Here is a 57,347-nt window from a genome sequence, read left to right as displayed (position 1 = left end):
AAAGCATGATAATTTCTCCCTGCAGCTGGGCACCGTGGTGCGTCGCTTCAAGCGCAACGCCGACAAGAGCTGGACGGTGACCCTCGCGGATGCCGACAACCGTCGTCAGAAGCGGGTTATTAAAGCCAAATTTATCTTTATTGGCGCCGGCGGTGCAGCGCTGACCCTGCTGCAGGAAACCGGCATTCCGCAGGCCAAAGAGTATGCCGGCTTCCCGGTCGGCGGCCAATTCCTGGTCTGCGAAAATCCGGAGGTAGTAAACCACCATCTGGCGAAGGTTTACGGCCAGGCCGAAGTGGGCGCGCCGCCGATGTCGGTGCCGCACATCGATACCCGTATTATCGACGGTAAACGCGTGGTGCTGTTCGGGCCGTTCGCAACCTTCTCGACCCGCTTCCTGAAGAACGGTTCGCTGTGGGATCTGCTGGCCTCGACCAATACCTCGAATATCCTGCCGATGCTCAACGTCGGCCTGGACAACTTCGATCTGGTGAAATACCTGATTAGCCAGGTGATGCAGAAAGATAAAGATCGTCTGGCCGCGCTGTGCGAATACTATCCGGAAGCGCGGAAAGAGGACTGGCGGTTGTGGCAGGCCGGCCAGCGCGTGCAGATCATCAAGCGCGATGCGAAGAAGGGCGGGGTACTGCGCCTGGGCACCGAAGTGGTCAGCGATGACGAAGGCACCGTCGCGGCGCTGCTCGGCGCATCGCCAGGCGCCTCCACCGCGGCGCCTATCATGCTGCAGCTGATGGAAAAAGTGTTTAAAGACAAAGTGAATTCGCCGGAATGGCAGGCCAGGCTGAAGGCGATCATCCCGACCTACGGTATTCGCCTTGATGGCAACCCGGCGGAGATTGAGAAAGCGCTGGCGTGGACCAGTGAAGTCCTGGAGCTGAAATATGAGCCGGCCACGGCTGCGGATGAAGCTCCGCAGGCGGAGCTGAAGCCGTTGAGCGGCGGCAAGCCGATGGCGGACATCGCGCTCTGACAAAAACGGCAGCCTGCGGGCTGCCGTTGTTTTATTGCTGATTTAATTGCGCGCCTTAGCGGATCTCGGCGTTGCCGATAGTCTCGTCGGCGCGCCAGATGCGATATTTTACATCGACATTAGTCGGCGTGTAGATAACGATCGGCAGCTTGCTGTTGTAGCGCAGCATAGCGTCATCGCCGAGGCCGGCAGTAACAAATTTCTTCGTTTTCTTGCCGTCCGGGCAGGCCATCATGGTGGATACCGGGCCGCTCAGCTTATCAAAGACATAGTAGTCATAACCCCAGCCTTCCAGGGTTTTGCTTTCCAGCTGCCCGCCAAAACGATGGTGGTTACAGTCGACTTCCAGCGTCTGGCCGATCATCAGCTCAACCTTCAACGCCGACTCATCCTGCTGCTGCGGCAGCTGAATAACCTGACGCTTCATGCCTTTTTCCGCTTTCGGGAACGGCGCGACTTTTTCCAGCGGCTGGTCTGCGGCCAGGGCGCCGGCAGACATGCAGGCGGCGGTGAGCAGAGAAACGGCTAGCGTAGTGATTTTTTTCACGGTTGATCATCCTTTATTTTCGTTCCTGACAGGGATAGCCTATCATCACTTAGCTGAATGTTAAGATTTATTTACCATTTTTTGCAAAGTGAACAGTGTTATCTACTGGCAAAAGGGCAGCGTTCAGAGCGCAACAGAGGCGCTGGCGGGCCGCCAGACGCCTGCCGGAGAAGCTATTCAGTACGGCTATTTTTCGCTTCCTCAATAAACTCTTCATCGATTTCATCGGTGTTGCCAGCATGTTCCCGTCCCGACAGCAAATTCCAGCAGGCGATAAACAAGGCGGCGATCAGTGGCCCGATCACGAATCCATTGATACCGTAGATCTCCATGCCGCCTAAAGTGGCGATCAGGATCAGGTAGTCCGGCATCTTGGTATCCTTGCCCACCAGCAGCGGACGCAGAATATTGTCCACCAGACCAATCACAACGACAAAGAAGCCCACGATAAAGGCGCCCTGCCACAACTGGCCGGTAGCAAAAAGGTAAATAGCCGCCGGCACCCAGATAATAGCCGAGCCCACCGCCGGGATAAGCGACAGGAACGCCATCAGCGCCCCCCAGAGAATGCTGCCGTCCAGACCGGCGATCCAGAAGGCTAAGCCGCCCAGCGCCCCCTGCGCCAGCGCCACGGCGACGGTGCCTTTTACCGTGGCGCGGGCCACTGCGGCGAACTTAGCGAACAGGTGCTGCTTCACATAGCTGGATAACGGCAGAGATTCGAGGATCAACAGCACCAGGTAAGGTCCATCCTTCAGCAGGAAAAACAGTAGGTACAGCATGATGCCGAAGCTGACGGTAAAGCCAAAGGTCCCTTTGCCAATCAGAAACGCACTGCCGGCCAGATACTGGCCACCTTTCAGGGCGACATCGGAGAGCTGCTGCTGGATCTGCTGCGCGCTATCAAGGTTATGTTCTGCCAGGAAGCTTCTGGCCCAGCCGGGGAGGTGGGCAATCAGGCTGGCGACCACCGTCGGGAACTGGGTATCGTTATGCTGCAGTTTGCTGTACACCACGTTCAGCTCGTAGGCCAGTGACGACAGGATAATCGCCAGCGGCGTAAACACGATAAGGCAGATAATGACGATGGTCATCAGCGCCGCGAGGCCATTACGCTCGCCGAGGCGGGTGCGAATTTTGTTTTTGACCGGATTAAAAATCACCGCGAGGATCGCGGCCCAGAGAATGGCGGAATAGTAGGGTGAGAGAACATCAAAAAAGGCCAGGGTTACAATGAAGACGATAAGGATGAAAAATCCTTTGGTAAGTCCATTAACTCTCATGTCATCCGCTCCTGCTTATGAGTCATACGGTCGAATAATAGATGCTACGACGTAATTTACCATCAGGATAGTCGTACTCTATACGCTGTGGCGCGGAAAGGGCACAAATTCAACGAGGTGGGGGACGGGCGTAAAAGAGAGACATAAAAAAACCAGCCTTAAGAGGCTGGTTTCTCTGGGATTTTTGGTCGGCACGAGAGGATTTGAACCTCCGACCCCCGACACCCCATGACGGTGCGCTACCAGGCTGCGCTACGTGCCGACGCGTGGGGAACAATATTACCCGTTCCCCAGGCGAATGCAAGCGGGTCGCGCGCGATTGATTCATAATTAATCAATCAGTTAGCGATAAAGCGTTTTTCGTCGGTCAGGACCTGCAGCAACAGGCTGAGCTGCGGTTTCTGATCTTTGATTTTCTCGCCGTCGCGGCTCCAGGTGGTGTAGGTGCCGTTATGGTTGAGGACCACGGTGATGGTCGGGGTGGTAATGGCCAGCGTATCGCCGTTGGCCGCGGTGACCCAGTTCCGACGCCGCGCGGCGCTGAACAGATCTTCACCCTGCGAATACTCATTGGCCGGCGTCGAAACGTGAAGCAGGCGCTGCATCAGCGTGGTCATCACATCTTTGTTATCGGTCAGGGTGGCAATTTCCTGGGCTGGCGTGCCCGGCCAGTGAATAACCAGCGGCACCTGCAGCTGCTCGCGCGACCAGTCGAATGAGTCGTGTTTGACGTTAAGCGGCTTGCCGTGGCCGCCGGTGATAATCACCACCGTATTATCGAGCTTGCCGGCTTCGCGCAGCGCGGTCAGCACCCGATCGATCTGGGCATCAACGTCGCCTGCCGCCTTGCTATAACGGCGGACAAAGTTCTGCTGCTGCGTGTCGTCGAGAGTGGTGCCATTCAGCGAGATCCACGAGAACCAGCGATTCTCATCCTGCGCGTAACGGTCCAGCCAACTGATCCACTGATTGGCGGTCTGCTCGTCGCTCTGGGTCTTCGCGCTCGGCAGCGAGAAGTCGGAGAGCAGCGCCTGGCGATACAGCGGGCTGCTAAACCCATCGGAAGAGAACAGCCCCAGCTGGTAGCCCTGCTGGTTGAGGGCGGTGATCAGCGCTGCGGGAATACGCGCCGAGAGGACACCGTCCATATAGGCTGGCGAAATGCCGTAGAACAGGCCAAACAGGCCGCTGTCGGCGGTATTGCCCGAGCTCATATGCTGGGTAAAGTTGACGTTTTCTTTGGCAAACGCCGCCAGCGCCGGCATCGTCTTTTCAAACCGCGAGTAGTTCAGGTTGTCGACGGTGATCAGCAACACGTTATAGCCCGCGCCGAGGTCGCGGTAGCGCAGGTTACTGAGCGGATACTGGACCGATACCGCCTCCGGCGCCCCTTGTTCCACCAGGCGACGCTGATAATCCTGGGCGTCGAGCAGGCCATGTTTCTCAAGGAAACGACGGGCGGTCATCGGATAGGAAAGCGGTAGATTCGCTCGCTGCATGGTGATCGGGCGATAGAAGTTGGCATCCGCCCAGATATAGACCAGGTGGCTGCTGACGAACGACAAAAAGAAGAACCAGGCCACCGGGCGGGCGTAATGGCGGCGGCGCGTCAGGCTGCGCAGCTTTTGCCAGCTCCAGGTGGCGAAGAGCATTTCAATCAAAAAGATGACCGGGACGCTGATAAACATCAGCTGCCAGTCGCGCGCCATCTCATTCTGGTCAGGGTTGATGACCAGCTCCCAGACCACCGGATTTAAATGAAGATGGAAGCGGGTAAAGACCTCGCTGTCTATCAGCAACAGCGTCATCCCGGCGGTGGCAAGGATCACCGACAGGAAGCGCATCAGGCGCTGCGAGACCACGATAAAGGTCAACGGAAAGAGGATCAGCACATAGCTGGTAAACACCAGGAAGCTGAAGTGCCCGACGAGACTGACGTACGAAAAGAGTCGTCCGGCAAGCGTCGTCGGCCAGTCGGCGACAAAAAGGTAGCGGCTGCCGAGCACCATGGCCAACAACATGTTGAACAGGGCGAACCAGTGCCCCCAGCTAACCATCTGGGAGACTTTTTCTCGGTAGGGCTGACGTAGAGTCACCATATACTGTTGCTGTTATCCTTAATGCGCTGGATCGTCGTTAATCGAAGATTGCAAAGCCTGCGCGAAAGAACGGGCGATGGCCTGACGCTGCGCCGGCGCGACGCTACTGTTGATCAGGTTGGTCACCATATTGCCTAACACCATCAGTGAAAGGTCAACCGGGGCTTTGTGTGATTCCAGGACGTTCGTCAGCTCGCTGAGCAACTGTTCGACCTGTTGATCGCTATAGCGGGAAATTTGCGGCATAAACTCAAAATCTGTTTGTTCGTGAAAGGGCAACATATTACCGTAGCAGCAGCTTTTTTTCCGCATTTTTTCGCCGCGGCGCAAAAGCGCACCGATCGTCAGTCATGACGTCGAAATGTGTGGCGCCAGTTGCGTCGGCTACCCGGCGGTGGTTGAATACCGCCCGGTCTAAAAGGAGAGTTTAACATGAGTCTGGATATCGACCAGATTGCCCTGCATCAGTTAATCAAACGTGATGAACAAAATCTGGAGCTGGTGCTGCGCGAGTCACTGCTGGAGCCGAACGCGACGGTCGTCGAGATGATGGCTGAACTGCACCGGGTTTATAGCGCCAAAAGCAAAGCCTATGGGCTGTTCAATGAAGAGAGCGAACTGGCGCAGGCGCTGCGCCTGCAGCGTCAGGGCGAAGAGGAGTTTCTGGCGTTCAGCCGCGCGGCGACCGGCCGCCTACGCGATGAGCTGGCGAAATACCCGTTCGCCGAAGGGGGCATTGTCCTCTTCTGCCAGTATCGTTATCTGGCGGTCGAGTATCTGCTGGTGGCGGTGCTCAATAACCTGAGCAGTATGCGCGTCAACGAAGAGCTGGATATCCGCTCGACCCATTATCTGGATATTAACCATGCCGATATCGTCGCGCGCATCGATCTGACCGAGTGGGAAACCAACCCGGAGTCGACCCGCTACTTAACCTTCCTGAAAGGGCGGGTGGGGCGCAAAGTGGCCGATTTCTTTATGGATTTCCTCGGGGCCAGCGAAGGCCTCAACGCCAAAGCGCAGAACCGCGGCCTGCTGCAGGCGGTAGACGACTTCGCCGCCGACGCGCAGCTTGATAAATCCGAGCGACAGAATGTGCGTCAGCAGGTCTATGCGTACTGCAACGAACAGCTGCAGGCCGGGGAAGAGATTGAGCTGGAATCGCTGTCCAAAGAGCTGGCCGGCGTCAGCGAAAAGAGCTTCCAGGAATTCACCGCCGAGCAGGGTTACGAACTGGAAGAGAGCTTCCCGGCGGATCGCAGCACCTTACGTCAGCTGACCAAGTTTGCCGGCAGCGGCGGCGGTTTAACCATTAACTTCGACGCGATGCTGCTGGGCGAACGCGTATTCTGGGATCCCGCAACCGATACTCTGACCATTAAGGGCACCCCGCCGAACCTGCGCGACCAGCTGCAGCGCCGGACCTCCGGCGGCAACTAAGCGCCGCGCCCCGTCAGCGCGACCGCTGAACGGGGACGATCTCCACGCCGCGCTGCACCAGCTGCTGGCGCAGCGCGGCGTCGGGATCCCCATCGACGATAAGCGTACTGGCGAGGTTCAGCTCGCCGATGGCAAAGGCCGACGCGGCGTTGAGCTTTTCCCGGGAGGCCATCACCATGGTTTCCGCGGCCCTGGCCGCCAGCGCGCGCTTGATGCCTGCCTCTTCATAATCACCGGTGGTAAAACCCGCACGCGGGTGGACGCCGGTCACCCCCATAAAGAACACATCGGCGTTGATCCGCGCCATTCCTTCCAGCGTTTCGGGGCCGACGGCGACAACTGAATGCTTAAACACTTTGCCGCCAAGCAGGATCACCTCGATTCGCGGGTGATCGACCAGCGCCACGGCGATGCCGGGGCTGTGGGTGACCACCGTGCAGCTGAGGTCGGCGGGTAAGAAACCGATCATCGCCGCGGTGGTGGTGCCGCCATCGACAATCACCACCTGTCCAGGCTGGATCAGGGCGGCGGCGGCGCGCGCTACCGCCTGCTTGGAGGCGATTTGCACGCTTTTGCGTGTTTCAATAGGGGCGATGGCAGCGGAGACCGGCAGCGCCCCGCCGTGGACCCGCTGCAGTTTTCCTTCCGCCGCCAGCTCGCGCAGGTCGCGGCGAATGGAGTCCTCTGAGACGTTAAACCGTTGGCTCAGCTCCCCGGACATCACCTGTTTTTCCTCCGCAAGAATCTGCAGGATTTGCTGTTTTCGTTGACTGGCGAGCATGAGTTTTCCTTCACGAGTGATCTTGTTTGTGCACGATTATGCATGTTATGGTGCCTGCTGTCATCTTAAAGGGGATATAACATGCAAACTCATGCACCGCACGTCCGCCACATTCGCGAGACGCTGCTCTCTGATAACTGGTACACGCTGAAAAAATATACCTTTGAACTGCAGCGCCGGGACGGACGCTGGCAGGAGCAGAGCCGCGAGGCCTACGATCGCGGCAACGGCGCGGTCATTTTACTCTACAACCGGGAAAAGCGAACGGTGGTCCTGACTCGTCAGTTCCGTTTTCCGGTGTTTACTCACGGTCACGACGGATATCTCATTGAAGCGGCGGCCGGGCTGTTGGATAACGCCTCGCCGGAGGCGAGGATCGTTGCCGAAGCGGAAGAGGAGACCGGCTTTCGGGTGACGCGCATCGAGCCCGTCTTCACCGTCTTTATGAGCCCCGGATCTGTCACCGAAAAACTCTACTTTTTTATCGCCGAATATCAGGCCGATGACCGGCAGGGAGAGGGCGGCGGGCTGGCGGCGGAAGGTGAGGACATTGAAGTGCTGGAGTGGCCGCTGGCGCGGGCGCTGCAGGCCATTCGCGATGGCGAGATCATGGATGCCAAAACCATTATCCTGCTGCAGCACCTTGCGCTGAATGCCGACTCGCTCCTCGCCGGCTGAGCGGCAAGGAGCGGGGGGGTTAACGCAGCTCGCGGGCAATGGCGCTGTACATCAGCGCCGCTTCCAACGGCTGGGCGTTAAAGGAGGGTTCCGCCTGCGGCCAGGTCGACCACTGGACGATCACCAGGTGTTCCGCGCGGTTCACCATGATCACCTGGCCGTAGATCCCCAGCGCCCACAGCGAGTCCTTCAGCCCTTCCTGCGGCGTCGGCTGGACGTTTTGCGCATTCGCCGGAATGGCGTTATTCCACCACTGATAGCCGTAGATACCTTGCGGATGCGCCGCCGAGACCGAGTTCAGCGCTGTGGTCCAGCTTGCGGCCTGATCGAACCAGCCCGCCGGCACCAGCTGTTTGCCGTTGCTTAACCGACCATCGCGGGCGACGAATTCGCCGAAGCGGCCCCAGTCTTCGAGGGTGGCGTTAAAGCCGTGGGCGCCAACATCATGCTTCCCTTGCTGATAAGCATGCCATACGCCGTCGTGGGCCATCCCGACGGGTTGCCACAGCGACTGCTCAAGCCAGGCGGCCAGCGGCATACCGGTGGCGCGCTCCAGGATATCGCCCAACAGCCAGGCGCCGCCGGAAGAGTAGGACCACTGCTCGCCCGCAGGATGTTTGCGTGACAGGCCGGTGACGATCTTGCGCACGCAGGCATAGGCGCCGGGCTGCGCCTCGCACTGGGTCAGGCGGGCGAAGTGCGACTGCGGGTCGGTGTAGTCTTCATTCCATTCCACACCGCTGGTGTGCTGAATTAACTGCTTCAGCGTCACGCCGTCCCAGGCGGTGCCTTTCAGTTCGGGCTCATAAACGGTAATCAGATCATCGAGGGAGTGGATCTTACCCTGCTGAATGGCGATACCCACCAGCGTCGAGACCACCGATTTTCCCACCGAGCGTGAGGTCCACAGGGTGGTATCGGTGTTGCCGTCGCCAAGATATTTCCAGGCGACTTTGCCGTCTTTTAGCACCAGCATACCGCTGACGTTCTCGCGCTTCAGGTAATCCTGCAGGGTCCAGGTATGGCCGTTAAGGGTATAGCGGGCATCGGTCAATTGTTTTTCAGCGCGTTCCAGCGGCACTGAGGCGCCGTGGCGGAAGACATCCCCGGCATAGTTGCGATAGTCATTGCGAAAGCCAATCACGCGTGAAGTCTGATCCCAGCTGAGCATGTCTTTGGCCGCGGGTAGCGTTTGATCGTAAGGCGTTGGGCAGACATCCAGCGTCAGGCCGCCGCAGTTTTGCGCCATTGCCGCCACCGGCAGCGCCGCCAGGATTAACGCCAGGGCCAGTGGTTTTCTTATCATCTTCCTTTCCTCGTTTGCCATAGATTCGCTGCGCAGTATATAAATCGGCGCGCGCCGGCTAAAATCAGCCCAGGGGGGATTTTCCCCCGTAAGGGAGAGAAGGATGAAAACCCTGCAATATTCTTTCGCGCAAATTGAAGCATTCGCCACCATCGCCGAGACCGGCAGCCTGTCGCGGGCGGCCATTCGGTTAGGTAAAGACCGAACCACGCTGCGCGATCTGCTGGACTATCTGGAAGACGCGCTGGGTTACCATCTGTTCCGCCGCGAAGGGCGTACCCTGATCTTAACCGCCGAAGGCGAGCAGCTTTTTCGTCAGGCGCATCTGCTGTTGCGCCAGGCGCAGGCTTTCGAGTCTTTTGCGCAAACGCTGCCGCAAACCACCGGACAGGCGCTGCGTCTGGTGTACGATCCCTTTATCCCACGTGATTTTCTCTGCGCGCTGGCCGATACGCTGGCCCGGCGGCAGATCCGCCTGAGCTGCTGGAGCGCCTCGCGGCGCGAAGCCGAGCAGGCGCTGAGCGATGGCGTGGCGGATATGGCGCTGTGCCAGGCTAACAACCGCACGCTGGGGAGCGAAATGGAGTGGCGGGCGCTCGGCACCGTGGATCTGCGTTTCTACGCGGCGGACAGCCTGTTCCACGACGCTCCGCGGCCGCTGACGCTATTGAATCTTTCGTTGACGCCGCAGTTAGTGATGCACCGGCGCAGTGACGATCAGATTGCCCGCCGGCTGCAGATCTCCGGCCATACGCTGTATATGAACGAAATTACTCTGCTGCGCCATGCGCTGGAGCAGGGGAGGGGCTGGGGGTTTTTACCGGACCATTTGCGGCCAGGCGAGTGGCAGGGAGTCAGTGAAATCGCGACGGAGGTCGGCAGTCAGGGGCTGAACGTCACCATGGTGATGCTCTGGCTGCCCGGAATGAATAAGCACCGGATGCTTAGCGACATCGTGGACGAGGCGCCGGAGCTTTGGCGGCGCGGATAACAAAACGCCCCGGAGCCGAAGACCCCGGGGCGCTTGCCATACAACTTGCTATCGGCGATTACGCGCGAACGAAGTCGATGTGAGTCAGTTTCGGCTTGAACGCGTGGCGCTGAACAGCCTGAACTTTGACTTTTTCTTCTTTGCCATCAACCACGACGGTCAGAACTTCGCCGTAAAACTCAGCTTTGTCCTGCATGTTCCATACTTTGTCGTGGTCCAGTTCGATAGCAACCGGAGCAGCTTCGCCACCGTAGATGATTGCCGGGAACTTGTTAGCTGCGCGCAGGCGGCGGCTCGCACCCTTACCCTGCTCTTTACGTACTTCTGCGTTGATAGTAAACATTGATGTCTCTCTATATATAAAGCCTGCTACAGGCGACCCAGCAACAGGCGGATTATCTGCTTTGCGAATGCAAAAGCGGGCGGCATTATAGCCGCCAAACGACACCCGGGCAATCAAAACCTCAGCTTTCGGGTGATTAACGCAGCTCGTTGGCGCGGCGAAAACGCCCCTGATAATCGAACACTTTTTCCCGCACCTGCCAGTACTGGCCTTTCATGCGGGCGACGACAAAGTCCGGATGGCGCAGCAGCGCCTGCTGGGCCACGATATCCGCCGGCGTTATCCAGCGCAGCGGCACCCCGGGGGTGCGGGTATGCGGGCGAATAAATAGTTGTTCGAAGGCGGTGCGCTGGGCGGGCGTCTGCAGACGGAAGCGCTCACTGACGTCAGCGCCGTCTTCATCGTAGTAGGTGATTTTCAGCCACGGGCCTTTCTCGTCGCCGCCGTGCTGCAGGGCCATGCCGCTGCAGCGTAGCACCAGCGCGTCCTTCAGCTTCAGCGCCGCCTTCAGCATATCGTCCGGGTCAACCAGAATGGTGTCGCACTCCCGGCAGCGGCGGGCGGCGATATCGTTTTCCGCGTTGCACTGCGGACAGTTTTTGAAGCGAAAGCGGAAGTCGCACTGTTCGCGGTGGCCGTCGTCATCTTCGAACCACCCCTGGCAGCGGCGGCCAAAGTGTTCAATCAAGGTGCCGTCGGCGGTGGTTTTGCCCCAGAAGGTATTGGCGAAGCCGCAGGCCGGGCAGAAGACCTGGACCGGCACGTTGTCGCTTTTACCCTTCGGCGTTCCCACTTCCGGGGCGTACAGGTCGTGCGGGTTGCCGGCGTAGTCGAGGATCAGGCAGTCGGTTTTTCCCGGCGCCAGGCGCAGGCCGCGGCCAACGATCTGTTGGTAAAGACTCACCGACTCGGTGGGGCGGAGGATGGCGATCAGGTCGACGTGCGGGGCGTCGAAGCCGGTGGTCAGCACCGCGACGTTCACCAGATAGCGATACTTCTGCGCTTTAAACGCCTCGATGATGCGATCCCGTTCCGGACCCGGGGTTTCCCCGGTGATCAGCGCCGCCTGGCCTGCCGGCAGCAGGCCGGTCACTTCCCGGGCGTGCTCCACGGTGGCGGCGAAGATCATCACCCCTTTGCGGCTTTCGGCGAACTCCACGATCTGGCTGACGATATGTGGGGTGATACGCTGCTGTTTTTTCAGCTCATGGTTAAGATCGGCTTCGCTGAACAGGCCGTTGCTTTGCGCCTGCAGGCGACTGAAGTCGTACTGCACCACCGGCATATCGAGGCGCTCCGGCGGCGTCAGGTAGCCGTGCTTAATCATATAGCGCAGCGGTAGCTCATAGATGCAGTCGCGGAACAGGGCCTTTTCATCGCCGCGCACCATCCCGTGGTAGTGGAACTGATAGATCCAGCCCTTGCCAAGGCGGAACGGAGTGGCCGTCAGGCCGAGCAGCCGGATCTGCGGATTGACCTGCCGCAGGTGACCGATGATCTGCTGATACTGGCTGTCGTCATCATCGCTGATGCGGTGGCATTCATCGACGATGAGTAGCGAAAATTCGCTGCGAAACTGGTCGAGATTGCGCGCCACCGACTGTACGCTGCCGAACACCACTTTGCCGTGGCTCTCTTTTCGCTGCAGACCGGCGGCAAAGATATCCGCCTCAAGGCCAAGGGCGCAGTATTTGGCATGATTCTGCGCCACCAGCTCTTTGACGTGGGCCAGCACCAGCACGCGGCCGCGGGCCAGGCGGGCAAGCTCGGCGATCACCAGGCTTTTGCCCGCGCCGGTGGGCAGGACAATCGCCGCCGGCTCGGTATGGCGACGGAACCAGGCGAGGGTGGCATCGACGGCTTCTTGTTGGTAAGGACGTAATGTAAAAGTCATGAATTCACGGGGCTAATTAACTCGCGAATAGTATGCCATGAATCTTTTCCCTTGAGTGGTGTTAAGAGCCCGTTATACTAGCCAGTGAAATTCTTCTTTTTCGGGCGATTTGCCCGCTCCAGCACTTTGACAGGCTAAAAAAATCTCATGCGACTTGATAAGTTTATCGCTCAGCAGCTTGGCGTCAGCCGGGCTATTGCCGGGCGTGAAATCCGCGGCAGCCGCGTTACCGTGGACGGCGACATTGTAAAAGATGCTTCCTTTAAGCTTCAGCCGGAGCACGAGGTGGAGTATGACGGGAACACGCTGACCCAGCAGAACGGCCCGCGCTATTTTATGCTCAACAAGCCGCAAGGGTACGTCTGTTCCACCGACGATCCCGATCATCCGACTATCCTTTATTTCCTCGACGAGCCGGTGGCGCATAAGCTGCACGCCGCCGGACGGCTGGATATCGACACCACCGGACTGGTGCTGATGACCGATGACGGCCAGTGGTCGCACCGCATTACCTCGCCACGCCACCATTGTGAAAAAACCTATCTGGTGGCGCTGGAAAGCCCGCTGGCGGAAGGGACCGCGGAGCTGTTCGCCAAAGGGGTCCAGCTGCATAACGAAAAAGATCTCACCAAACCGGCGGTGCTGGAAGTGATCACTCCGACCGAAGTGCGCCTCACCATCAGCGAAGGCCGCTACCATCAGGTGAAACGCATGTTCGCCGCCGTGGGTAACCACGTGGTTGGCCTGCATCGGGAACGCATCGGCGACATCCAGCTGGATGAATCGCTGGCGCCGGGTGAATATCGTCCGCTGACGGAAGCGGAAATCGCCAGCGTGGGCGCCCCGCAGCCACGGAGTAAAACGTGACGCTGAAGCAGAATTCTTCACTGGGGATTGTGTTTATCCTTGGCCTGCTGGCCATGCTGATGCCGCTGTCGATCGATATGTACCTCCCGGCCCTGCCGGTGATCGCTGCCCAGTACCACGTGCCGGACGGCAGCGCGCAGATGACCCTCAGCACCTATATCCTCGGCTTTGCGTTGGGTCAGCTGCTGTACGGTCCGATGGCTGACAGCCTCGGCCGCAAGCCGGTGATCCTCGGCGGAACGCTGGTCTTCGCGGCGGCGGCGGTGGCCTGCGCCCTGTCGCAGACCATCGAGATGCTGATCGCCATGCGCTTCTTCCACGGTCTGGCGGCCGCGGCGGCCAGCGTGGTGATTAACGCCCTGATGCGCGACATCTATCCGAAAGATGAGTTTTCGCGGATGATGTCGTTTGTCATGCTGGTGACGACCATTGCGCCGCTGGTGGCGCCGATGGTCGGCGGGGCGGTGCTGGTCTGGTTCAGCTGGCATGCTATTTTCTGGATCCTCGCCCTGGTGGCCCTGCTGGCCTCGCTGATGATCGGCCTGTTTATCCGCGAAACGCTACCGGCTGAAAGGCGTCAGCCGTTCCACCTGCGCACCACGCTGGGTAACTTTGCCACCCTGTTCCGCCATAAGCGGGTCCTGAGCTATATGCTGGCGAGCGGCTTTAGCTTCGCGGGCATGTTCTCTTTCCTTAGCGCCGGGCCTTTCGTCTATATCAATATTAACCACGTTGCGCCTCAGCACTTTGGCTACTATTTTGCGCTGAACATTGTCTTTTTGTTCCTGATGACCATGTTCAACAGCCGGTTTGTGCGGCGAGTCGGGGCGTTGCGCATGTTCCGCGCCGGGCTGTGGATCCAGTTTGCCATGGCGGTATGGATGGTGGTTTGCGCGCTGCTCGACGTCGGTTTCTGGTCGCTGGTGATCGGCGTGGCGGCCTTCGTTGGCTGCGTATCGATGGTGTCGTCTAACGCTATGGCGGTGATCCTCGATGAGTTTCCGCATATGGCGGGCACCGCTTCGTCGCTGGCGGGGACTTTCCGCTTTGGTATCGGGGCGATTATCGGCGCGCTGCTGTCGATGGCGACCTTTACCACCGCCTGGCCGATGCTGATCTCTATCGCCTTCTGCGCCACCAGCTCTATTTTCTTCTCGCTTTACGCTTCCCGCCGGCGAAAAATCGCACGCTAGGTCACATTTTCAGGGGCGAAATCGCCCCTTTCTTGATGCATGTCAACCGCAATGGGCTTCAGGGTTCTGTGATTTGTTTCCTTTATGTAAAATCAATTAGTGTAAAAAGTCGCATTGTTGCGATAAAAAAGTTGTTTTGGATCACAGAAACGGGTACATATAGCGCCAATCGGCTTGCCGGGTTAAAAAATAACACGCTGGAATATAAGCGCTTAACCCTGGTCCGACGCGGCTGTAAACGTTTTCTGCGTCTGAGCAGGACTATTTGTCAACAGTGTGTTAATATTGATGTAAATTTATTGTGAAGCCTTTTGCTTCCGGGGAAACCACGTGAATACACAACAACTCTCTATCGTACACCGTCTGCCGCAGAGCTATCGCTGGCTGGCCGGTTTTGCGGGTTCCAGAGTTGAACCGATTCCGCAAAACGGCGCGCAGAACGAAAACAGTCTCGTCGCCCTGAAACTGCTGAGTCCGGACGGTGAAAAAGCCTGGCCGGTGATGCATAAGCTCAGCCAGGCGTTAAGCGACATCGAAGTCGACTGTTCCGTTCTTGAGTGCGAAGGCGAACCCTGCCTGTTCGTTAATCTGCAGGATGAGTTTGCCGCCACCTGTCGTCTGAAAAATTTTGGCGTGGCGATCGCCGAGCCCTTCTCCGGCAATAACCCTTTCTGACCGTCAGCTTAGCGCCAGCAGCTGGCGGGTATACTCATGCCGGGGCGCGCTGAAGACGGACTGGCACTCGCCCTGTTCAACCACCACTCCCTGCCGCAGCACCATCACCTGGTGACACAGCGCGCGCACCACGCCTAAATCATGGCTGATAAAAATATAGGCCAGCTGATGCTTCAGCTGTAATGCTTTCAACAGATTCAGGATCTGCGCCTGAACGGTTTTATCCAGCGAGGAAGTCGGCTCGTCGAGGACGATCAGCTGCGGCTTGACGATTAACGCTCTGGCGATGGCGATACGCTGGCGCTGGCCGCCGGAGAATGCCGCCGGGTAGCGCTGGCGGCTGGCCGGATCGAGCCCGACCTCCTGCATGGCAAAAATTACCGCCTGTTCGCGTTCGACTGCCGTCAGCGTCTGCTGGTGGACGCGCAATCCTTCTTCAATAATCTGCTGCGCCGTCAGGCGCGGATTGAGCGACGAGTTCGGATCCTGAAAAACCACCTGCATCTGCCGGCGCAGCGGCAGCAGCTGTCGACGGTTACGCCCCTGAATCGGCTGACCGGTAAAGGTTATCCTGCCCTCGGATGAGATCAGGCGCAGCAGCGCCAGACCGGTGGTGCTTTTCCCCGATCCCGATTCGCCCACCAGCCCCAGCGTCTCGCCGGCGCGTAGCTGAAAACTGAGGCTGTTGACCACCCGATGGTGATCGACAACCCGGCGCAGGATCCCTTTGCGAACAGGAAATGCCACGTTTAAATCGTCCACCTGCAGCAGCACCGGGGCATCGACGGCCAACGGCACCGGCTCACCGTCCGGTTCGCTATCCAGCAGGCGTTGGGTGTAGGGATGAGCCGGCGCGCTGAACAGCGCCCGACAGTGATTGTGCTCCACGCAGCGGCCGTTCTGCATTACCGCCACCCGGTCAGCCAGCTGGCGGACGATGCTCAGGTTATGGGTAATAAACAGCATCCCCATGTTCAGCTCCCGCTTCAGCTCGCGCAGCAGCTGCAGAATTTGCGCCTGCACTGACACATCGAGGGCGGTGGTCGGCTCGTCGGCGATCAGCAGCTCAGGGCGCGTCAGCAGCGCCATGGCGATCATCACCCGCTGGCGCTCGCCGCCGGAGAGCTGGTGCGGATAGTCCGCCAGCCGCCGCGGCGCCTGTCGGATCCCGACGCGCTCCAGACAGTCTAGGATCTCCCCGCGCGCCGCCTCTTTGCGCATTCCCCGGTGTAACGACAGCACCTCGTAGAGCTGTTTTTCCAGGGTATGAAGGGGATTGAGCGACACCATCGGCTCCTGAAAGATCATCGCGATCCGGTTGCCGCGCACGCCGCGCAGGGTCGTCTCATCCGCATGCAGCAGCGACTGGCCATGAAAACGGATATCGCCGCTGGGGTAGCTGGCCGGCGGGGTAGGGAGCAGCCGCAGCACCGACAGGGCGGAGATGCTCTTACCGGAGCCGGATTCACCCACCAGGGCCAGCGTTTCGCCGACCGCCACCTCGAGCGACAGATTATGCACGACGGTCTGCGTCTCGCCCTGCTGGCGAAAGGCGATAGAGAGATTGTCGATAGCTAACAGCGGGTGGGTCATATTACACCGCCTTACTGGGGTCAAAGGCGTCGCGAACCGCTTCACCGATGAAAATCAGCAGCGTCAGCAGCACGGCGACGGAAAGAAACGCGGCAATACCCAGCCAGGGCGCCTGCAGGTTGTTTTTGCCCTGCAGGAGCAGCTCGCCGAGTGAGGGCGAGCCAAGCGGCAGGCCGAAGCCGAGAAAATCCAGCGACGTCAGGGTGGTAATAGAGCTGCAGAGAATAAAAGGCAGGAAGGTAAGGGTCGCCACCATCGCGTTGGGCAGCATATGCCGCAGGATGATCTGCCGGTCGCTGACCCCTAACGCCTGCGCCGCCCGGATGTAGTCGTAGTTGCGGGTGCGGAGAAATTCAGCGCGCACCACGCCCACCAGCGTCATCCAGCCAAACAGGACGGTGATCGCCAACAGCCACCAGAAGCCCGGCTGCACCACGCTGGAGAGCAGAATGATCAGAAACAGCGTCGGCATGCCGGACCAGACTTCGATAAAACGCTGCCCCCAGAGGTCGATTTTACCGCCGTAATAACCCTGGATCGCCCCGGCCAGCACCCCCAGCACGCTGGAGAACAGCGTCAGCAGCAGGCCAAAGAGTACCGAGATGCGCGTCCCATAGAGGATCCGCGCCAGCACATCGCCGCCGTTGGCGTCGGTGCCGAGCCAGTTGCTGGCTGAGGGCGGCGAGGGAAAAGGAACCGTGCTGGCAAAATTGATCGTCGTCGCGCCGAAGCGCACCGGCGGCCAAAGCGCCCAGCCGTGGCTGGCCAGCTGGTGCTGCAGCCACGGATCCTTATAGTCAGCGGCGGTGGCGAATGCGCCGCCGAAGGTCTGCTCGGTGTAGTTTTTTAATACCGGGACGTACAGCTGGCCCCGGTACTGCACCAGCAGCGGCCGATCGTTGGCCAGCAGCTCAGCCCCCAGGCTGCAGAGGAAGAGAATTAAAAACAGCCACAGCGACCAGTAACCGCGACGGTTGTGGCGAAAGCGCGCCCAGCGGGCCTGATTAACGGGACTGAAGAACGACATTAGCGGCCCTCAAAATCAATACGCGGGTCGACCAGCGTATAGCTGATATCGCTGACGATATTAAGCAGCAGGCCGATCAGGGTGAAAATATAGAGCGTCCCGAACATCACCGGATAGTCGCGGGAGACCGTCGCTTCATAGCCCAGCAGCCCCAGACCATTCAACGAGAACATCACTTCGATCAGCAGCGAGCCGGTAAAGAACATACTGATAAAGGTGGCTGGGAAACCAGCGATCACCAGCAGCATGGCGTTGCGGAACACGTGTCCCCAGAGGATCTGTTTCTCCCCGACCCCTTTGGCGCGGGCGGTAACCACATACTGTTTGCGGATCTCGTCGAGGAAGCTGTTTTTGGTCAGCATGGTCAGGGCGGCGAAGCCGCCGATCACCGTCGCCAGCACCGGCAGGGTGATGTGCCACAGATAGTCGAGGATCTTTTCATACCACGGCAGGGTGTCGAAGTTTGGCGAGACCAGACCGCGCAGCGGGAAGAGGTCGAAATAGCTGCCGCCGGCAAAAATCACGATCAGCAGGATGGCGAACAGAAAGGCGGGGATCGCATAGCCAATGATAATCAGCGTACTGCTCCAGATGTCAAAGCGGCTGCCGTTGCTGACGGCTTTGCGGATGCCCAGCGGAATGGAGACCAGATAGATGATCAGCGTGCTCCACAGCCCGAGGCTCACCGAGACCGGCAGGCTGTCTTTAATCAGCTGCAGCACGGAGGCGCTGCGAAACAGGCTGTCGCCAAAATCAAAGCGCAGATAATCGCCCAGCATCTTCAGGTAGCGCTCGTGCAGCGGTTTGTCGAAGCCGTAGCGGTGGGTGATCTCGGCGATGACTTCCGGATCGAGGCCGCGCCCGCCGCGATAGTGCCCCTCGCTGATATTGCCGGCGCCGGTGCGGGCATGGCTGGCGCCCATCCCGCCGTCGCCGGCGCCTGGCATTCCGCCGTGCTGACCAAATTCGATGGCGGCGATGGCCTGGTCGACCGGGCCGCCGGGGGCGATCTGCACAATAAAAAAGTTAATGGTGATGATGGCCCACAGGGTGGGGATCACTAACAGCAAACGGCGGATCAGGTAACTGCCCATGGTATGTCCTTAGCGTCTGTCCGCGGGGAGGGTGGCCGCTTTGTTCACGTCATACCACCAGGTATCAAGGCCGGACGAATAAATGGGGCGGGTTTTCGGGAACGAGAATTTATTCCACCACGCGGTGCGGTCCTGCGCCATATACCACATCGGCAACATATAGTGGTTCCAGGTGAGGACGCGGTCCAGCGCCCGGCCGAGCGGGATCAGCTTCTGCTTATTACCCTGCCACTGCAGGATCTGCGCAATCAGTTTATCTACCACCGGACTCTGCACCCCCGGCGCGTTGTAGCTGGAGTGAATATAGTCTGACGCCCAGGATATTTGCAGGTCGGTCCCCGGCCAGGGCATGGCACGCCACAGGCTTGGCATCATGTCGTAATCGCGGCTGCGGCGGCGGTTGCTGTACTGCGAGTTATCCACCTGACGAATATCCATGACGATCCCCAGGCGCTGCAGGTTGTGCTGGAACGGCAGCACCCAGCGGTCATTGCTTCCGGCCGGCATCAGCAGCTCAAAGCGCAGCGGCTTACCGGTGGCGGCGTTAACCCGGCGCTGGTTCTTCACCGTCCAGCCTGCCGCGTTGAGCAGGGCGTCGGCTTTGAGTAAGTTGGCGCGGTCAAAGCCATCGCCGCGGGAGACCGGCGGCTGGTAAACCTGGCTGAAGAGCTCGGGGGGCAGTTCGTTTTTCATCGGCGTCAGCAGGGCCAGTTCGGCCGCGTCGGGCAGGCTGCGGGCGGCATATTCGGTGTTCTGGAAATAGCTATTGGCGCGCTGATAGGCGCTGTAGAACAGCGCTTTGTTCATCCATTCAAAATCAAACGCCAGGGTAATGGCCTCCCGCACCCGGCGATCGGCGAATACCGGGCGCTGGATATTGAACGCCAGCCACTGGGTATCCTGCGCCGAGGTGTTGGCATACTCCTCTTTGATGATATAGCCGCGGCTGAAGTTGCGGCCAACGTAGCGGGTAGCCCAGTTTTTGGCGACCGTCTCTTCCCGGCGGTCAACGGCCCCGGCTTTAAAGGCTTCAAAAGCGACGTTGTCGTCAAGATAATAGTCATAGCGCAGCGTATCGAAGTTCCAGCGACCGCGGTTGACCGGCAGGTCGGCCGCCCAGTAGTCGGCGACCCGGGAATAGGTAATATACTGTCCCATCCGCCAGGCGCTGATGCGATAGGGTCCGCTGGCCAGCGGTGGCTTTGACAGCGGGTCGCTAAGTTTGTGATGGCGCCAGAACGCCTCGGGCATCACCGGTAGGCTCAGCAGGCTCAGCATATTCTCTTTACCGGGCTGGCCGAGGTCGATACGCACAGTCAACGGCGCGATGGCCTTCACGGTGGTGCCTTTATAAAAGAGGCGGAACTGCGGCACCCCTTCGGTCATAAACTTCTTGAAGGTAAAAGCGACATCCTGGGCGGTGATTGGCGTGCCGTCGTGAAAACGGGCGCGGGGGTTGAGAGCGATCTCCATCCATGAATAGTCCCCGGCGTAGCGCGCCCGCTCGGCAATCAGCGGATAATAGCTCCCGGGCTCATCATCCGAAGTGGTGAACAGGGGATCGTAGAGCGCCTCAGTTCGTACCGCGGGATTGCCGCGCAGCGCATAGCGGTTGAAGTTGTCGAAGGTGCCGATTGCCGCCAGGGTGAGGGTACCGCCTTTCGGCGCCTGTGGATTGACATAATCAAAATGGCTGAAACCGGCGGCGTACTTGGGCTCGCCGATAATCGCGAAGGCGACGCTTTCCTGAATGGATTGCGCGTTAGCGCTCAGGCTAAACAGAGCAAGCAGAAGCAGAAAAAGTCGCGCATACATAGGCGGCAGAATACCCCGTCATAGCCGGCCCCCATGGCCGACTTCTGTTCCCGCATCATAAGTGAGACTTAACGCGTTGTGAAATAGTTCGCGGGTTCATCGTGCGCGGCCACCAGCGCCGCCAGCGACAGCGGCCGGCTGATCCAGTACCCCTGCAGGAAATGAACCCCCTGAGCGCGGAGCCACTCCGCCTGCTCCTGGGTCTCCACCCCTTCGGCGATGGTCATTAATTTCAGCCGGCGGCTGAGGGTCAGCACCGCATCCAGCACCGGCGAGGTAACAGTTTCTGTGCCAATCGCCTGCACAAAGCCGCGATCGATCTTCAGATAGTCGAAGTTATAGCGCTCAAGATAGATCAGCGCGCTATGCCCGGTGCCAAAATCATCAATCGCGATTTCAAAACCGTGCTGGTGGAGCCAGGCGAAGTTAGCCATCGATTTTTCTTTATCAATCATCGCCCGCTCGGTCACCTCCAGCACCACGTGAAAATGGCCGGCGGGCAGCGCGGCGGCGAAGCGCAGCATATCGTCGCGGAAGCTGTCGGCCTGCAGATGGGCAGGGGATATATTCAGCCCCAGCTTGACGCCGCGCGGCAGAATACGCTTCAACACCGCAGCATCGCGGGCGATCAGCGCCAGCAGGTGATCGGTCAGCGGCACGATCATCTGCTGGGTTTCCGCGAGGTTAATAAAGATGTCAGGCGGGATTTCGCCCACCACCGGATGGCGCCAGCGCATCAGGACCTCCACGCCCGTGATCCGCAAGGTCTGAGCATTCACCACCGGCTGATAGACGATGTAGAACTGGTTGTTTTTGATCCCCAGGAGAATGGATTTTCGCGGATCGGATTTGATCGTCAGCACGTAATAGCAGAGTAGCCCCGCCAGCAGGCCGCACACCACCCCGAGCAGCAGAGCAAACTGCGTATTTTCCGCCAGCCAGCTGTTGGCATACAGGTAGACCTTCAGCGGTAAACCCTCGATCTGTGTCTGGCGGATCGGCGCGTCATGCAGCGTTTGCGGATCCACCAGCCGGTTACTGAAGGTGGAGATGGCGGTGTGATCGATGGCCAGCGCAATGCCGCTGAAATCATTCTGCCGTGCAGAATAGAGGATATACGGTGTGAGATTGGCGTTAATCGACACGAAAATGCCGCTGTTTTTATCACCAGGTTTTCCTACCCACAACGCCAGCGCCGCGCTCTTCGGCATCATCGGCGTGCCCGGCAAAATGGCCATATCAAGGGGTTTGCGGATATCAATGGCCGGGATCAGCTGGGTGAGGGGGGTATCCATGGCGCCGGTTGCCGAGGAGCAAAAGGCCACGCCGTTTTTGACCAGCAGAAAGGCGCGGACGTTAGGGCTGAAAGCGGCATGGGAGGTGAGCCCGGAGTCAATATTCTCGCAGGGCTGGTCCACCAGCGGCTGCAGGCCGTTGATGGTCTGCCGCAGGTCGTGAAAGTAGCTCTTCAGATAGGTATTAACGTTGTTGATAATGGCGTCGAAACGCTCCGCCCGGTTATGGTAAATCACCATAAACTGAATGCTGCCGGCCAGTAGCGCGACGATAACTCCCACGCACAAGCTGGTTATCCAGGTTTTACGCTGGGGCGAAAAGTAGCGAGTCAGCATAGCTATAGTCTTTCCGTGTTATTGATGCGCAGCAACGGGTTGTCAGTCGTCGTTTTTCTCATTCCCACTTAAAAGACATAGCTTATTTTGCGTCGTTCAGAATCAGGTGGCAAAAAAAAACACTGCCGGGGCAGTGTTTTTTATCCCGCTTCCAGCCAAGGGATAACCGGCGGCGGTAGAGGACAGTTTACGAGCGGCTCAGGACTCGACGCGCTTCGTTGTAGCGCTTTTTCCAGTATGGCTCATCCATGCTGGAGATAGTCACCCCGCTGCTGGTAGAGGCGTGAACAAACTGGTTGTTGCCGAGGTAGATCCCTACATGGCGGCCGGTAGAACCGGCACGGAACAGAACCAGATCGCCAGTACGCAACTGGGTACGGGAAATCGATTTTCCGGTTTCCTGCTGTTCAGAAGTTGAACGCGGCAGTTCCAGACCAAATTGTTCGCGGAAGGTGCGCTGCACGAACGCCGAGCAGTCGATACCTTTGCGGGTGCTGCCGCCGAGGCGGTAACGCACGCCTTTCCAGCTGGCATACTGATCCATTAAACGGGACTTCACGTCCAGGTTACGGACCATCGTTTCAAATTCATCCTGAGAGGCTTGCAGTGATGATAAATCGCCACTACCCACAGCATGCGTCTCAGAATGCATATTCCTGGCGGTACTTGTTGAACTACACGCGGAAAGCAGAACCGCTACTGCAATCGCGGGGGCTACCCGCAAGATGTATCTCAAAATCGGCTGAGATTTGACCATGCTGTTTATTTTCCCTTGTTGTCCTTAACGACAATGTCGTTATAAAAATGCCAAACGTGTTAGAGCCTAAATACCCATCCGCAATGAGACAATTCCTTAAGCTTAAATTTGTGCAGTCACGCACAATTTTATTCACGCCTTGAATTAATGTTGCGGAAAAGGCAAAACGAGAACGAGATTACCCTATCAAACGCCGCATGGCGAGCGGTTTTGCGCGATTTCTTATAAGTATTTTGGTGACAAAAAGTGAATCATCGGGAAAGGCCAAAATAGCGACAATATCGGGCAAAAAACAGACAATTCCTTCATTTGTCACGGGATTAATGTGACAAGAAGATGAACGTGATGTAGAAAAAAAGGACAATTGAAAAAAAGGGACCCAAAAGGTCCCCTTATAGATAATGAGTCTGGCGACTGCCGGAGACATTATTTGGCTGATATTCCACCGGGTAAGTAGCGATCGAAAAAGGCGATCAGTTTATCGCTCAGGGGAGTCATCAATACCCAGGGCGCGCCAATCAGCACGGCGGTCAGCGAGCCGACGGCAATATCGCTGAACCAGTGGGCGCCAATCATCACCCGCGGGAAAGCAAAGACCACAAATATCACCAGCGCCACGGCCAGCGCGCGGCGACCAAAATAGCGCCACATAAAGCTCGCGAAGATCAGCAGCATCATCCCATGATCGCCGGGGAAGCTGTCCTTGGAAGCATCCTTAGTGGGGAAGTTAACGACGTCGCTGACGCGGGTTACATCGCTGAAAAACAGCGACGGGCTGGCGCGCTGAACCGGCATCAGGTGCTGCGCCAGCTGGTTGATGATCACCGCCGCCAGCAGCATCACCAGGCCCATAATGGCGATCTGACGACGGCCTGCCGCCGGCGCCTTGAGCCAGTAGCTAAGCATCAGGCACCCCATAGCCAGCAGCGAGCAGGCGTCGAAGGCGCGATTGTTGATGATCGCCAGCAGCCAGGCGTAAGCGCGGCTGACGCTGACGCCATGGTTAAAGAAATGGAAGATCGCGGAGTCAACAGGCGCCCACGCGCCGTGGTTGGCTGGCAGATACCAGGAGCAAAATAGCGCCACACCCGCGATGTTTAGCAGCAAGATTAAAGGAATTCGGTTTTTCATCATAGCCATTGCGATTTTGTGACAGTCGGCGGCAACCTTAGCCGCCTTAACTTAAACGAAGCCTCAACAATGAGGTCTGGAGCGCATTCCAGTCGGCTTCATTAGCGGAGATAAGCTCGATGCGGCTATCGGGCGGTGCAACGCTGAGGGTCTCGATATGCAGATCCTCACCCTGGCGGTTGATCCGCACCGCCCCTTCGGCAATGCGCAGCACACCTTTGACGCGCGCCACCGGCGCCAGCCGGGCCCACTCCAGCAGGGCGATGGTGTCAAAGACCGTTTCCGCGTCGAAGATCCAACCGCAGGCCTGATAGCCCTGGCCGCTGTTAAGGTGGCGGCGCCAGCGCTGGTGTTCCGCCAGGCTAAGGGCGGCGAGACCGGCTGTTGGGGGATGGCGATGGGCGTGCTCCCCGCTCGCCGGCAGTGGGGCGGTGTTCCGTCGTGGCTCATCAAGCAGGGCGAGGTCGATATTCCCCTGGGTCGCCGACACCTGGCGACGCTCGCCGCCCCAGCGTTGCCACCAGTCGGCAAACGCCTGAGCGCTTTCGGGCGTTTCCCGATCGCTTTTATTGGCCACGATGATATCCGCCGCCGCCAGCTGGTCGCGAAAGTTGTCGTTGTTGACCGCTTTCTCGTCCAGTAGCTGACGCGGATCGAGGATGCACAGGGTCGCGCGCAGATCGATCCAGGGTTCATACACCGCCGCGGTGAGAATATCGAGGATCTGCTTTGGATGGCCAAGTCCGGTAGGTTCGATCAACAGACGATCGGGTTTCCCCTGGCGCAGCAGGGTGTTCAGTCCGACCTGCATCGGCAGGCCATTGACACAGCACATGCAGCCGCCGGGGATCTCTTTGAGCAGGGCGCCGCTGTCGGCCATCAGCGCGCCGTCTATCCCGACTTCGCCAAACTCGTTAACCAGTACGGCCCATTTTTCATCCGCAGGCTTCTGCGCCAGCAGATGAAGAATCGAGGTCGTCTTACCGCTGCCGAGAAAGCCGGTGATCAAATTGGTTCTGGTCACTCTTTTCTCCAGGATAAATGTAATGTTGTAACAGTTATGCCTATCCTGACGAAAAAAGAGGGAAAAGAGAAGTCCTGAGGCGGACAGAAGGGAATTCTGTCCGCATAAGCGCAAATATTGTTAAGAATCGAGCGCGCGGGCAACTGCCTCGCGGGCGCCGTGCATCGCCAGCTGCTGCCAGGCGGCGCGGATCCCGGTCACAAACAGGGCGTTGTGCGGCAGGTCGCGGCCAAATATTTCCTCCAGATCCAGCAGGGCGTCAACACGCTGCTGCTCATCGCTCTGCGCCACCCGCTGCTGGATCTTGTCCACCAGCGGATCGCGCACGTCGATGGCCTGACCGGCATCGTCCGTGCCGCTGACGTAGCGCATCCAGCCGGCCACGCCGAGGGCCAGCAGCGGCCAGCGGCTGCCGCGCTCAAGATGCACGCGAATACCGTCGAGCATGCGCTGGGGTAGCTTCTGGCTGCCGTCCATGGCGATTTGCCAGGTACGGTGTTTGAGCGCCGGGTTGCTGAAGCGCGCGATTAAGCTGTCGGCATAGGCCGCCAGGTCGACGCCGGTAATGGTCAGCGTCGGGGCCTGTTCGTCGAGCATCAGCTGGCGGGCGGCGCGGCGGAAGACCTCATCCTGCATGCAGTCGCTAACGTGCGCATGACCTGCCAGATAGCCAAGCCAGGCGAGGAAAGAGTGGCTGCCGTTGAGCATCCGCAGCTTCATCTGCTCCCAGGGCAGCACGTCGTCGGTCATCTGCACGCCTGCCGTCTCCCAGGCGGGGCGCCCGGCGACAAAGTGGTCTTCGACTACCCACTGAATGAAGGGTTCGCAGCTGATGGCGCAGGGATCTTCCACTCCCAGCACGGCGGCGATTTCTGCCAGCGACTCGGCGGTGGCGGCGGGAACAATGCGATCCACCATGGTGCCCGGGAAGCTAACGTTGTCGGCGATCCAGCTCGCCAGCGCCGGACTGCGTTTTTCCGCCATGCCGAGGACGGCATTTTTCACCACGTGGCCGTTATCGGGAATGTTATCGCAGGAGAGCACGGTAAAGGGCGGCAGGCCGCGTTCCCGGCGGCGGGCCAGCGCTTCAACTAAAATACCGGGAGCCGACTGCGGGAGCGTCGGATTTTCCAGATCGTGAACGATGCGCGGATGCGTCGGATCCAGCTTGCCGGTCGCCGGATCGATGCAATAGCCTTTTTCCGTGATGGTCAGCGAGACAATCGCCACCTGCGGCTCGCAAAATTTCTCGATAATCGCCGCCAGCGAATCGAGCCTGGCGTTCAGGCATTCGTGCACTGCGCCGATAATAATGGGCTGATTACCGTCGGCGCCTTTTTCCAGTACGGTAAACAGGTGGTCCTGTTCGCGCAGCTGGCTCATCAGCGTATCGCCGCTGAACAGACTGATTTCGCAGATCCCCCAGTCGCCGCCGATGTTATTCAGCACGCGATCGGTCAGCAGCGCCTGGTGCGCGCGATGAAACGCGCCAAAGCCGAAATGGACAATACGCGAGCGGAGCTGGCTGCGATCGTACTGAGGACGTTGCACGTTTTCCGGTAGCGTAGCGGTTGCAATTGTTGTCATTCTTCACACACCTGTTTAACTGCTTATTAACATTGCCAGTCTAAAGTTATATGACAGGAAATTAAATTGGTAAGCCGAAATTATCCGCTGACTGTGAGCTGGATCAATCAATGCACCGGCACTGTTTGCAGCCTGCTGAGAAACATGTATGGTAGTCGTCATTAGTGTCGCCATTATTGGTATAACAACTTTTGTGAGGGCATAGCGATGGAGCAAACCTGGCGGTGGTATGGGCCGAACGATCCGGTATCGCTTGATGATGTACGGCAGGCAGGGGCGACCGGGGTCGTCACTGCGCTGCACCATATTGCAAACGGTCAGGTCTGGCCGGTCGACGAGATTAAAGAGCGTCAGGCGCTGTTAGCGGCGAAAGGGCTGACCTGGTCGGTGGTCGAAAGCATTCCGGTGCACGAGGATATTAAAACCCACAGCGGGCAGTATACGACCTGGATTGCCAACTATCAGCAGAGCATCCGCAACCTCGCGGCCTGCGGCATCGATACCGTATGCTACAACTTTATGCCGATCCTCGACTGGACGCGCACCGATCTGGAATATGAGCTGCCGGACGGCTCCCGGGCGCTGCGTTTCGATCAGATCGCCTTCGCCGCCTTTGAACTGCATATCCTCAAACGCCCGGGGGCGGAAGCGGATTACAGCGAAGAAGAGCAGCGCCAGGCCGAGGCGTATTACAAGGCGATGAGCGAAGCGGACATTGAGAAACTGACCCGCAATATCATCGCCGGCCTGCCGGGGGCGGAAGAGGGTTACACCCTCGACCAGTTCCGCGCGCGTCTGGCGGAATATGACCACATCGATAAAGCGCAGCTGCGCGAAAATATGGCCTATTTCCTGCGGGCCATCGTGCCGGTGTGCGAAGAGGTGGGGATCCGTCTGGCTGTGCATCCGGACGATCCGCCGCGGCCGATCCTTGGCCTGCCGCGTATCGTCTCGACCATTGAAGATATGCAGTGGCTGAAAGAGACAGTGGACAGCATTAATAATGGCTTTACCATGTGCACCGGATCCTATGGCGTCCGCGCCGATAACGATCTGGTGAAGATGGTGGAGACCTTTGGCGATCGTATCCACTTTACCCATCTGCGCTCCACCTGCCGTGAAGCGAACCCGAAAACCTTCCACGAGGCGGCGCACCTTAGCGGCGACGTTAATATGGTGGCGGTGGTGGATGCGATTCTGCGTGAAGAGCAGCGGCGTAAGCAGGCCGGCGATCTGCGCCCGATCCCCTTCCGTCCGGATCATGGTCATCAGATGCTCGACGATCTGCGCAAGAAAACCAACCCAGGCTATTCGGCGATTGGCCGTCTCAAGGGGATGGCGGAAGTACGCGGCGTGGAGCTGGCGCTGAAGATGACCAAATACCCTGAACTGCTGTAATCGCGGCAATGGGGATAATAAAAAGGACAGCCAGCGGCTGTCCTTTTTTATGTCAACTCGTCACGGAAGATTAATCCGCGCGGCCCATATAGCGGCACTCTTCGATATGAATGCGGATTTTCTCACCGGTGGTCAGGTATTCCGGCACCTGAATCACCAGGCCAGTGCTCATGGTGGCGGGCTTGGTGCGGGAGCTGGCGGATGCCCCTTTAATCCCCGGCGCGGTTTCGATAATTTCCAGGTCCACGGTCTGCGGCAGCTCAAGCGCCAGCAGCTGCCCATCCCAGGTCAGCACCTGCATATCCGGCATGCCGCCTTCCGGAATAAACTGCAGCTCTTCTTCGATCTGCTCTTTTGTGAAGGTGTAAGGGGTGTAGTCTTCTTTATCCATGAACACGTATTCGTTGCCATCGACATAAGAGAAGTCAACGAAACGGCGGGTCAGGGTCACGGTATCGACGATATCGTCGCCTTTGAAGCGCTCTTCTACTTTCAGGCCGGTACGCACATCGGAGAAGCGCATTTTATACAGTGTCGCAGCACCGCGGGCGCTGGGTGACTGAATATCGATATTTTTCACAATCAGCAGCTTGCCGTTGTAATTCAGCACCATACCTTTTTTAATTTCATTCGCTCTTGGCATTGCAGTAATCCTGTCACTTAACGAGTCAAAAATATCGCGTAAAACTACTCGCGCCCGGGCGTTCAGGCAAGTGGAATTCGCGAGTTTTGCTATCTTCTGGCAAAACGTTTAGGCTGTGGCGCAAAATGAGCGTTCGGGAGCTGGGTTGTGGAATGTCGTACTGATTGTGGCGCATGTTGCATCGCCCCCTCTATATCATCGCCGATCCCCGGTATGCCGCAGGGCAAGCCGGCCAACACTCGCTGTATTCAGCTCTCCGAGCACAATCTGTGCCTCATTTTCGGTTCCCCACTGCGCCCGAAGGTGTGCGCCAGCCTGCAGCCCTCGCCGGAGATGTGCTTGACTCATCGTGATGAAGCCATTACCTGGCTGCTGGCGCTTGAGCTGGCCACCGCGCCCTGAGCTTAAAGCAGCAAATGAGACAGGTTTTTGATATGGACGCTGAGGCCGTCCAGCAGCGCCTGGACGCGCAGCGGAAGAATGTCCCGTCGCTGGTAGATAAGCCAGGCCTGCAGATCGATACAGCGCTCCTTTTTCAGACAGGGAACCAACTGTCCTGCCGCCAGCTCGGTGGCGAGTGAATAGTAGGGCGCATAAACGATCCCCATCCCCAGCTTCGCCAGCTCCACCGCCGGCAGCGTGTTATCGCACACGAATCCCCCCTTTACCGTGAGATTAAGCGGTTTGCCGTTTTTGCTTTTGAAGGTCCAGATATTGTCGCTGCCGCCCAGCATACGCAGGGTGATGCACTCATGATCCACCAGCGCCTCCGGTTCGGCGATAGGGTGTTGCGCGAGGTAATCCGGGGAGGCGAAGACGCCGGTACGAAAGCGGGTAAACGGGCGGGCGATGAGGTTTTCATTCTGTGGCTTAAAGGGGCTTATCAGCAGATCGCAGTCGCTATTGAAAATGGCGCCGTATTTCTGTTCCCGCTCGCTGGCGTTGCGGGTGACCAGATTGATCTGCAGCTCCGGCAGCGTTTTTCTTAGCGCTGGCAGAATATAGCGCCCGAGAAACTGGTGGATGCCGATGGGCGCTCCAAGGGTGACAACGCCCTGCAGTGTGTTCTTATAACGGTCGGCGAGGTTGATAAGCTGCTCATGCTGCGCAAGAACGGCGCTGCTGGCGTGAATAAACTGCTCGCCGAACTCGGTACGCACCAGTTCCCTGGCGGTGCGCAGAAAAATAGCCAGACCGACTTTCCGCTCCACGCTGGTCAGCGTCCGTGAGACGTTAGACTGGGGCATATTCAGGCGCTGGGCTGCCCGGCTTACGCTGGCGGTTTCGGCGATGGCGCAGAGGATCCTCAGCTCGTCCATTTTAAAGTCTTTCAACATCTTATCGCTGCCTGATATTAATGATATATCAAAAATGATATACCAGTTTGGCTGAATTGCCATGTGATTTATTGATCCGCTGAACGTATGATGGCCTTTGCGTTGAACAGTCGTTTATTTAAGGAAATCTGTGCGTTTTATTGCTTCTTTTGTGGTTCTCGACGTGATTAAAAATAACGATCTTCCCGCTGGCTTACTGAGTGTATATGCACCATGCTGCTTAATTATTTTGCTTTGTTTGTATTAATACTGGTATTTCTCATATTGTTTTATGGAGTTATTATTATCCACGATATTCCCTATCACATCGCGCAAAAACGCCAGCATCCCCATCAGGACGCGATTCATGTAGCAGGCTGGATAAGCCTGTTTACCCTGCATGCTATCTGGCCTTTTCTGTGGATCTGGGCCACGTTGTACCGGCCTGATCGTGGCTGGGGGATGGCCTCACAGACCGAAGGACATCAGCAGCGAGCGGAGCTGGAGAAACGCATTGCGTTACTTGAAGCGGCATTAAAAAACAGCCAGCAGGCGTCGGTGGAGAATAGCGAGAAATAATATGGATCTGTTAATTATCCTTTGCTATGTCGCCATTGCCTGGGGCGTGTTTAAAATATTTCGCATTCCAGTAAATAAATGGACGATCCCCACCGCTATATTAGGCGGAATAGTGATCGTCGGTGCACTAATATTAACGATGAACTATAACCACCCCTATACGATGCGAGCGCAAAAAATTGTCGTCTCCATTCCGATGGTGCCGCAGGTATCAGGCGAGGTGGTGGAGGTGACCAGTAAAACCAATGTGTTAATGAAGAAGGGCGAACTGCTGTTTCGCATCGACGATACCCGCTACCGCGCACGGCTGAACAAGCTGAAAGCCGATCTGGCGGCCGAGGAGGCCACGCTGCGGGCGAAGCAGGCAACCATTGACGATGCCAGCGCCAGAGTACAGCAGGCGCAGGCGGAGTACGACCGGGTCACCCGCGACTACCAGCGCTATGCCCAGGGAGCGGCCATGCCGGTGAATCCTTTTTCGGAACAGGATGTGACCCATGCCAGGCAGCAGGTGCAGATCCAGTCGGCGGTACTGCAGGCGGCGAAAGCGCAATTACAAAACGCCCGAGAGCAGGTATCCGGACGCTACCACGGGCTGGATGCCAATATTGCCAGCCTGAAATCGCAGATCCTTGAAGCGGAGTATAATCTGGCGCAAACCGTGATTCGCGCGCCGAGCGACGGCTACGTCACCCAGCTTCTGGCGCGGCCGGGGATGACCGCGGTGCGTCTGCCCTTCAAGCCGGTGCTGGTGTTTATTCCCCAGCAAAAGCGCCAGGTGGTGGCGGTATTCCGCCAGAATTCGGTCCTGCGTCTGACGGCCGGGGATAGCGCGGAGGTGGTGTTTAACGGTCTGCCGGGCAGCGTCTACAGCGGTAAGGTATCGCGGGTGTTGCCGACCGTCCCGGACGGCAGCTACCAGGCCAGCGGCGCGCTGCAAGGACTGAACGCCGGGGCAGGGAAAGAGGGCATTTACGTGCTGATCGACCTCGATCCCCATCCGGAAGTGGAACATTTACCGGACGGGGTCAGCGCCCAGGCGGCGGTGTATACCGATTATTTTGCCCATGTGTCGATTATGCGCAAAGTGCTGCTGCGCATGACCAGCTGGCTGCATTATCTCTATCTGGATCATTAATCCCCATTGCCCGGCTCCGGCCGGGCAACCTTATCTAGACGTCCCTGATCCGCCACAGGCAGGCCTGCGTGGCGATCCCCATGACCAGCGCAATCCAGAACACCGCATGATAGCTCCAGATCTCTGCCACCACGCCCGCCAGTGAGCCGGCGATGATCCAACCGACGCGGGTGGTATTGGTGTAGAGGGTGGTGGCAGCGCCTGCCTGCCCGGGCATCAAATCCTGGAAATAAAGCATGCCAATCCCGGCGAGGATCCCAATATAGATGGCGTTCAGCACCTGCATCGCCAGCAGCAGCCCCGGCGTATGCACCGTCAGCATACCCACATAAAACAGCACCCCAGCCACCGCGGAGAGGCGCATCAGAAAGCGTTTACCGAAGCGCCGGGCATAGTAACCGGCAATCAGCATGGTGGGGATTTCCAGCCCGGCGGCGGTACCCATCATCAGGCCGGCCAGCTTCTCCGGCAGATGCAGCTCGTTAATGATAAACAGCGGCATATTAATGATGTACAGGCTGTTCGTGCCCCACATCAGCGTGCAGATGCTGAACAGCAACAGCGCATCGCGGCGGTGCGTGCGCGGGGCTTCCAGCCGGCCGGTCGCCACCGCCTTCGCTTTGCGCATGCTGGGCAAGAACAGCCAGACCATAATCCCGCAGACGATAAACGCCGCCGCGGCGCTGAGGTACATCGCGGTAAAGCCAAACCCCATGGCCAGCGCATAGGCCAGCGGGGGACCAATCACCCATGCCAGGGAAACCTGGGCGCGCAAAATGGAGCTGAACATTACCGCTTCGCGGCCGGTTTTGTCGGCATGCTCGCGCGCGAGGGCGAACATCTGTGGGTTGGCGGTCGAACCAAAGCTGCTGAGGAAGACGCCGACGAACAGCAAAATGAAGTAGTTCCGGTTCCAGGCAAACAGCACGCAGGCCAGCACTCCCAGCAGGCAGCAGACGACAATCAGCTGCTTGCGGTCGCCCTGACGGTCAGAACGTCCGGCGAGGAACTGGCTGACCAGAATGCCTATGACGGCGCTGCCGGTAAAAAAGAAACCCACCATCGCCGGGCGGACGTGTACTTCATTGGTCAGAAACAGGCTCAGGGTCGGCGTCTGCAACGCCCCGGCAATGCCCGTCAGAAAGGCGACGATAAGGAAGGCGGAAGAGGTGACATCGAACCCGCGTCGGGGAAGGGCGGCGCTTCGGTTTTCCATGTGTTTGGTTTTCTGTAGTTTCAGGAGACGGCGCGGAGTTTACGCCTGCTGGCTGAAAATAAACAGTAGTATGGCACGAATAATTAAAAAGGCGTTTCAAAATACAAGGTTCAGCAAAAAGCTGACGCTTACCCCAGCCAGGCGCCAGGGCTTCAGCAAAAGTGTGCAGTACCTCTAAGTTCTGCAATCAAGTCGCTGACGTACCTTGCGCATTGAGCAAGAAAGGTACAAAATTCTTGAAACGTTTCAGCGTCATTCGACATATCGTTCACCGTCAGATGGCGCCTTTTTTCTCAAGTTAGCTGAAACGATTCAATTCAGCAGGAGAGGAGAACCATGTTCCAGTTATCTGTGCAGGATATTCATCCCGGCCAGCAGGCCGGTAATAAAGAAGAGGCCATCCGGCAGGTCGCCGCCGCGCTGGTCAGCGCCGGCAACGTGGCCGATGGCTACGTGAACGGCATGCTGGCACGCGAGCAGCAGACCTCGACCTTCCTCGGCAACGGGATCGCGATCCCGCACGGCACGACGGATACGCGTGATCAGGTGCTGAAGACCGGCGTTCAGGTGTTTCAGTTCCCGCAGGGCGTCACCTGGGGCGAAGGGCAGACCGCCTATGTGGCGATCGGGATTGCCGCCAGCTCAGATGAACACCTCGGCCTGCTGCGTCAACTGACCCACGTGTTGAGCGATGACGCCGTCGCCGCCCAGCTGCAGTCCGCCACCACCGCGGAAGAGCTGCGTGCGCTGCTGATGGGAGAGAAACAGAGCGAAGCGCTGAAGCTGGATAACGAGACCCTCAGTCTCGACGTCGCGGCCAGCGATCTGCTGACCCTGCAGGCGCTGAACGCCGCGCGTCTGAAAGAAGCAGGCGCGGTGGATTCCGCCTTCGTTAGCCACGTCATTAACGATACGCCGCTGAACCTCGGTCAGGGCATCTGGCTGAACGACAGCGCTGAAGGCAATCTGCGCAGCGCCGTGGCGGTCAGCCGCGCCGCCACCGCCTTCACCCGCGACGATCAGCCGGTTTCCCTGCTGGTCACGGTGGCGATGACCGACGAGCAGCCAACCGCGGTGCTGAACCGCCTGAGCAAGCTGCTGCTGGACAAGAAAGCTGACCATCTGCTGAAAGCCGACGCCGCCACCGTGCTGGCGCTGCTGACCAGCGACGACGCGATTGCCGAAGATGTGCTGAGCGCCGAATTTGTGGTGCGCAATGAGCATGGCCTGCATGCCCGTCCGGGCACCATGCTGGTCAACACCATTAAACAATTTTCCAGCGACGTCACCGTCACTAACCTCGACGGTTCCGGCAAGCCGGCCAACGGTCGTAGCCTGATGAAGGTCGTGGCGCTGGGTGTGAAAAAAGGTCACCGTCTGCGCTTTACCGCGCAGGGTGAAGATGCGCAACAAGCGCTGGATGCGATTGGCGAAGCGATCGCCGCAGGCCTTGGGGAGGGCGCATAAATGAGCAGACGTGTAGCAACCATTACTTTAAACCCGGCGTACGATCTGGTGGGCTTCACCCCGGAGATCGAGCGCGGTGAAGTGAACCTGGTGCGTACCACCGGCCTGCACGCCGCCGGGAAAGGCATCAACGTGGCGAAAGTGCTGAAAGATCTTGGCATTGACGTCACCGTCGGCGGCTTCCTGGGGAAAGACAACCAGGATGGCTTTCAGCAGCTGTTCAGCGAGCTGGGGATCGCCAACCGTTTCCAGGTGGTGCAGGGCCGGACCCGCATCAACGTTAAGCTGACGGAAAAAGATGGCGAAGTGACCGATTTCAACTTCTCCGGCTTCGAAGTGACCCCGGGCGACTGGGAACGCTTCGTCAACGACTCCCTGAGCTGGCTCGGGCAGTTCGATATGGTCTGCGTCAGCGGCAGTCTGCCGTCCGGCGTCAGCCCGGAGGCCTTTACCGACTGGATGACCCGTTTGCGCAGCCAGTGCCCGTGCATCATTTTCGACAGCAGCCGCGAAGCGCTGGTTGCCGGACTGAAAGCGGCGCCGTGGCTGGTGAAACCGAACCGTCGCGAGCTGGAAATCTGGGCTGGCCGTAAGCTGCCGGAGATGAAAGACGTTATCGACGCCGCCCATGCGCTGCGCGAGCAGGGGATCGCTCACGTAGTGATTTCCCTGGGCGAAGAGGGCGCGCTGTGGGTGAACGCCTCCGGCGAGTGGATTGCCAAACCGCCTTCAGTCGAAGTGGTCAGCACCGTTGGCGCCGGCGATTCGATGGTCGGCGGCCTGATTTACGGCCTGCTGATGCGTGAATCCAGCGAGCATACCCTGCGCCTGGCGACCGCTGTCGCTGCCCTGGCCGTCAGCCAGAGCAATGTAGGGATCACCGACCGTACCCAGTTGGCCGCGATGATGGCGCGCGTCGACTTACAACCCTTTAATTGACAGCAGGAGAGGCATAATGAAAACGCTGCTGATTATTGATGCCGGACTCGGACAGGCGCGCGCCTATATGGCGAAAACCCTGCTGGGCGCCGCCGCGCCAAAAGCGCACCTTGAACTGATTGATAACCCCAACGACGCCGAACTGGTGATTGTTCTCGGGTCGGCGCTGCCCACTGACAGCGCGCTGAACGGCAAACAGGTTTTCCTCGGCGATATTAATCGCGCCGTGGCGCACCCGGAGCTGTTCCTGAGCGAAGCCAAGGGCCATGCGACGCCGTACGCGGCGCCTGCCGCCGCGGCAGTCCCGGCGGCCACCAGCGGACCGAAACGTATTGTCGCGGTCACCGCCTGTCCGACCGGCGTTGCCCATACCTTTATGGCCGCTGAAGCCATTGAAACCGAAGCGAAAAAACGCGGATGGTGGGTGAAAGTGGAAACTCGCGGCTCCGTCGGCGCGGGCAATGCTATCACCCCGGAAGAGGTGGCCGAGGCGGATCTAGTGATCGTCGCCGCTGATATCGAAGTCGACCTGGCGAAATTCGCCGGCAAGCCGATGTATCGCACTACCACCGGTCTGGCGCTGAAGAAAACCGCCCAGGAGCTGGACAAAGCGGTGGTGGAAGCCAAACCGTACCAGCCTTCCGGGAAACCTCAGGCTGCTGGCGAAGGTAAAAAAGAGTCGGCGGGCGCCTACCGCCACCTGCTGACCGGCGTCTCCTACATGCTGCCGATGGTGGTGGCGGGCGGCCTGTGTATCGCGCTCTCCTTTGCTTTCGGGATCAAAGCGTTTGAAGTAAAAGACACCCTGGCGGCGGCGCTGATGCAAATCGGCGGCGGCTCGGCCTTCGCGCTGATGGTGCCGGTGCTGGCGGGCTTTATCGCCTTCTCTATTGCCGACCGTCCGGGTCTGACCCCGGGTCTTATCGGCGGTATGCTGGCGGTCAGCGGCGGCTCCGGCTTTATCGGCGGGATCATCGCCGGTTTCCTTGCCGGTTACGTGGCGAAAGCCATCAGCACTAAGCTGAAACTGCCGCAGAGTATGGAAGCGCTGAAGCCAATCCTGATCATTCCGCTGGTTTCCAGCCTGATCGTGGGCCTGGCGATGATCTACCTGATCGGTAAACCGGTCGCCGGTATCCTCGCCTGGCTGACCCACTGGCTGCAAACCATGGGCACCGCCAACGCGGTTCTGCTGGGCGCGATCCTCGGCGCGATGATGTGTACCGACATGGGCGGCCCGGTGAACAAAGCGGCCTATGCCTTCGGCGTTGGCCTGCTGAGTACCCAGACATACGCGCCGATGGCGGCGATCATGGCGGCCGGTATGGTGCCTCCGCTGGCGATGGGTGTCGCGACGCTGGTTGCCCGCAATAAGTTCGACAAAGGGCAGCGGGAAGGGGGCAAAGCCGCGCTGGTTCTTGGCCTGTGCTTTATCTCTGAAGGGGCGATTCCTTTTGCCGCCCGTGACCCGATGCGCGTGCTGCCTTGCTGTATCGTCGGCGGCGCGGTAACCGGCGCTATCTCGATGGCAATTGGCGCAAAACTGATGGCGCCGCACGGCGGGCTGTTTGTTCTGCTGATCCCGGGGGCGATTACGCCAGTGCTGGGCTACCTGCTGGCGATTGTCGCCGGGACGCTGGTGGCGGGCCTCTCCTACGCGGTGCTGAAACGCCCGGAAGCGCAGGTAGCGGAAGTCGAAAAAGCGGCATAATCTCTCCGCAATAAAAAGGGCCGACTGTTCGGCCCTTTTTTTATGTCTCTGTTTACGCCACTTCGGCGATCTGCTGCGCCCGCAGCCAGGCTATCTCTTCCGCCCAGATATCCGGGTTGATGGTTTCCAGAATCAGCGGAATGCCGTCGAAGCGGCTGTCCTGCATGATCCAGCTGAAGCAGTCGTGGCCGATGTTGCCTTCCCCCAGACTATGGTGACGGTCAACCCGGCTGCCAAAGGCGCTCTTGGCATCGTTGAGGTGCATGCCGCGCAGATACTGAAAGCCGACGATACGCTCGAAGTCGGCAAAGGTCTTCTCGCAGGCTTCGGCGCTGCGCAGGTCGTAGCCGGCGGCGAAGGCGTGGCAGGTATCGATGCAGACGCCGACGCGGGATTTATCTTCCACGCCGTCGATGATGGCCGCGAGATGCTCGAACTTAAAGCCGAGGTTGCTGCCCTGGCCGGCGGTGTTTTCGATCACGGCGGTGACGCCTTCGGTCTTGGCCAGCGCGATATTGATCGATTCGGCGATGCGCGCCAGGCACTCCTCCTCCGGGATCTGCTGCAGATGGCTGCCGGGGTGGAAGTTGAGCAGCGTCAGCCCCAGCTGCTGGCAGCGGGTCATCTCATCGATGAAGGCATCACGGGATTTTTCCAGCGCTTCTTCCACCGGATGGCCGAGGTTAATCAGGTAGCTGTCGTGCGGCAGGATCTGCCCGGGGCCAAAGTGATACTTTTCACAGGCGGCTTTGAATTCGGCGATGGTCTCGTCGCTGAGCGGCGCGGCGCGCCACTGGCGCTGATTTTTGGTGAAGAGGGCGAAGGCGGTTGCTTCGATTTCGGCGGCGCGAATGGCGGCATTGGCCAGTCCACCTGAGGCGCTCACGTGCGCTCCTACGTATTTCATAAAAAAACTCCAGTTAAAGCCGCTGGGGGGTGGGTAATGATAGCGGCTTAACTGGAGAAAGATGTAGTGCTTTATGCCATCAGGCTGTGGATCGCGACGTTAATGGCCCCACCGCCGACAATCAACCAGACGAACAGCATCAGCGCCATCAGCAGCGGTTTCGCCCCGGCTTTTTTCAGCGCGCTGACGTGAGTGGTCACCCCAAGAGCGGCCATGGCCATCGCCAGCAGGACGGTATCCAGCGTCACCAGCATATCCACTACCGCTTTCGGCAGCAGATGGAAGGAGTTAAACACTGCCACCAGGATGAACATAATGGCAAACCACGGAATGGTGATTTTGCTTTTCTCGCCGTTACCCGCCGGGGTCAGCTGTTTAACACGCGCCGCCAGGAACAGCAGGAACGGGGCCAGCATCATCACGCGCAGCATTTTAGCGATAACCGCGGCATTCTCCGCATCCGGGCTGACCGCATGGCCGGCGGCGACGACCTGCGCCACTTCATGCATGGTGGAACCCATATAGATCCCGTAGGTCTCCGGGGTAAACCAGTGCGCCAGCAGCGGGTACATCGCCGGGTAGAGGAAGATGGCGATGGTACCGAAGATCACCACCGTGGCGACGGCGACGGTCACTTTACTGGCTTCGGCTTTGACCACCGGCTCGCTGGCGAGCACAGCTGCAGCGCCGCAGATGCTGCTGCCGGCGCCGATCAGCCAGCTGGTGTGCTTATCGAGCCCAAACACTTTCTGGCCCAGGAAGCAGGCGATGAAAAAGGTGCTGGAGAGCGTCAGAACGTCAATCAAAATACCGCTCACGCCGACGTCGGCAATCTGGGCGAACGTCAGGCGGAAGCCGTAGAGGATGATCCCCAGGCGCAGCAGATGCTGTTTGGCGAAGATCACCCCGCCGTCGCAGGGTTGCCAGATTTTCGGATAGACCGTGTTACCGACGACCATCCCGAACAGGATAGCGAGGGTCAGGGCGCTGAAGCCCGCCCCGGCAATGGCCGGAAAGCTACCGGCCCACAGGGCGGCGCCGGTCAGGGCGGCGGTCAGCGCCAGGCCTGGGACAAAATGCCACAGGGAACGATGTTTGGTGGGTAAAGTGAGTGCTGTCATAACCTTCTCCTTTGTCTGCCTAAAGGTTACGCCGCGCGGGATTAAATATAAAATTGATTATATGTTTATAATCAATCGTAATAAGTGGTTAATGACCGCTTTGCCGGTGACAATGGGGCAGGGGAGTGAGGCGCGGAGGCGAGCTGTTCTTGTCAGCAAGACGATGATTTTGTGACGTAAGGGGATTTTCCTTCCATCAGCCGCCTCGATTTGTGTCACCATAGTAAGAAAGGTTATTCAGACTGGATTACTCAACGGGTGGGTTATGCATATTACGCTGCGGCAGCTGGAAGTGTTCGCCGAAGTCCACAAGAGTGGGTCGACCACTCAGGCGTCACAGATGCTGGCGCTTTCGCAATCTGCGGTCAGCGCCGCGCTGACCGATCTGGAAGGGCAGCTCGGCGTACAGCTGTTCGACCGCGTCGGCAAGCGGCTGGTGGTCAATGAGCATGGACGGCTGCTCTATCCGCGCGCCCTGGCGCTGCTGGAGCGGGCCCTGGAGATCGAGCAGCTGTTTCGCGGCGACAACGGGGCGATTCGGGTCTACGCCAGCAGCACCATCGGCAACTATATTATGCCGGAGATCATCGCCCGCTATCGCCATGACTTCCCGGATCTACCGGTTGAGCTGAGCGTGGGCAACAGCCTGGACGTGATCAACGCCGTTGCCGACCTGCGGGTGGATTTCGGTCTGATCGAGGGGCCGTGTCATGCCGCCGATATTATTGCCGAGCCGTGGCTGGAAGATGAGCTGGTGGTGTTTGCCGCGCCTGACTCGCCGCTGCTGGCGGGGGAGGTGACCCTGCAGCAACTGGCCGAGGCGCCGTGGATCCTGCGCGAGCATGGATCCGGCACCCGGGAGATTGTCGATTACGTTCTGCTGTCGCATCTGCCGGCGTTTCATCTGGGGATGGAGCTCGGCAACTCGGAGGCGATCAAACACGCGGTACGCCATGGGCTGGGGATCAGCTGCTTATCGCGGCGGGTGATTGCCGAACAGCTGGCCTCCGGCACGCTGGCGGAGCTGAAAGTGCCGCTGCCCCGGCTGACGCGCACGCTATGGCGGATCCACCACCGGCAGAAGCATATTTCTAAAGCATTACAACGTTTTCTGCAGTATTGCCAGGTGTAGCGATCCGGCTTTATCGCCTGATAATGGTGGGGGGAATTTGCTGGCAATTCCGCAGGTTAGTGCTTTACTAATAATTTGCGGTCGATCATGAAGCTCTCTTATAACTTTGCATTTGTACCGGATGGAACCCCGATCGTCTGCTACAATCGCGCCTCATTTTTTGGATGGATAGCATTATCACATGGTTTCGGAAACTAAAACCACAGAAGCGCCCACGCTACGTCGTGAACTGAAGGCGCGCCACTTGACCATGATCGCCATCGGCGGTTCCATCGGTACGGGTCTTTTTGTTGCCTCTGGCGCAACGATTTCGCAAGCAGGTCCCGGCGGGGCGCTGCTGTCTTATATTCTGATCGGTCTGATGGTCTATTTCCTGATGACCAGCCTGGGTGAACTGGCGGCGTTTATGCCGGTGTCCGGTTCCTTCGCCACCTACGGGCAGAATTATGTTGAAGAGGGCTTTGGCTTCGCGCTGGGCTGGAACTACTGGTACAACTGGGCGGTAACGATCGCCGTTGATCTGGTGGCCTCGCAGCTGGTGATGAGCTACTGGTTCCCTGACACCCCGGGCTGGATTTGGAGCGCCTTGTTCCTCGGCATTATGTTCCTGCTGAACTGGATCTCGGTGCGCGGCTTTGGCGAGGCGGAATACTGGTTCTCGCTGATCAAAGTGGCCACCGTCATTATCTTTATCATCGTCGGCGTGATGATGATTGTCGGCATCTTCAAAGGGGCGCAGCCTGCCGGCTGGAGCAACTGGGGGATCGCGGATGCGCCGTTTGCCGGCGGCTTCTCGGCGATGATCGGCGTGGCGATGATTGTCGGCTTCTCCTTCCAGGGCACCGAGCTTATCGGTATTGCCGCCGGTGAGTCTGAGAACCCGGAGAAGAACATTCCGCGCGCGGTGCGCCAGGTCTTCTGGCGTATCCTGCTGTTTTACGTCTTCGCGATCCTGATTATCAGCCTGATCATTCCATATACCGATCCGAGCCTGCTGCGCAACGACGTTAAAGATATCTCCGTCAGCCCGTTCACGCTGGTCTTCCAGCACGCCGGTCTGCTGTCGGCGGCGGCGATCATGAACGCCGTTATCCTGACGGCCGTTCTGTCGGCGGGTAACTCGGGGATGTACGCCTCTACGCGTATGCTGTATACCCTGGCCTGCGACGGCAAAGCGCCTCGCATCTTCTCGAAGCTGTCGCGTGGCGGCGTGCCGCGCAACGCCCTGTACGCGACCACCGTTATCGCGGCGCTGTGCTTCCTGACTTCGATGTTCGGTAACCAGACGGTGTACCTGTGGCTGCTGAACACCTCCGGGATGACGGGCTTTATCGCCTGGCTGGGGATTGCCATCAGCCACTACCGTTTCCGTCGCGGCTACGTCCTGCAGGGTAACGATCTCAATAACCTGCCGTATCGTTCCGGGTTCTTCCCGCTGGGGCCGATCTTCGCCTTCGTGCTGTGCCTCATCATCACCCTGGGACAGAACTATGAAGCGTTCCTCAAGGACACCATTGACTGGGGCGGTGTGGCGGCGACCTACATCGGTATTCCGCTGTTCCTCGTCATCTGGTTTGGCTACAAACTGGCGAAAGGCACCCGCTTCGTTCGTTACAGCGATATGACCTTCCCGGACCGCTTTAAGCGTTAATCCCGGCGGTGATACAGCATAAGCCCTCTGATACAGAGGGCTTTTTTTATGTCCGCGCAGTTACAGCCTGACACAATTCTTCATAATTATATTGATAATAGAAATCATTATCTTTATCATTTCCGACCATTACGGATGAAGCCACTCCCCCGTCTCTGCCATGTGTACAGACTGACATCGGGCGACCAGCCACATCGACAAGAAAACAGCGAGTCTACCGCCGACAGAGCGGCAGGCCGCCAGCGCGTGTGAGCAGCACCTTTTTTGTTTGTTTGGTTGTACACCTCATGGAGATTTGGAATGTTCAGGTTAAACCCTTTTATCCGGGCGGGATTGTCTGCGTCCGTCGTATCGTTGGCGTTTCCGGCCCTGGCCGACGTGAATGAAGAAACGCTGGTGGTGACCGCCTCGGCGACTGAACAGAGCGTCAAAGACGCGCCGGCGAGCATCAGCGTCATCACTCAGCAGGATTTGCAGCGCAAGCCGGTCCAGAACCTGAAAGACGTACTGCGCGATGTGCCCGGGGTCCAGCTCACCAACGAAGGGGATAACCGCAAAGGCGTCAGCATCCGCGGTCTGAGCAGCAGCTATACCCTGATCCTGGTTGACGGCAAGCGCGTCAACTCGCGGAACGCCGTCTTCCGCCACAACGACTTCGACCTTAACTGGATCCCGGTGGATGCCATCGAACGTATCGAAGTGGTGCGCGGCCCGATGTCTTCCCTGTACGGCTCCGATGCGCTCGGCGGCGTGGTCAACATTATTACCAAAAAAATCGGCCAGAAATGGACCGGGACGCTGAGTGCTGATACCACCATCCAGGAGCACCGCGACCGCGGGGATACCTGGAACGGCCAGTTCTTCACCAGCGGCCCGCTGATCGACGGCGTGCTCGGGATGAAGGCCTACGGCAGCCTGGCGAAACGCGCCAAGGACGATCCGCAGTCCTCCAGCAATGCCACCGGCGAAACGCCGCGCATCGAGGGCTTCACCAGCCGCGATGGCAATGTTGAATTCGCCTGGACGCCGAACGACAGCCACGATTTCACCGCGGGCTATGGCTTTGACCGCCAGGATCGCGACTCCGATTCCCTTGACCGCAACCGCCTTGAGCGTGAGAACTACTCCCTGAGCCATAACGGCCGCTGGGATATGGGCAACAGCGAGCTCAAGTTCTACGGCGAAAAGGTGGATAACAAAAATCCGGGGCAGAACGGGACCATCACTTCGGAAAGCAATGCCATCGACGGCAAGTACGTTCTGCCGCTGGACATGATTAACCAGCTGGTGACCTTCGGCGGCGAATGGCGCCACGACAAGCTGAAAGATCCGGTCAACCTGAGCAGCGGCGGTCAGTCAACGTCGGCCAGCCAGTACGCCCTGTTTATTGAAGACGAATGGCGCATCATCGAGCCGCTGGCGCTGACCACCGGCATTCGTATGGACGACCATCAGACCTATGGCGATCACTGGAGCCCGCGCGCCTATCTGGTGTATAACGCCACCGATACCGTCACCGTTAAAGGCGGCTGGGCGACGGCGTTTAAAGCCCCGTCCCTGCTGCAGCTTAATCCCGACTGGACCACCAACTCCTGCCGCGGCTCGTGCAGCATCGTTGGTAACCCGGATCTAAAACCGGAAACCAGCGAAAGCTTCGAGCTCGGTCTCTACTACCGCGGGGAAGAGGGCTGGCTTGAAAATGTCGAAGGCAGCATCACCACCTTCCAGAATAATGTCGACGACATGATCGATGTTCTGCGCACCTCCAGCGCCAGCGAAGCGCCGGGCTACCCGAACTTTGTCGGCTGGAAAACCGTCAACGGCAAGCGCGTGCCGATCTTCCGCTATTTCAACGTCAACAAAGCGCGCATCAAAGGGGTGGAGACCGAGGTGAAGATCCCGTTTGGCGATGAGTGGAAGCTGACGGTGAACTACACCTACAACGATGGTCGCGATCTGAGCAACGGCGGCGACAAACCGCTGCAGACGCTGCCGTTCCATACCGCCAACGGCACGCTCGACTGGAAACCGCTGGATGACTGGTCCTTCTACGTGACGGCCAACTATACTGGCCAGCAGCGCGCGGTGAGCGCCACCGGCAAAACGCCGGGCGGCTATACCCTGTTTGACGTCGGCGCGGCGTGGCAGGTCACCAAGAATGTGAAACTGCGCTCCGGGGTGCAGAACGTGGGCGATAAAGATCTTAGCCGGGACGACTACAGCTATACCGAAGAGGGCCGTCGCTACTTTATGGCGGTGGATTATCGCTTCTGATTGCCGGCGCTAAAACGCGTCCTGTAGGCCTGAACATGCGCCGCGAAGCAGCTTCGCGGCGCATTTGCGTTTAGCCAAAGAGATGCTGCGCATGGAAGCGCAGATGGTCTTCAATAAACGAGGCAATGAAGTAGTAGCTGTGGTCGTAACCGGGCTGGATGCGCAGCGTTAACGGCCAGGCCTTCTGCCGCGCGACCTCCGCCAGTACCGCCGGCTGCAACTGTCCGGCAAGGAATGGATCGCTGTCGCCCTGATCGATAAGCGTTGGCACAGCGTCCGCCGGCTGGCTGGCCTGCATCAGGGCGCAGCTGTCCCAGGCGTGCCATGTCGATTCATCGGCGCCGAGATAGGCGGTAAACGCTTTCTTACCCCACGGCACCTGGGAGGGATTGACGATCGGCGCGAAGGCGGAGACGCTGACGTAGCGGCCGGGATTGTTGAGCGCCATGATAAGCGCGCCGTGACCGCCCATCGAGTGGCCGCTGATGGCGCAGCGGTCGCCGATGCTAAACTCGCTGCGGATAATCGCGGGCAGTTCGTCGCGCAGGTAATCGTACATTCGGTAGTGCGCCGCCCAGGGCGCCTGGGTGGCGTTCAGGTAGAAGCCGGCGCCTTGCCCCAGATCGTAACTGTCGTCGTTGGCCACCTCGTCACCGCGCGGGCTGGTATCCGGCATCACCAGCGCGATGCCCAGCTCGGCGGCAATGCGCTGCGCGCCCGCCTTGGTGGTAAAGTTTTCATCGTTACAGGTCAGCCCGGACAGCCAGTACAGCACCGGCGGCGGCGTTTCGCGCTCAGGCGGTAAAAAAATGCTGAACGTCATGGCGCAGTTCAGGACAGGGGAGTGATGACGCCAGCGTTGTTGCCGGCCGTCAAAACAGCGATGCTCTTCAAGCAGTTCCATGCAAGGCTCCTCGGAAGGGGTGTGCGCGTAAACGTTCATAATACAGATATTTCATTAGCCGGTGAGCAACTTTCACTTTCTCCTTTTGAGAACTTACTGCATCATTAATGCAACTTATAGCCAACATGCCGGTGTAGCGATGGCGCTTATGGATGCGTACAGCGGTTGGATCATTCCGGATTCGGCGGTAGGGATTTGGCGCCGCGCTTGAGGCGAGACTTCGCGCCTTAATAAAAGGCAGCGCCAATTTCAATAATTATCGTTACGGCTACTGGATTCTGTGCGCCGCCTCACGCACAATGAATACAAACTTTGCCCCCAGAAAAAGCAAAGAGCGCCACACCTGCAGGAGAAACCCAAATGTCATCACTGAGTAAAGAAGCCGTCCTCGTTCATGAAGCGCTGGTCGCTCGTGGGCTGGAGACGCCGATGCGTGCGCCAGTACAAGAAATTGATAACGAAACACGCAAGCGTTTGATTACCGGTCATATGACCGAGATTATGCAACTGCTGAATCTGGATCTGAGTGATGACAGTCTGATGGAGACCCCGCATCGCATCGCCAAAATGTATGTCGATGAGATCTTCTCCGGACTGGATTATTCTCGCTTCCCGAAAATCACCGTCATTGAAAACAAAATGAAGGTCGATGAAATGGTCACTGTACGCGATATCACCCTGACCAGCACCTGTGAACACCATTTCGTCACCATCGATGGTAAAGCGACGGTAGCCTATATCCCGAAAGATTCGGTGATTGGCCTGTCGAAAATCAACCGTATCGTGCAGTTTTTCGCCCAGCGTCCGCAGGTCCAGGAGCGTCTGACGCAGCAGATCCTGATCGCGCTGCAGACGCTGCTCGGCACCAGCAACGTGGCGGTATCCATTGACGCGGTGCATTACTGCGTGAAAGCGCGCGGCATCCGCGACGCGACCAGCGCCACTACCACCACCTCCCTCGGTGGCCTGTTCAAATCCAGCCAGAATACCCGCCAGGAATTCCTGCGCGCAGTACGTCACCACAGCTAAAACGGAGCAGGGTACATGGAGAGAAATGTCACGCTGGACTTTGTCCGCGGCGTCGCCATCCTCGGTATCCTGCTTCTCAATATCAGCGCCTTCGGCTTGCCGAAGGCCGCTTACCTCAATCCGGCCTGGTCAGGAAGCGCGACCCTCAGCGATACCTGGACCTGGGCGCTTCTCGACCTGCTGGCGCAGGTGAAATTTCTCACCCTGTTCGCACTGCTGTTTGGCGCCGGTCTGCAGCTTCTGCTCCCCCGCGGAAAACGCTGGATCCAGTCGCGCCTGACCCTGCTGGCGCTGCTTGGTTTCATTCACGGTCTTTTCTTCTGGGATGGCGATATTCTGCTGGCCTACGCCCTGGTGGGGCTGGTGAGCTGGCGCATGGTGCGCGAGGCGCAGCATGTCAAATCGCTGTTCAACACCGGGGTGGTGCTCTACCTCACCGGCATTGCGGTGCTGGTCCTGCTGGGGATGATCTCCGGACCCGCAGCCAATCGCTCCTGGGTCCCGGACGCGGCCAATCTGCAGTATGAGCAGTACTGGAAGCTACACGGCGGCATGGAGGCGGTCAGCAACCGGGCGGATATGCTGTCGGACAATCTGCTGGCGCTCGGCGCGCAGTATGGCTGGCAGCTGGCGGGGATGATGCTGATAGGCGCGGCGCTGATGCGCAGCGGCTGGCTGAAAGGGCAGTTCAGCCAGCGTCACTATCGGCGCACCGGCGTGCTGCTGGTGGCGGCCGGGATGGCGGTGAATGTGCCGGCCATCGTCGCCCAGTGGTATCTGGCCTGGGACTATCGCTGGTGCGCGTTTTTACTGCAGGCGCCGCGTGAACTGAGCGCCCCGCTGCAGGCTATCGGCTATGCCTCGCTGGCCTGGGGCTACTGGCCGCAGCTCTGCCGTTTCCGCCTGGTGGGGGCTATCGCCTGCGTTGGACGCATGGCGCTGACCAACTATTTGGTGCAGACCCTGATCTGCACCACCCTGTTTTATCATCTCGGGCTGTTTATGCGCTTCGATCGTCTGCAGCTGCTGGCCTTTGTTCCCCCCATCTGGGCCGTAAACCTCCTTCTGTCATCACTCTGGCTGCGCCGCTTCCGCCAGGGGCCGGTGGAATGGCTGTGGCGTCAGTTAACCCTGCGTGCGTCAGGGACATCATTGAAAGATACATCCAGATAACGATCTCGATCACAATCATTAACAAAACGGATGTAAACGTTTCCAGCCGTGTGACCTCACTCACGTAGCGGACCGCGGGTCGCTGCCAGAATAGCCTCCTTGCTGAGCACAGGAGGTGAATGTGACGTGCTGTAATTCTCTTAAGGTCGCTGAGTATGATCACCATTCGTGATGTCGCCCGCCAGGCGGGCGTATCCGTGGCCACCGTGTCGCGGGTGCTAAACAACAGCGCGCTGGTGAGTCCGGATACGCGCGACGTCGTGATGAAAGCGGTGACCCAGCTGGGCTACCGGCCAAACGCTAATGCCCAGGCGCTGGCCACCCAGGTCAGCGATACCATCGGCGTGGTGGTGATGGACGTCTCCGATGCCTTCTTCGGCGCGCTGGTGAAAGCGGTGGATACTGTCGCCCAGCAGCATCAGAAGTATGTGCTGATCGGCAACAGCTATCACGAGGCGGAAAAAGAGCGCCACGCCATCGAGGTGCTGATCCGCCAGCGCTGCTCGGCGCTGATCGTCCATTCGAAAGCGCTCAGCGATGCTGAACTGAGCGACTTTATGCAACATATCCCGGGGATGGTGCTGATCAACCGCATCGTGCCGGGCTTTGCCCATCGCTGCGTGGGTCTCGACAACGTCAGCGGCGCGCTGATGGCTACCCGCATGCTGCTCAATCACGGCCACCAGCGCATCGGCTATCTCTCCTCAAATCACGGCATTGAAGACGACGATATGCGCCGGGAAGGGTGGAGCAAAGCGCTGCAGGAGCAGGGCATCATCGCCCCGGACAGCTGGGTCGGGTCCGGCTCCCCGGACATGCAGGGCGGCGAAGCGGCGATGGTCGAACTGCTGGGGCGGAATCTCGGCCTCACCGCCGTGTTCGCCTATAACGACAGCATGGCGGCCGGCGCGCTGACAACGCTAAAGGATAACGGCATTGTCGTGCCGCAGCATCTGTCGCTGATTGGCTTTGATGATATTCCTATTTCCCGTTACACCGATCCTCAACTGACCACCGTGCGCTATCCGGTGATGTCGATGGCGAAGCTGGCCACCGAGCTGGCGCTGCTGGGGGCGGCTGGCAAGCTGGATCGCGAGGCGACGCACTGCTTTATGCCGACCCTGGTGCGCCGTCACTCCGTTGCCCAGCGGCAAACTGTGGGGCCGATCACTAACTGAAGCGGCAGCGGGATGTAACCGCTTTCAATTTGTGAGTAAATTCACAGTATATTAACATTCGCCTGATTATGATGGCAGCGTTTACCAGTCTGAACCACAAGGTGATGGGAAATCCTCACTTTTACTATTAGGAACAAGGCGTTAAACGAGTATTAGAGTCGTATTTTCCTGGAGCGTTACCCGACACGGAAGACCGAATTTTCGTCGTGAAATGCGTTGTGCGGTAACACTAATGCAACAAGTCCCGCCCGCACTTTTCACAAAAATGACCCTGCATAATAAAACCGGAGATTCCATGAATAAGAAGGTGTTTACCCTCTCTGCTGTAATGGCTGGTCTGTTATTTGGCGCCGCAGCACACGCAGCAGATACCCGTATCGGCGTGACGATTTATAAATATGACGACAACTTTATGTCGGTGGTGCGTAAGGCGATTGAAAAAGATGGCAAATCCGCGCCTGACGTCCAGCTGCTGATGAATGACTCGCAGAATGACCAGTCGAAACAAAACGATCAGATTGACGTGCTGCTGGCGAAAGGCGTGAAAGCCCTGGCGATCAACCTGGTTGACCCGGCTGCGGCGGGAACGGTCATCGAAAAAGCGCGCGGGCAGAATATTCCGGTGGTGTTCTTCAACAAAGAGCCTTCCCGTAAAGCGCTGGATAGTTATGACAAGGCTTACTACGTCGGTACCGACTCGAAAGAGTCCGGGATTATTCAGGGCGATCTGATCGCCAAGCACTGGAAAGCAAACCCGAACTGGGATCTGAATAAAGACGGCCAGATCCAGTACGTCCTGCTGAAAGGCGAGCCGGGCCATCCGGATGCGGAAGCGCGTACCACCTACGTTATCAAAGAGCTGAACGATAAAGGTCTGAAGACCCAGCAGCTGCAGATGGACACCGCTATGTGGGATACCGCCCAGGCGAAAGACAAAATGGACGCCTGGCTCTCCGGCCCGAATGCGAACAAGATTGAAGTGGTGATCGCCAACAATGACGCCATGGCGATGGGTGCGGTTGAAGCGCTGAAAGCGCACAACAAGAGCAGCATTCCGGTGTTCGGCGTTGACGCCCTGCCGGAAGCCCTGGCGCTGGTGAAATCCGGCGCGATGGCCGGTACCGTGCTGAACGATGCTAACAACCAGGCGAAAGCGACCTTCGAGCTGGCGAAAAACCTTGCCGACGGAAAAGAGGCGGCGGCAGGCACCAACTGGAAAATTGACAACAAGATTGTTCGCGTCCCCTACGTGGGGGTCGATAAAGACAACCTGAGCCAGTTTACCGGCAAATAATCGTGATGTGAGTTGCGGGCGTGGGTTATCCACGCCCGATTATTCCTGATACAGAACCAGACTCCTGCTGGCGTTATTGCGCCGGACGGGGCGTGCATGAACGCAGCCAGGTATAACTATGGTCAGCAATAATAGCGAACGGTCAGGCGAATATTTGTTGGAGATGACCAACATCAACAAATCGTTTCCTGGCGTCAAGGCTCTTGATAATGTCAACCTGAAGGTTCGTCCGCACTCCATTCATGCGTTAATGGGTGAGAACGGCGCCGGAAAATCGACATTATTAAAATGCCTTTTTGGGATCTATCAAAAAGATTCCGGCAGCATTCTTTTTCAGGGAAAAGAGATCGATTTCCATTCGGCGAAAGAAGCCCTGGAAAACGGTATTTCGATGGTGCATCAGGAATTAAACCTGGTCTTACAGCGTTCGGTCATGGACAACATGTGGCTCGGCCGCTATCCCACCAAAGGCATGTTTGTCGATCAGGACAAAATGTACCGGGATACCAAGGCTATTTTTGATGAGCTGGATATTGATATCGATCCGCGCGCCCGCGTCGGGACTTTATCGGTATCTCAGATGCAGATGATTGAGATCGCGAAGGCGTTTTCCTATGACGCCAAAATCGTCATCATGGACGAGCCGACGTCATCGCTGACGGAGAAAGAGGTCAACCATCTGTTCAAGATCATCCGCAAGCTGAAAGATCGCGGCTGCGGTATCGTCTATATCTCGCACAAAATGGAAGAGATTTTCCAGCTGTGCGATGAAATTACCATCCTGCGCGACGGCCAGTGGATCGCTACCCAGCCGCTGGAAGGGCTGGATATGGACAAGATCATCGCCATGATGGTCGGGCGTTCGCTCAATCAGCGCTTCCCGGATCGTGAAAACACCCCGGGGGAAGTCATCCTCCAGGTGCGCAATCTCACCTCCCTGCGCCAGCCCTCCATTCGCGATGTCTCCTTCGACCTGCATAAGGGCGAAATTCTCGGTATCGCCGGTCTGGTGGGCGCGAAGCGTACCGACATCGTGGAGACCCTGTTCGGGATCCGTGAGAAGGCCAGCGGCACCATCACCCTGCACGGGAAGAAGATCAACAACCACAGCGCCAATGAGGCGATTAACCACGGTTTTGCGCTGGTAACCGAGGAGCGGCGCTCCACCGGAATTTACGCCTATCTGGACATCGGTTTTAACTCGCTGATCTCCAATATTAAGAAATATAAAAACAGCGTCGGCTTGCTGGATAACTCGCGGATGAAGAGCGATACCCAATGGGTGATTGACTCCATGCGCGTTAAAACCCCCGGCCAGCATACGCAGATTGGTTCGCTTTCCGGTGGTAACCAGCAAAAGGTCATTATTGGCCGCTGGCTGCTGACCCAGCCGGAGATCCTGATGCTGGACGAGCCGACGCGCGGTATCGACGTCGGCGCCAAATTCGAGATCTATCAGCTGATTGCCGAGCTGGCTAAAAAAGATAAAGGGATCATTATTATTTCTTCCGAAATGCCGGAACTGCTGGGGATTACCGACCGCATTCTGGTAATGAGCAACGGCCTGGTCGCGGGCATTGTTGAGACTAAAACCACCACGCAAAACGAAATACTGCGTCTTGCGTCATTGCACCTTTAAGATCAGGGGCTTCACATGAGTGCGTTAAATAAAAAGAGTTTTCTCACTTACCTGAAAGAGGGTGGGATATACGTCGTCCTTCTGGTCCTGTTGGCCATTATTATTTTCCAGGATCCGACATTTTTAAGTCTGCTCAACCTGAGTAATATTCTGACCCAGTCCTCGGTGCGTATTATTATTGCCCTCGGCGTGGCCGGACTGATCGTCACGCAGGGCACGGACCTCTCCGCCGGCCGTCAGGTGGGACTGGCGGCGGTGATTGCCGCGACCATGCTGCAGGCGGTGGATAATGCCAACAAGGTGTTCCCGGATATGGCGACCATGCCGATCCCACTGGTCATCCTGCTGGTATGCGCCATCGGGGCGGTCATCGGGCTGATTAACGGGATCGTCATTGCCTATCTGAACGTAACGCCGTTTATTACCACCCTCGGGACCATGATCATCGTCTACGGCATTAACTCGCTGTACTACGATTTCGTGGGCGCGTCGCCGATCTCCGGCTTCGACAGTCACTTCTCCCATTTCGCGCAGGGGTTTGTGGCGCTGGGCTCGTTCCGCCTGTCCTACATTACCTTCTACGCGCTGATTGCCGTCTTCTTTGTCTGGATCCTGTGGAACAAGACGCGCTTTGGCAAAAACATTTTCGCTATCGGCGGTAACCCGGAAGCGGCGAAAGTCTCCGGGGTTAACGTGGCGTTGAACCTGCTGATGATCTATGCCCTCTCCGGGGTGTTCTACGCCTTCGGCGGCCTGCTGGAAGCCGGTCGTATCGGCTCGGCGACCAATAACCTCGGCTTTATGTACGAACTGGACGCCATCGCCGCCTGCGTGGTGGGCGGTGTATCGTTCAGCGGCGGGGTAGGGACCGTATTCGGCGTGGTGACAGGGGTAATTATCTTCACCGTGATCAACTACGGCCTGACCTACATTGGCGTCAACCCTTACTGGCAGTACATCATTAAGGGGGCGATCATTATCTTCGCCGTGGCGCTGGATTCCCTGAAATACGCCCGTAAGAAGTAATTTTTGCCTGAGTAAAAACCCGCGCCTGGCGCGGGTTTTTTTATACCTGAAACGGATGCGATGATGGAGGCTACTTTTCTTTCTGCAGCTCCAGCAGCTGCTCCGGCGTGACCGCCGGGTAGGACTGGGCGTCATCCGGCACGTCGTGCTGCTGCGCCGGAATCGGGATTAAAGGGCCAAGGAAGCGCGGTTCCCGTTTGAAGATGTAGAGGTCCGCCAGCGCGCCAAAGCGGGCGCCGAATTCGCGCAGCCGCACGCTCCACATATCCTTCGGCGACGGCACCGCGTAGCACTGGGCCTGGATCCCCATATGCAGGGCGATAAACAACGCCCGTTCGCAGTGGAAGCGCTGGGTGATGATAATGAAGTCGTTGGTGTCGAACACTTTGCGGGTGCGGACGATCGAATCAAGCGTGCGGAAACCGGCATAGTCCAGCACGATATCCGCCGGATCGACGCCGCCTTTAATCAGGTCCCGGCGCATCGTCATCGGTTCATTGTAGCTTTGCAGGGCGTTATCCCCGCTCAGCAGCAGATAGTTGACCTTGCCGCTGTTGTAGGCGTTGAGCGCGCCCTGGATGCGGTAGCGGTAATACTGATTGATGACGCCGGTGCGGTAGTATTTAGCAGTGCCCAGCACCACGCCGACCTGGCGGTAGGGGAGGTCCTGCAGCTCGTCATAGATATAGGGCGCGGTTTTCCAGCTCATCCAACGGTCAAGACCCAGCACGGTCAACAGCAGCAGGCCGAGCAGGACTAACAGGCTGTAGAACACACGCTTTAACATGAACTTGGCTCAATAATAGACAACGGAGTCTTCAGGCTACTTTACCCGCCGGGTAAGCGCAAGAAACCCGCGTTTGATTGCGGGGATTTTCAGCAATATAGACAGATCGCCGAACGCAGGCCGGGTAAGGCGTGAGCCGACACCCGGCATAGGGATCTTCAGCTCGCCATGGCGCGAACCGTAGGTCGGGTAAGCGTAGCGCCACCCGACACCTAAGGGTATAAAAGGTCGGCCGGATAAGCCGAAGACGCCATCCGGCCGTCTGCGCAGGCGGATTAACCTAACAGCACGCGCTCGATATTGTGGCAGCCCAGCGCCTTCAGGGTGGCGACGGTGGCGTCCCACTGAATCAGCGCCGCATCGGCTTTCTCCGCCAGGATCGCCCGCTGGATGTCCGGATAATCATAGCCGTTGAGGCTGAGAAGATTCAGCGCCCCCTGCAGCGGCGGCAGCGTCGGGTTGAACGCCGCGTTTTCCGCATAGCTGCCGCTGAAAAGGGTGCCATCTTTCAGCTCCAGCGCCACGCCGGAAGGCGAATGGCTGTACGGCGCATGGCAGCGGTTAGCGGCCTCAATCGCCGCCTGCGTCAGGGCATCGCCGCTGACCGGGAAGCCGTGGTCCTGGTGGTCCATCAGCAGGGTTTTGATCTCCAGGTCTTTCGGGCCGAAGGCATCCGGCAGATAGTGCTGCAGAGCATGGGCTTCGCGACCGGGCAGATGAATGCGCAGCGCCAGTCCGCTGTTCAGTTCGTTCATAAACTGACGGCAATGGCCGCACGGCGTGTAGTTCACCGTGATAGCGCGCAGGGAGGTTTCACCGCGCAGCCAGGCGTGGCTGATGGCGCTCTGCTCCGCATGGACGGTCTGCTGCATGGTGGCGCCGAGAAACTCCATGTTGCCGCCAAAGTACCAGCGGCCGCTGACGCCGCGGGCGATAGCCCCGACGTTAAAGTGAGAAAGGTCGGCGCGCGCGCAGGCGGCGGCCAGCGGCAGTAGCGCAAAGGCCAGCGCGTCTTCGTCCAGACCTGTCGCCTGTTGCAGCGTCGCCACCTGATCGGCTTCGAGCAGCGCCGGGAAGTGCGGGTCGGCGAGCATCGGGGAGATGGCCGCCTGCAGGTCTGCTGCCAGGGTAGTCAAAGCAGCTTGAAAACGTGAGTGCATAGCGTTGCCTCATAACAGTGTAATGGGGAACCAGTGTACGGGCGTCAAGGGGTTTCAAATGTGATTTACATCCCATTGCTAATGCAACTTTTCATTGTTGCATTAATAAATGTGACTTGAATCACAATTTATCCCACCACCACGAGGATCAGCGGGAATAAAAATGGCGCCATCAACGAGGTGATGATCCCGCACAGCACCAGCGCCAGCGAGCTGAACGCTCCTTCCTGATAGTCCAGTTCCGCACAGCGGGCGGTACCGAGGGCGTGCGAGGCGGTGCCCATCGACAGGCCACGCGATGCTTTGGTGCGAATACGCATCAGGTTGAGCAGCGTATGGCCGAATACCGCGCCAAGGATACCGACAAAAATCACGCACACGGCGCTGATGGCCGGGATGCCGCCGATACTGCCGCTCACCGCCATCGCAATCGGCGTGGTCACCGATTTGGGCAGAACAGAGGCGGCGATTTGCGGCGTGGCGCCCATCAGCAGGGCCACGGTGGTACCGGTGATCATCGCCACACAGCTGCCGATAAAGCAGATGGTGATGATCGATTTCCAGCGCGCGCGGATCTGGTGCAGCTGTTCATATAGCGGGAAGGCCAGCGCGACCACCGCCGGCTGCAGCAGATCGTTCAGGATCTTGCTGCCGGCAAAATAACGTTCATAGGAGATCCCGGTCAGCAGCAGAAAGGGAATGATCACCACCATCGCCACCAGCAGCGGGTTGAGCAGCGGGAATTTGAAGCGGGCCGCCAGTTTGCGGGCGAGGAAAAAGACGATCAGGGTAAGCGGTAGCGACCACCAGATTTCATGCATCATTTTTCTTTTCCTTTTGCCCAATCACTTTACGTTCGCCATGCACCAGATGGGAACTCCAGCTCACCACCACAAACACCACCAGCGTGCTGATGGCGCAGGAGATAACGACAGGCCCAAGCTGGGCGCGTAGCAGATCCCAGTACTGCATCACGCCGACGCCGATCGGCACGAACAGGAGCGCCATATAGCGGATCAGGATATTGCAGCCGGGGTTGACCCACTGCGGCGGCATGATTTGCAGCGCCAGCAGCACGAAGAGGATCAGCATGCCAATGATGCTGCCGGGGATGGTGATGGGCAGCAGCCCGGCGATAAATATTCCGGCGTACAAGCAGGCGTAAATCAGGACGAAAGCCCGCAGGTACTGCCAGATAATAGTCAGCGATTTACTCATGGTAATAACCCTTGATGAAGTTCATTCATCATACAATTAATCCCTAAAATGTGCTACCGATCACATCATGAATTCTATGCATAGCGCTGATAGCTTACGGGAACCATCGTCTCGCCCGTCAGAGTCCGAAGCCTTGCGGCTTAGACGGTTTCTCTCCCCACGCTACCTTGCTGGACGAGGCGCGGCAAATAAAGGTAAATGAGACGCCACAGGCCCCTGTAAAGCATAGAGATTATCTCGCCGTTTTGCCGCCTCGGGCGTCCGGGGACCGGAGTGCGCCGGGTCGGACGCATTGAGCGCTTTCAACCAACGCCCGGAGGCGCTACCATAGCGCCTCTTTTTTTTCCGGGTAACGATATGCGTGTACTACTGGCGCCGATGGAAGGCGTGCTCGATTCGCTGGTGCGCGAGCTGCTGACCGAGGTTAACGATTACGATCTGTGCATCACCGAATTTTTGCGCGTGGTGGACCAACTGCTGCCGGTCAAATCGTTCTACAGGCTGTGCCCGGAACTGCATCATCAAAGCCGCACCCCGTCCGGTACCCGCGTGCGCGTCCAGCTGCTGGGACAATATCCCGAGTGGCTGGCGGAAAACGCCGCCCGCGCGGTGGCGCTGGGTTCGTGGGGCGTTGATTTAAACTGCGGCTGTCCGTCGAAGCTGGTGAACGGCAGCGGCGGTGGGGCGACGCTACTGAAAGATCCAGAGCTGATCTATCGCGGCGCGAAAGCCATGCGCGAAGCGGTCCCTGCGGATTTACCGGTTACCGTCAAGGTGCGTCTCGGCTGGGATAGCGGCGAAAGGCGCTTTGAAATCGCCGACGCGGTGCAGCAGGCAGGGGCCAGCGAGCTGGTGGTCCATGGCCGCACCAAAGAAGATGGCTACAAAGCAGAGCGCATCAACTGGCAGGCCATCGGCGAGATCCGCCAGCGTCTGACTATTCCGGTGGTCGCCAACGGCGAGATCTGGGACTGGCAAAGCGCGCAGGACTGTATGGCCGTCACCGGCTGCGATTCGGTGATGATTGGCCGCGGGGCGCTCAACGTGCCGAACCTCAGCCGGGTGATCAAATACAACGAACCGCGTATGCCGTGGCCGCAGGTGGTTCAGCTGTTGCAAAAATATACCCGTCTGGAAAAGCAGGGCGATACCGGCCTGTATCATGTAGCGAGAATTAAGCAATGGTTAGGCTATTTACGCAAGGAATATACCGAGGCGCTGACGCTATTTAATGAAATTCGCGCCCTGCAAACCTCTGCTGAAATAGCGGCGGCGATCGCCCGCTATTAAGCGCCATATTGTTATTCGCTTCACATATTATTACTTGCATGCCTATTGATGATAGGCATGGGTTGAATAAAGTGATAATGTGCCGTCAATCAATTCAGGATTGCTACTGAACACAGGCAAAACCTAAGCACTTCCGTCATGCGTGGCGGCAAGTGCTTAGGTTTTTTTTTGGCAAAAATTTAACGGTGGGTAAATGATGACGTAAAACAAGAGGTTGTAATTAATCTTTTCTCTGGCTCGGTCGCGGTTTTATTACCGAAGGACGCCCCTTGCCATTCATTTTTTAAAAAAGAAAACAGGTAAATAAATAGCCTGGGGATCCCCTTTGTTTTTATTCAGTCACGGTGGAGATCACAATGTATAACAAAAAAATAAATCAGCTTTTTATCGGCGCGGCGCTGGCGACTATG

General features: G+C 58.3%; 52 protein-coding genes and 1 tRNA gene (2 of these 53 only partly in view). 25 read left to right on the top strand and 28 right to left on the bottom strand.

Features of this window, described 5'->3' with window-relative positions:
• Positions 1-991, top strand: the 3' portion of a protein-coding gene (gene mqo / locus GQR96_RS17105) for a malate dehydrogenase (quinone) (protein ID WP_032456413.1). The gene continues 644 nt to the left of window position 1, outside the view; 991 of the gene's 1,635 nt are visible here — the last part of the coding sequence; its start codon lies off the left edge, out of view; the stop codon is at positions 989-991.
• Between the two features lie 55 nt (positions 992-1,046).
• On the opposite strand, the gene eco is transcribed toward mqo, so the two are convergent.
• The 5 genes from eco to GQR96_RS17080 all read right to left on the bottom strand — a co-directional run bounded on the left by eco (position 1,047) and on the right by GQR96_RS17080 (position 5,166).
• Positions 1,047-1,538, bottom strand: a complete 492-nt coding sequence (eco, locus tag GQR96_RS17100) for a serine protease inhibitor ecotin (protein WP_004201671.1) — start codon at positions 1,536-1,538, stop codon at positions 1,047-1,049.
• 173 nt (positions 1,539-1,711) lie between these two features.
• Positions 1,712-2,821, bottom strand: a complete 1,110-nt coding sequence (locus GQR96_RS17095; RefSeq protein ID WP_004201670.1) for an AI-2E family transporter — start codon at positions 2,819-2,821, stop codon at positions 1,712-1,714.
• 185 nt (positions 2,822-3,006) lie between these two features.
• Positions 3,007-3,083: transfer RNA gene (locus GQR96_RS17090), tRNA-Pro, on the bottom strand.
• Between the two features lie 76 nt (positions 3,084-3,159).
• Entirely contained in the window at positions 3,160-4,920 is a 1,761-nt protein-coding gene (gene yejM / locus GQR96_RS17085) for an LPS biosynthesis-modulating metalloenzyme YejM (RefSeq protein ID WP_004201669.1), read from the bottom strand.
• 18 nt (positions 4,921-4,938) lie between these two features.
• Positions 4,939-5,166 (bottom strand): YejL family protein, encoded by a 228-nt coding sequence (locus tag GQR96_RS17080; RefSeq protein ID WP_004195346.1) that lies wholly within the window; start codon positions 5,164-5,166, stop codon positions 4,939-4,941.
• Positions 5,167-5,352: 186 nt separating this feature from the next.
• On the opposite strand from GQR96_RS17080, the gene yejK reads away from it, so the two are divergent.
• Complete coding sequence (gene yejK / locus GQR96_RS17075; protein WP_004144267.1) at positions 5,353-6,360, top strand: nucleoid-associated protein YejK; 1,008 nt, start codon at positions 5,353-5,355, stop codon at positions 6,358-6,360.
• Positions 6,361-6,373: 13 nt separating this feature from the next.
• Here yejK and GQR96_RS17070 read toward each other — a convergent pair whose 3' ends face one another.
• Entirely contained in the window at positions 6,374-7,141 is a 768-nt protein-coding gene (locus GQR96_RS17070) for a DeoR/GlpR family DNA-binding transcription regulator (RefSeq protein WP_069734076.1), read from the bottom strand.
• 81 nt (positions 7,142-7,222) lie between these two features.
• On the opposite strand from GQR96_RS17070, the gene GQR96_RS17065 reads away from it, so the two are divergent.
• Complete coding sequence (locus tag GQR96_RS17065; RefSeq protein WP_004201667.1) at positions 7,223-7,819, top strand: NUDIX domain-containing protein; 597 nt, start codon at positions 7,223-7,225, stop codon at positions 7,817-7,819.
• A 19-nt stretch (positions 7,820-7,838) separates the two neighbouring features.
• Here GQR96_RS17065 and GQR96_RS17060 read toward each other — a convergent pair whose 3' ends face one another.
• Positions 7,839-9,125 (bottom strand): serine hydrolase domain-containing protein, encoded by a 1,287-nt coding sequence (locus GQR96_RS17060; RefSeq protein ID WP_004201666.1) that lies wholly within the window; start codon positions 9,123-9,125, stop codon positions 7,839-7,841.
• 103 nt (positions 9,126-9,228) lie between these two features.
• On the opposite strand from GQR96_RS17060, the gene GQR96_RS17055 reads away from it, so the two are divergent.
• On the top strand, positions 9,229-10,116 hold the full coding sequence (locus GQR96_RS17055; protein ID WP_004201665.1) for a LysR family transcriptional regulator: 888 nt from the start codon (positions 9,229-9,231) through the stop codon (positions 10,114-10,116).
• Between the two features lie 58 nt (positions 10,117-10,174).
• Here the strand turns inward: GQR96_RS17055 and rplY are convergent, their stop codons facing one another.
• Both rplY and GQR96_RS17045 read right to left on the bottom strand, forming a co-directional pair.
• On the bottom strand, positions 10,175-10,459 hold the full coding sequence (gene rplY / locus GQR96_RS17050; RefSeq protein WP_004201664.1) for a 50S ribosomal protein L25: 285 nt from the start codon (positions 10,457-10,459) through the stop codon (positions 10,175-10,177).
• 136 nt (positions 10,460-10,595) lie between these two features.
• Entirely contained in the window at positions 10,596-12,353 is a 1,758-nt protein-coding gene (locus GQR96_RS17045; RefSeq protein ID WP_004201663.1) for a DEAD/DEAH box helicase, read from the bottom strand.
• A 147-nt stretch (positions 12,354-12,500) separates the two neighbouring features.
• Here GQR96_RS17045 and rsuA point away from each other — a divergent pair, with 147 nt between their 5' ends.
• From rsuA to GQR96_RS17030, 3 genes are all read left to right on the top strand, one after another.
• Positions 12,501-13,220 (top strand): 16S rRNA pseudouridine(516) synthase RsuA, encoded by a 720-nt coding sequence (gene rsuA, locus GQR96_RS17040; protein ID WP_064178377.1) that lies wholly within the window; start codon positions 12,501-12,503, stop codon positions 13,218-13,220.
• Positions 13,217-14,413 carry a Bcr/CflA family multidrug efflux MFS transporter gene (locus GQR96_RS17035; protein ID WP_004201661.1) on the top strand — a complete coding sequence of 399 codons (1,197 nt, stop codon included), beginning with the start codon at positions 13,217-13,219 and terminating at the stop codon, positions 14,411-14,413. The genes rsuA and GQR96_RS17035 overlap by 4 nt, the downstream gene beginning before the upstream one ends.
• A 330-nt stretch (positions 14,414-14,743) precedes the next feature.
• Positions 14,744-15,088 carry a YejG family protein gene (locus GQR96_RS17030; RefSeq protein WP_002912974.1) on the top strand — a complete coding sequence of 115 codons (345 nt, stop codon included), beginning with the start codon at positions 14,744-14,746 and terminating at the stop codon, positions 15,086-15,088.
• A gap of 3 nt (positions 15,089-15,091) precedes the next feature.
• On the opposite strand, the gene yejF is transcribed toward GQR96_RS17030, so the two are convergent.
• From yejF to GQR96_RS16985, 9 genes are all read right to left on the bottom strand, one after another.
• Complete coding sequence (gene yejF / locus GQR96_RS17025; protein WP_065905078.1) at positions 15,092-16,681, bottom strand: microcin C ABC transporter ATP-binding protein YejF; 1,590 nt, start codon at positions 16,679-16,681, stop codon at positions 15,092-15,094.
• A gap of 1 nt (position 16,682) precedes the next feature.
• The gene (locus GQR96_RS17020) at positions 16,683-17,708 is read right to left on the bottom strand and encodes a microcin C ABC transporter permease (protein WP_065905076.1); all 1,026 of its coding nucleotides are present in this window, start codon (positions 17,706-17,708) and stop codon (positions 16,683-16,685) included.
• Positions 17,708-18,802 carry a microcin C ABC transporter permease YejB gene (locus GQR96_RS17015; RefSeq protein ID WP_004201658.1) on the bottom strand — a complete coding sequence of 365 codons (1,095 nt, stop codon included), beginning with the start codon at positions 18,800-18,802 and terminating at the stop codon, positions 17,708-17,710. Before GQR96_RS17015 ends, GQR96_RS17020 begins: the two co-directional genes overlap by 1 nt.
• 9 nt (positions 18,803-18,811) lie before the next feature.
• Positions 18,812-20,617 (bottom strand): extracellular solute-binding protein, encoded by a 1,806-nt coding sequence (locus tag GQR96_RS17010; RefSeq protein WP_048295217.1) that lies wholly within the window; start codon positions 20,615-20,617, stop codon positions 18,812-18,814.
• 68 nt (positions 20,618-20,685) lie between these two features.
• Positions 20,686-22,248 carry a cyclic di-GMP phosphodiesterase gene (locus GQR96_RS17005; protein ID WP_065905074.1) on the bottom strand — a complete coding sequence of 521 codons (1,563 nt, stop codon included), beginning with the start codon at positions 22,246-22,248 and terminating at the stop codon, positions 20,686-20,688.
• Positions 22,249-22,435: 187 nt separating this feature from the next.
• The gene (gene mepS / locus GQR96_RS17000; protein WP_004201653.1) at positions 22,436-23,005 is read right to left on the bottom strand and encodes a bifunctional murein DD-endopeptidase/murein LD-carboxypeptidase; all 570 of its coding nucleotides are present in this window, start codon (positions 23,003-23,005) and stop codon (positions 22,436-22,438) included.
• A 426-nt stretch (positions 23,006-23,431) separates the two neighbouring features.
• Positions 23,432-24,145, bottom strand: coding sequence for a phosphatase PAP2 family protein (locus GQR96_RS16995; RefSeq protein ID WP_004201651.1), 714 nt, complete (start codon positions 24,143-24,145; stop codon positions 23,432-23,434).
• A gap of 37 nt (positions 24,146-24,182) precedes the next feature.
• Entirely contained in the window at positions 24,183-25,160 is a 978-nt protein-coding gene (locus GQR96_RS16990) for a CobW family GTP-binding protein (protein ID WP_065905072.1), read from the bottom strand.
• Positions 25,161-25,280: 120 nt separating this feature from the next.
• The gene (locus GQR96_RS16985; protein ID WP_065905070.1) at positions 25,281-26,747 is read right to left on the bottom strand and encodes a mannitol dehydrogenase family protein; all 1,467 of its coding nucleotides are present in this window, start codon (positions 26,745-26,747) and stop codon (positions 25,281-25,283) included.
• A 207-nt stretch (positions 26,748-26,954) separates the two neighbouring features.
• Here GQR96_RS16985 and uxuA point away from each other — a divergent pair, with 207 nt between their 5' ends.
• Entirely contained in the window at positions 26,955-28,145 is a 1,191-nt protein-coding gene (gene uxuA / locus GQR96_RS16980) for a mannonate dehydratase (protein WP_004201648.1), read from the top strand.
• A 70-nt stretch (positions 28,146-28,215) separates the two neighbouring features.
• Here uxuA and yeiP read toward each other — a convergent pair whose 3' ends face one another.
• Positions 28,216-28,788, bottom strand: coding sequence for an elongation factor P-like protein YeiP (yeiP, locus tag GQR96_RS16975; protein ID WP_002912951.1), 573 nt, complete (start codon positions 28,786-28,788; stop codon positions 28,216-28,218).
• A gap of 147 nt (positions 28,789-28,935) precedes the next feature.
• Here yeiP and GQR96_RS16970 point away from each other — a divergent pair, with 147 nt between their 5' ends.
• Entirely contained in the window at positions 28,936-29,190 is a 255-nt protein-coding gene (locus tag GQR96_RS16970) for a YkgJ family cysteine cluster protein (protein ID WP_004201647.1), read from the top strand.
• A 2-nt stretch (positions 29,191-29,192) separates the two neighbouring features.
• Here GQR96_RS16970 and GQR96_RS16965 read toward each other — a convergent pair whose 3' ends face one another.
• A complete protein-coding gene (locus GQR96_RS16965) occupies positions 29,193-30,125 on the bottom strand; it encodes a LysR family transcriptional regulator (protein ID WP_017899320.1) in 933 nt (310 codons plus the stop codon).
• A 213-nt stretch (positions 30,126-30,338) separates the two neighbouring features.
• On the opposite strand from GQR96_RS16965, the gene GQR96_RS16960 reads away from it, so the two are divergent.
• Both GQR96_RS16960 and GQR96_RS16955 read left to right on the top strand, forming a co-directional pair.
• Positions 30,339-30,683 (top strand): DUF3302 domain-containing protein, encoded by a 345-nt coding sequence (locus tag GQR96_RS16960; protein ID WP_017899321.1) that lies wholly within the window; start codon positions 30,339-30,341, stop codon positions 30,681-30,683.
• A gap of 1 nt (position 30,684) precedes the next feature.
• Positions 30,685-31,821, top strand: a complete 1,137-nt coding sequence (locus tag GQR96_RS16955) for an HlyD family secretion protein (RefSeq protein ID WP_004201644.1) — start codon at positions 30,685-30,687, stop codon at positions 31,819-31,821.
• 34 nt (positions 31,822-31,855) lie between these two features.
• Here the strand turns inward: GQR96_RS16955 and setB are convergent, their stop codons facing one another.
• Complete coding sequence (gene setB / locus GQR96_RS16950; RefSeq protein ID WP_048325162.1) at positions 31,856-33,037, bottom strand: sugar efflux transporter SetB; 1,182 nt, start codon at positions 33,035-33,037, stop codon at positions 31,856-31,858.
• A gap of 336 nt (positions 33,038-33,373) precedes the next feature.
• Here setB and fruB point away from each other — a divergent pair, with 336 nt between their 5' ends.
• The 3 genes from fruB to fruA are packed head-to-tail and all read left to right on the top strand — an operon-like array spanning position 33,374 to position 37,154.
• Positions 33,374-34,504, top strand: a complete 1,131-nt coding sequence (gene fruB / locus GQR96_RS16945; protein ID WP_004201642.1) for a fused PTS fructose transporter subunit IIA/HPr protein — start codon at positions 33,374-33,376, stop codon at positions 34,502-34,504.
• On the top strand, positions 34,505-35,443 hold the full coding sequence (fruK, locus tag GQR96_RS16940) for a 1-phosphofructokinase (RefSeq protein WP_002912941.1): 939 nt from the start codon (positions 34,505-34,507) through the stop codon (positions 35,441-35,443).
• Between the two features lie 16 nt (positions 35,444-35,459).
• Positions 35,460-37,154: a PTS fructose transporter subunit IIBC gene (gene fruA, locus GQR96_RS16935; RefSeq protein WP_004201641.1), complete on the top strand. Its 1,695-nt coding sequence runs from the start codon at positions 35,460-35,462 to the stop codon at positions 37,152-37,154.
• A gap of 52 nt (positions 37,155-37,206) precedes the next feature.
• Here fruA and nfo read toward each other — a convergent pair whose 3' ends face one another.
• Both nfo and GQR96_RS16925 read right to left on the bottom strand, forming a co-directional pair.
• The gene (gene nfo, locus GQR96_RS16930; protein WP_049004215.1) at positions 37,207-38,061 is read right to left on the bottom strand and encodes a deoxyribonuclease IV; all 855 of its coding nucleotides are present in this window, start codon (positions 38,059-38,061) and stop codon (positions 37,207-37,209) included.
• 71 nt (positions 38,062-38,132) lie between these two features.
• The gene (locus tag GQR96_RS16925) at positions 38,133-39,182 is read right to left on the bottom strand and encodes a YeiH family protein (protein WP_004201639.1); all 1,050 of its coding nucleotides are present in this window, start codon (positions 39,180-39,182) and stop codon (positions 38,133-38,135) included.
• A 265-nt stretch (positions 39,183-39,447) separates the two neighbouring features.
• On the opposite strand from GQR96_RS16925, the gene yieE reads away from it, so the two are divergent.
• The 3 genes from yieE to cirA all read left to right on the top strand — a co-directional run bounded on the left by yieE (position 39,448) and on the right by cirA (position 44,239).
• Positions 39,448-40,314 carry a DNA-binding transcriptional regulator YeiE gene (gene yieE / locus GQR96_RS16920; RefSeq protein ID WP_004201638.1) on the top strand — a complete coding sequence of 289 codons (867 nt, stop codon included), beginning with the start codon at positions 39,448-39,450 and terminating at the stop codon, positions 40,312-40,314.
• 181 nt (positions 40,315-40,495) lie between these two features.
• Positions 40,496-41,965: an amino acid permease gene (locus GQR96_RS16915; protein WP_004201637.1), complete on the top strand. Its 1,470-nt coding sequence runs from the start codon at positions 40,496-40,498 to the stop codon at positions 41,963-41,965.
• A gap of 300 nt (positions 41,966-42,265) precedes the next feature.
• Positions 42,266-44,239, top strand: coding sequence for a catecholate siderophore receptor CirA (gene cirA, locus GQR96_RS16910; protein ID WP_023318747.1), 1,974 nt, complete (start codon positions 42,266-42,268; stop codon positions 44,237-44,239).
• A gap of 70 nt (positions 44,240-44,309) precedes the next feature.
• On the opposite strand, the gene fghA is transcribed toward cirA, so the two are convergent.
• On the bottom strand, positions 44,310-45,143 hold the full coding sequence (gene fghA, locus GQR96_RS16905) for an S-formylglutathione hydrolase (protein WP_004201634.1): 834 nt from the start codon (positions 45,141-45,143) through the stop codon (positions 44,310-44,312).
• Positions 45,144-45,503: 360 nt separating this feature from the next.
• Here fghA and folE point away from each other — a divergent pair, with 360 nt between their 5' ends.
• The 6 genes from folE (at position 45,504) to mglC (ending at position 52,482) form a co-directional block, all read left to right on the top strand.
• Entirely contained in the window at positions 45,504-46,172 is a 669-nt protein-coding gene (gene folE / locus GQR96_RS16900; RefSeq protein WP_004201633.1) for a GTP cyclohydrolase I FolE, read from the top strand.
• A 15-nt stretch (positions 46,173-46,187) separates the two neighbouring features.
• Positions 46,188-47,345 carry a DUF418 domain-containing protein YeiB gene (gene yeiB / locus GQR96_RS16895; RefSeq protein ID WP_069734077.1) on the top strand — a complete coding sequence of 386 codons (1,158 nt, stop codon included), beginning with the start codon at positions 46,188-46,190 and terminating at the stop codon, positions 47,343-47,345.
• Between the two features lie 155 nt (positions 47,346-47,500).
• A complete protein-coding gene (gene galS, locus GQR96_RS16890; RefSeq protein WP_017899327.1) occupies positions 47,501-48,523 on the top strand; it encodes an HTH-type transcriptional regulator GalS in 1,023 nt (340 codons plus the stop codon).
• 295 nt (positions 48,524-48,818) lie between these two features.
• Positions 48,819-49,817 (top strand): galactose/glucose ABC transporter substrate-binding protein MglB, encoded by a 999-nt coding sequence (gene mglB / locus GQR96_RS16885; protein ID WP_004201626.1) that lies wholly within the window; start codon positions 48,819-48,821, stop codon positions 49,815-49,817.
• A gap of 118 nt (positions 49,818-49,935) precedes the next feature.
• Complete coding sequence (gene mglA, locus GQR96_RS16880) at positions 49,936-51,456, top strand: galactose/methyl galactoside ABC transporter ATP-binding protein MglA (RefSeq protein WP_004201625.1); 1,521 nt, start codon at positions 49,936-49,938, stop codon at positions 51,454-51,456.
• A 15-nt stretch (positions 51,457-51,471) separates the two neighbouring features.
• Positions 51,472-52,482 (top strand): galactose/methyl galactoside ABC transporter permease MglC, encoded by a 1,011-nt coding sequence (gene mglC, locus GQR96_RS16875; protein WP_002912871.1) that lies wholly within the window; start codon positions 51,472-51,474, stop codon positions 52,480-52,482.
• A 70-nt stretch (positions 52,483-52,552) separates the two neighbouring features.
• On the opposite strand, the gene sanA is transcribed toward mglC, so the two are convergent.
• The 4 genes from sanA to GQR96_RS16855 form a co-directional block, all read right to left on the bottom strand.
• Complete coding sequence (gene sanA / locus GQR96_RS16870) at positions 52,553-53,269, bottom strand: outer membrane permeability protein SanA (protein ID WP_004201624.1); 717 nt, start codon at positions 53,267-53,269, stop codon at positions 52,553-52,555.
• A gap of 275 nt (positions 53,270-53,544) precedes the next feature.
• Complete coding sequence (gene cdd / locus GQR96_RS16865; RefSeq protein ID WP_004201623.1) at positions 53,545-54,429, bottom strand: cytidine deaminase; 885 nt, start codon at positions 54,427-54,429, stop codon at positions 53,545-53,547.
• A gap of 128 nt (positions 54,430-54,557) precedes the next feature.
• Positions 54,558-55,253: a CidB/LrgB family autolysis modulator gene (locus GQR96_RS16860; protein ID WP_069734078.1), complete on the bottom strand. Its 696-nt coding sequence runs from the start codon at positions 55,251-55,253 to the stop codon at positions 54,558-54,560.
• Positions 55,243-55,647 (bottom strand): CidA/LrgA family protein, encoded by a 405-nt coding sequence (locus tag GQR96_RS16855; RefSeq protein WP_004201620.1) that lies wholly within the window; start codon positions 55,645-55,647, stop codon positions 55,243-55,245. Before GQR96_RS16855 ends, GQR96_RS16860 begins: the two co-directional genes overlap by 11 nt.
• A 357-nt stretch (positions 55,648-56,004) precedes the next feature.
• Between GQR96_RS16855 and dusC the strand changes: the two genes are divergently transcribed.
• Together dusC and GQR96_RS16845 are read left to right on the top strand one after the other, a co-directional pair.
• Positions 56,005-56,937 carry a tRNA dihydrouridine(16) synthase DusC gene (gene dusC, locus GQR96_RS16850; protein ID WP_004201619.1) on the top strand — a complete coding sequence of 311 codons (933 nt, stop codon included), beginning with the start codon at positions 56,005-56,007 and terminating at the stop codon, positions 56,935-56,937.
• A gap of 356 nt (positions 56,938-57,293) precedes the next feature.
• Positions 57,294-57,347: the 5' end (the start) of a carbohydrate porin gene (locus GQR96_RS16845; protein WP_064150962.1), read on the top strand. The gene runs 1,311 nt beyond the window's last position; only the first 54 of its 1,365 coding nucleotides appear in the window; its start codon is at positions 57,294-57,296; the stop codon falls past the right edge of the window.

It is taken from the genome of Klebsiella sp. PCX (assembly GCF_021869705.1).
In the GTDB taxonomy this organism is placed as follows: domain Bacteria; phylum Pseudomonadota; class Gammaproteobacteria; order Enterobacterales; family Enterobacteriaceae; genus Klebsiella; species Klebsiella quasipneumoniae.
The sequence above is the reverse complement of the archived record's forward strand: the minus strand, read 5'-3'. Positions and strand labels throughout refer to the sequence as shown.

Bases quoted from the DNA above. Each gene is read 5' to 3' on its own strand.
- GQR96_RS17095 (WP_004201670.1), bottom strand. From the start codon at position 2,821: ATGAGAGTTAATGGACTTACCAAAGGATTTTTCATCCTTATCGTCTTC.
- yejM (WP_004201669.1), bottom strand. From the start codon at position 4,920: ATGGTGACTCTACGTCAGCCCTACCGAGAAAAAGTCTCCCAGATGGTT.
- GQR96_RS17080 (WP_004195346.1), bottom strand. From the start codon at position 5,166: ATGCCGCAAATTTCCCGCTATAGCGATCAACAGGTCGAACAGTTGCTC.
- yejK (WP_004144267.1), top strand. From the start codon at position 5,353: ATGAGTCTGGATATCGACCAGATTGCCCTGCATCAGTTAATCAAACGT.
- GQR96_RS17070 (WP_069734076.1), bottom strand. From the start codon at position 7,141: ATGCTCGCCAGTCAACGAAAACAGCAAATCCTGCAGATTCTTGCGGAG.
- GQR96_RS17065 (WP_004201667.1), top strand. From the start codon at position 7,223: ATGCAAACTCATGCACCGCACGTCCGCCACATTCGCGAGACGCTGCTC.
- GQR96_RS17060 (WP_004201666.1), bottom strand. From the start codon at position 9,125: ATGATAAGAAAACCACTGGCCCTGGCGTTAATCCTGGCGGCGCTGCCG.
- GQR96_RS17055 (WP_004201665.1), top strand. From the start codon at position 9,229: ATGAAAACCCTGCAATATTCTTTCGCGCAAATTGAAGCATTCGCCACC.
- rplY (WP_004201664.1), bottom strand. From the start codon at position 10,459: ATGTTTACTATCAACGCAGAAGTACGTAAAGAGCAGGGTAAGGGTGCG.
- GQR96_RS17045 (WP_004201663.1), bottom strand. From the start codon at position 12,353: ATGACTTTTACATTACGTCCTTACCAACAAGAAGCCGTCGATGCCACC.
- rsuA (WP_064178377.1), top strand. From the start codon at position 12,501: ATGCGACTTGATAAGTTTATCGCTCAGCAGCTTGGCGTCAGCCGGGCT.
- yejF (WP_065905078.1), bottom strand. From the start codon at position 16,681: ATGACCCACCCGCTGTTAGCTATCGACAATCTCTCTATCGCCTTTCGC.
- GQR96_RS17020 (WP_065905076.1), bottom strand. From the start codon at position 17,708: ATGTCGTTCTTCAGTCCCGTTAATCAGGCCCGCTGGGCGCGCTTTCGC.
- GQR96_RS17015 (WP_004201658.1), bottom strand. From the start codon at position 18,802: ATGGGCAGTTACCTGATCCGCCGTTTGCTGTTAGTGATCCCCACCCTG.
- GQR96_RS17010 (WP_048295217.1), bottom strand. From the start codon at position 20,617: ATGTATGCGCGACTTTTTCTGCTTCTGCTTGCTCTGTTTAGCCTGAGC.
- GQR96_RS17005 (WP_065905074.1), bottom strand. From the start codon at position 22,248: ATGCTGACTCGCTACTTTTCGCCCCAGCGTAAAACCTGGATAACCAGC.
- mepS (WP_004201653.1), bottom strand. From the start codon at position 23,005: ATGGTCAAATCTCAGCCGATTTTGAGATACATCTTGCGGGTAGCCCCC.
- GQR96_RS16995 (WP_004201651.1), bottom strand. From the start codon at position 24,145: ATGGCTATGATGAAAAACCGAATTCCTTTAATCTTGCTGCTAAACATC.
- GQR96_RS16985 (WP_065905070.1), bottom strand. From the start codon at position 26,747: ATGACAACAATTGCAACCGCTACGCTACCGGAAAACGTGCAACGTCCT.
- uxuA (WP_004201648.1), top strand. From the start codon at position 26,955: ATGGAGCAAACCTGGCGGTGGTATGGGCCGAACGATCCGGTATCGCTT.
- yeiP (WP_002912951.1), bottom strand. From the start codon at position 28,788: ATGCCAAGAGCGAATGAAATTAAAAAAGGTATGGTGCTGAATTACAAC.
- GQR96_RS16965 (WP_017899320.1), bottom strand. From the start codon at position 30,125: ATGTTGAAAGACTTTAAAATGGACGAGCTGAGGATCCTCTGCGCCATC.
- GQR96_RS16960 (WP_017899321.1), top strand. From the start codon at position 30,339: ATGCTGCTTAATTATTTTGCTTTGTTTGTATTAATACTGGTATTTCTC.
- GQR96_RS16955 (WP_004201644.1), top strand. From the start codon at position 30,685: ATGGATCTGTTAATTATCCTTTGCTATGTCGCCATTGCCTGGGGCGTG.
- setB (WP_048325162.1), bottom strand. From the start codon at position 33,037: ATGGAAAACCGAAGCGCCGCCCTTCCCCGACGCGGGTTCGATGTCACC.
- fruB (WP_004201642.1), top strand. From the start codon at position 33,374: ATGTTCCAGTTATCTGTGCAGGATATTCATCCCGGCCAGCAGGCCGGT.
- fruK (WP_002912941.1), top strand. From the start codon at position 34,505: ATGAGCAGACGTGTAGCAACCATTACTTTAAACCCGGCGTACGATCTG.
- fruA (WP_004201641.1), top strand. From the start codon at position 35,460: ATGAAAACGCTGCTGATTATTGATGCCGGACTCGGACAGGCGCGCGCC.
- nfo (WP_049004215.1), bottom strand. From the start codon at position 38,061: ATGAAATACGTAGGAGCGCACGTGAGCGCCTCAGGTGGACTGGCCAAT.
- GQR96_RS16925 (WP_004201639.1), bottom strand. From the start codon at position 39,182: ATGACAGCACTCACTTTACCCACCAAACATCGTTCCCTGTGGCATTTT.
- yieE (WP_004201638.1), top strand. From the start codon at position 39,448: ATGCATATTACGCTGCGGCAGCTGGAAGTGTTCGCCGAAGTCCACAAG.
- GQR96_RS16915 (WP_004201637.1), top strand. From the start codon at position 40,496: ATGGTTTCGGAAACTAAAACCACAGAAGCGCCCACGCTACGTCGTGAA.
- cirA (WP_023318747.1), top strand. From the start codon at position 42,266: ATGTTCAGGTTAAACCCTTTTATCCGGGCGGGATTGTCTGCGTCCGTC.
- fghA (WP_004201634.1), bottom strand. From the start codon at position 45,143: ATGGAACTGCTTGAAGAGCATCGCTGTTTTGACGGCCGGCAACAACGC.
- folE (WP_004201633.1), top strand. From the start codon at position 45,504: ATGTCATCACTGAGTAAAGAAGCCGTCCTCGTTCATGAAGCGCTGGTC.
- yeiB (WP_069734077.1), top strand. From the start codon at position 46,188: ATGGAGAGAAATGTCACGCTGGACTTTGTCCGCGGCGTCGCCATCCTC.
- galS (WP_017899327.1), top strand. From the start codon at position 47,501: ATGATCACCATTCGTGATGTCGCCCGCCAGGCGGGCGTATCCGTGGCC.
- mglB (WP_004201626.1), top strand. From the start codon at position 48,819: ATGAATAAGAAGGTGTTTACCCTCTCTGCTGTAATGGCTGGTCTGTTA.
- mglA (WP_004201625.1), top strand. From the start codon at position 49,936: ATGGTCAGCAATAATAGCGAACGGTCAGGCGAATATTTGTTGGAGATG.
- mglC (WP_002912871.1), top strand. From the start codon at position 51,472: ATGAGTGCGTTAAATAAAAAGAGTTTTCTCACTTACCTGAAAGAGGGT.
- sanA (WP_004201624.1), bottom strand. From the start codon at position 53,269: ATGTTAAAGCGTGTGTTCTACAGCCTGTTAGTCCTGCTCGGCCTGCTG.
- cdd (WP_004201623.1), bottom strand. From the start codon at position 54,429: ATGCACTCACGTTTTCAAGCTGCTTTGACTACCCTGGCAGCAGACCTG.
- GQR96_RS16860 (WP_069734078.1), bottom strand. From the start codon at position 55,253: ATGATGCATGAAATCTGGTGGTCGCTACCGCTTACCCTGATCGTCTTT.
- GQR96_RS16855 (WP_004201620.1), bottom strand. From the start codon at position 55,647: ATGAGTAAATCGCTGACTATTATCTGGCAGTACCTGCGGGCTTTCGTC.
- dusC (WP_004201619.1), top strand. From the start codon at position 56,005: ATGCGTGTACTACTGGCGCCGATGGAAGGCGTGCTCGATTCGCTGGTG.